The sequence below is a fragment of the Algibacter sp. L4_22 genome, assembly GCF_023473045.1.
Classification (GTDB): Bacteria; Bacteroidota; Bacteroidia; order Flavobacteriales; family Flavobacteriaceae; genus Algibacter.
In genome coordinates, this window is sequence record NZ_JAMCOK010000006.1 from 230,685 (window position 1) to 288,355 (window position 57,671).

Genomic DNA, 57,671 nt, shown 5'->3' on the forward strand with positions numbered 1-57,671 from the left:
TTAAAATATGGAGAAATACTGTTTAACAATGAATCGGATACTTTAGTAACTTCCTGAAATTGTTTGATTGAATTTATCCATTGATCTTGTTTTCTAAAACTGAGAAGTCTATCAATTTCTTCATTACTCATACCTAATGAGGCACCTTTGTAATCCGTAATAAAATTGGGATTGAAAGGGAACACTTTTGGTTTCCGAGCTTTTAATTCTATTAATTTAAGCGAATCGATTTCTTTTGTAAACTTCGTTAATGCTTCATTATTAATTTGAACATCTTCTGATGAATTTTCTAAGACTTTCGGCAATACAAAAAAGTAAACACACTGCAGTAGAATAATAATGGTTAATAATAAAAAAATCCCACGTCGCTGCTCTTTAGAAAACGTGACGTGGGATTTAAATAAATTCATTTATAACTATTTATTTTTTCTTTTTATGTCCTATTGCTACTAGATATCTATCTAGTTCGTCTCTAACTTTAGGCATCAATAAAAGAAGCCCAATAATATTAGGGAAAACCATTGCAAAAATCATGGCATCTGAAAATTCAACAACTGAATTAAGACTTGAAGAAGCACCTATTACCACAAAAAATAAAAACAATATTTTATATGTTATATCTGCAACTCTACCTTTTCCAAATAAATATTTCCAGCCTTGTATTCCATAATAAGACCAAGACAACATGGTTGAAAAAGCAAATAATATAACTGCTACCGTTAGTAATATAGAGAAATTAGGAATTGCCGAATCAAAAGCAACAGATGTTAAATCTACACCTCCTAAATGCTCTCCAGTACCATTCATAATAACATTATTACCCGCATCTAGATTCGCATATTCAAACAAGTTACTTTTTATATTTGTAATAACAATAACTAAAGCCGTCATTGTACAAATTATTACAGTATCAACAAAGGGCCCTATAGACGCCACAATACCTTCACTTGCAGGGAATCTAGTTTTTACAGCTGCATGGGCAATAGAAGCAGATCCAACACCAGCTTCGTTTGAGAAAGCTGCTCTTTGAAACCCAACAATCATTACACCAACAAAACCACCTAACAGCGAGTTATTTTCAAATACACCTGCCCAAACCTGACTTACAGCTTCCGGTACGGCCGTTATATTCATAACTATAATTATTAGAGCAGCACCAACGTACATAATTCCCATAAATGGAACTATTTTTTCTGTAACTTGCCCTATTCTTTTAATACCTCCAATAATAACAATAGCTACTAAAACAGCCATTATAACACCAAAAACAAAACCTGAATCTAAATCAAACAACAATTTAAATTGTGCAGCAGCTTGATTGGCTTGAAACATATTTCCTCCACCAAAAGAGCCTCCTACAACAAAAACAGCAAATATAAAGGCTAATACTTTACCTAAACCTCCAAGGTTTTTTTCTTTTAGTCCTTTTCTTAAATAATACATTGGACCTCCATAAATCTTTCCATCTTCACCAACTTCTCTGTATTTCACACCTAAAGTAGCCTCGACTAACTTTGTAGACATTCCTAAGAAACCAGCTAAAATCATCCAGAAAGTTGCTCCAGGTCCACCGATAGCAATAGCTACGGCAACACCAGCAATATTACCTAAACCTACCGTAGCAGATAATGCCGCGGTTAAGGCTTGAAAATGGGTTACTTCTCCAACCACACCTTCTGCCTGAGGGCTTTCAAAAACATCTCCTCCTGGAGTAGGATCGCCTGCGGCCTCTTCTACACTATGGTGATCTATATGATCGTATTTTCCGTTGGTAGCACGAATAGCAACTCCTAGTAATCTTATATTAGCAAACTTAAAAGATAAAGTAAAAAATAAAGCCCCTAATAAAAGCACAATAATTACAATTGGCATGTCTTTACCAGCTATAGTAACAGGATAAAAAACCACGTGACTAACTGCAGAAGCGAAAGGTTTAAATTTAGCCTCTATTGCTTCATCCATTGACATCTCTTGTGCAAATGATAAAAAGGGGACTACTAAAGTAAATATTGAAAGAAGGTATTTCTTCATAAGATATTATATTGATTAATTAATTTTTTTCTAAAAAAACAGATCATTTCATTACAAAATGATACTAAAAGGCAGCAAGATGCTAAAAAAAAACGGCATTTTAAAAAAAAACACCACTAAAATCGCATTGTTACTGCTCTATATTATACGCAGAATTTAAAGCTTCAATTTGTTCTGGACGTCCTAAAACTATAATTTTCGAATTTTCGGCTAACTCAAGCTCTGCTTCTGGATTTACTATATATTCTCCGTTCTCATCTTTATAACCAATTACGGTACATCCCGTTTTTCGGCGTAAATCTAAATCACGAATAGTTTTAACCTTATTATTACTATGTAGTTTTTCTACAGCTACTTCTTCTATATTGATATCCGATTTACCAACAATAGATAGGTTATCAATAAACTCCATAAGACCTGGTACAACAACCAAAGAGGCCATGTGATCGCCACCAATTTTATCTGGTAAAATAACATTATTAGCACCTGCGAATTTTAATTTATTATAAGATGACTCTTGCGATGCACGACTTATAATATTAATCTTTGGATTAATTTGCCTAGCCGAAAGCACCACAAATAAATTATCTGCATCATTAGGTAACGCCGATATAAAACAACTAGCTCGATCTACACCTGCCAACACAAGGGTTTCATCTTCATTAGCATTCCCTATAACATAAGGTGCGTTATCCAACTCTAGCCGCTCAATCATTTCTTTGTTCTTTTCTATAATTACAAAAGAACGGTTGTGAGCTGCTAATTTTACGGCCGCTTGTTTCCCATTTCGACCATAACCACAAATAATAATATGGTTACTAAAGCTATCAATTTTCTTCTGCATCTTTTTCTGTTTTAATTCTTCAATATGGTCTTTACTTAAAATATACTCCGTTATAGTAGATAAGGCGTAACCAACGATTACAATACTAGTTAAAATTAAAAAAATGGTGAATATTTTGGAATTATTGTCTAACGGTACCACTTCCCCAAAACCAACTGTTGTAATAGTAATAACAGTCATATATAGGGCATCGATGGCGGTATAATCCGAAATCATCATGTAGCCAAAAACGCCAACTAGCAGAATAAGAACAAGCAAAAATACGGCAGTATAAATTTTAGTTCTAAAAATTCTTATTAATGGATTCATATATTATAGGTCGAAAACCGAAGAGCGTTTTGTGTAAATTAAATCTTTTATACGCATCCAAAAAGCAAGAAACAAATACAGAGCAAAACCAAAACCAACCGTTACAAAGGTGAGGTACATAAATGATGTACGTACTACTTTAGCACGAATACCAAAACGATCGGCAATACGTTGGCATACGTAGTAACCATGCTTCTGAAAAAACAATAAGGGTTTATAGATATTGTTCATGTCTGCAATTTAAGGATTACTTTTTTTGTTTAAAAGTTTATAGGTTGAAATATTTAACACTTTCTTAATATTAATAACATTGCCCTTTAAAACATTAAAATCCTTAAAAAAACAACAATTATTTAGTTAAAAGTGAATTTCCAACCGCACATTGCAAACATTTATTTTTATCGCAATATTCTGTTTTTAGCTGAATAAGTGATTGCGATTGAAATGCAGATTTCGATACCTTTTTAAGCTGATTAAAAGCATCAACAATACTATTTTTTTCTGAATTAATTTTTGAAGCCATTTTTAAAATTGAAACATCAACATCTTGTCCTTTTTGTTTGGCATAGCAGAATTTTAATGGAAGAATAGTGTTTATTAATAATAAATCTGTGAATGATTTAGTTATCACTTTTACTGAAGATTTAGATACTTTTTTAAAAGTATAATGTGTTTTCCAAAAATCGGAAGTTGAGACATTGAATAGTTTATAGAAATCCTCTAATTTATCTAACTCAATGACTTTTGAAAATAAATTTTGATGCTCATAATACAAGTTTGCCAATTGTGATAATCGAATAGTTGGGAAATTTGGTGGCCGTAATCTAAAAAACTGTAATGGCAATACTTGATTTTCTTTTAGTTGAAACTTCTGTTTTAGAAACTCATGCTCTTTATATAGACTAATAAAATAAGCATCTTCCACAGATTCCGACAATAAATTGGCTTGCCCGAACAACAACGCTTCTAAACTTTGTAAATTAGATTGCGTTTTTCTTACTACCGAAAAATCGATTGATTGTGCCAAACTCAAAAACGCATCGCCATTTACTTTCAATCCGAAGTTTTTAGCAAGCATTTTAAAAAGTACGGCTTCCCAATCGTTTTTAGATTCTTGCAAAAGTGCATCAATAGTTTCTGCTTTACGTTCTAAGCGCTCAAAATATAGGCGTTCTAGCCAATTGGTTAGAACAAACTCATCGGTGATTGCAAAATTATTTTCGCAGTTTATCCATGTATTTTGATTGGCAAATAGCTTTTTATAATTACTTAAAAGTGTAAAATCCACATAATCTCGTAAAACAAGTGTTGGAATTGGTGTGTTATCTTTTCTAAAAATCTCAGTATCGTGCTCCCAAACTACATGCAGAATAACACCATCGTAAGCCGGATCTTGTTCATGATTATGCAAATACCAATCGGATGATTTTATATGAATTTCTACATTACCTGCCCAAAGTTGCTCACCTATTGTAAGTTTTGCATTGAAAAAATCTGGTCCCGAATTAAAATTATGTTGCCCCACAGAACTAACGGTAACCGTCTCGCCTATTTCTGTTTTTAAGTTTTGAGTTTGAAATTTTTTGAATTTCCAGATATAGTGTAGAAAATCTTCTTGCATTTTTTAAAGATAGAATACCGATTGAAAATTTCCAAATCAAATTCGAAATTCATTGAATTTATAACGAATACAGAGCCCCATTAATTCTAAATTTTAATTTAATTGGTATAACTTTGCAGCTTCATATAAAACCAAATTATGGAACAACTTACGCTCACTACACCGGCACTTTTATTTTCGGCTATTTCATTAATTATGCTAGCCTATACTAATCGTTTTTTAGCCTATGCGGCAACTATTAGAGATCTACATGATAAGTATCGCAAAAAGAAAGATAGTGTACTTATGGCTCAAATTGAAAACATTAAAAAACGCTTATATCTAACCCGAAGCATGCAAATTTTTGGCATCTCTAGCCTTTTACTTTGCGTGGTTACTATGTTTTTAATTTATATTCAACAAAATGCTATTGCCGTTTGGATTTTTGGTTTGGCTCTTATTTTCTTAATGGCTTCGCTATCTCTTTTAATTATTGAAATTCAAATTTCGGTAAAAGCATTGGAACATCATATTAGTGATATTGAGAATAATGAATGATACTGAAGTTCGTAAATAGTCCAAAACTATTAATTTACTAGAACCTTGGCGGAATATGCGTTAGTGATTGCAGTGAAAAGCCCACAGTAATACCGATAGAATCGGGATTGCGAGGACTTGTAACGAAAAGCACGACCCAACGGGTAACGCCCAAATTTTTATATTTTACTGAAACCGAATGGCTTTTACTGGTGATATTTTTGTAATGATGTATGATGGTATTAAGAGCATGAGCAAACAAAGCACGAGCGTACCAACATTGAGCGCTAAAATATAGGTTAAACTTATGTAAACTGGAGCTTCGGAGACGTAATACACACTGGGATCGAGTGGGAATAGTTTAAAATACTTCTGTGCAAATAGCAACCCTAAACCAAGTAAATTCCCCCAAAACAAACCAAGTAAAATAAGGTAGGATGCGTTGTATAAAAACAGTTTACGTATGCTCCAATTGTTGCTACCGAGGGCTTTTAAAATCCCAATCATTTGTGTGCGTTCTAGTATTAAAACGAGCAGTGCGGTTATCATGTTGATACCTGCAACGAGAATCATAATACCAATAATACCGTAAATATTTTTGTCGAATATTTTTATCCATTCGAAAATCGAGCTGTACTTATTGCTCACCGTAATAGTATTAAGTGTTGATGGTGTATTTTGATAAATCTCTATTCCTTTTTCATCAAGTTCCGAATAATCGGAAATAAAAACTTCGAAATTCCCAATTTGGTCGTCTTCCCAATTATTTATACGTTGTATGTGGCGTATGTTTCCTATTAAATATTGTTGATCTAATTCTTGAAAACCTGAATTATAAATACCTACTATATTGAATGTGATAATGTTTGGCGCTTTTTCCGTATCATCTTTTGCGAAAACCATTTGGAATTTCTCGCCAACTTTAAACCCCAATCGATCGGCTAAATACTGCGAAATTAAAACTTCTTCACTCCATTTCTTCGTAAAACTCGGCAACGTACCTTCTACTAGAAATTCTTTAAAGTAGCTCCAATCAAAATCCTCTCCCACACCTTTAAAAACAGCACCTTCAAAATCGGTTTCGGTTCTAATTATACCGAATTTTGTAGCCACAGCTTGTATGTGTTTTATTCCATCGACATCTTTAAATTCTGGATAAAACTCCTGGTTTTTAGAGATTGGCACGATACTTTCTTGTGAGTTGTTACTATCGAAATTACTAATAGTAACATGCCCATTGAACGCCACCACTTTATCACGAATTTTTTGTTGCAAACCAATACCAGTGGCAATGGCAATCATCATGACCACAATACCGATGGCAATAGCGGCAATACCAATTTTTATTATTGGTGCCGATACACTACTTTTATACGCTTTACTGCCAATAATGCGTTTGGCTAAAAAAAACTCGTAATTCAAAATTTATTATGCGATTAAATGTTTTCAAAAATACTGTTTTATTATTTGTTTTAGTAATGATTTCTTGTGCGAATGTCACGAAATCTAAGTCTGAAAACTTAACTATTTTAGATGATGATGTTCAGAAACAAGTTAAGGAAGATAAAAGCATCGTTGTTGGTGCCAACCAAACGGAACTTTATTTACCAATACTTAAAGGAAAACGTATTGGTATTGTTGCCAACCAAACAAGTGTAATTTTTAAGACTAAAGAGGGGTATACCAACACACATTTAGTGGATTCTCTGTTAGCTTTAAACATTAATATTAAATCGGTTTTTGCACCCGAACATGGTTTTAGAGGCACTGCAGATGCTGGAGAAGTAATTAAAGACGGCCTAGATATTAAAACAAATCTACCTATTGTTTCCCTTTACGGAAAAAACAAAAAACCATCTATAGAACAGTTGAAAGGTTTAGATTTAGTTGTTTTCGATATTCAAGATGTTGGTGCTCGTTTTTACACTTATATTTCGAGTTTACATTATGTTATGGAAGCTTGCGCCGAACAACATATTCCTGTTTTAATTTTAGATAGACCTAACCCTAACGGACATTATTTTGATGGGCCTATTTTGGAAGCAGCGCATAAAAGCTTTGTGGGTATACACCCAATACCAACAGTTCATGGTATGACAATTGGTGAATATGCTAAAATGATTAATGGTGAAAAGTGGTTAAAAAACGAGATTCAATGTGAATTACAGGTGATTCCTGTAAAAAACTACCATCATAATTTAGAATATAGTTTACCTATAAAACCGAGTCCGAATTTACCAAACGATAAATCGATAAACCTTTACCCAAGTTTATGTTTCTTTGAAGGCACAAACGTGAGCGCTGGTCGAGGAACGGAAACACAATTTCAGATTTTTGGAAGCCCTTTTTTAAATACTGAAACGTTTACTTTTCAATTTAAACCAAAGCCTAACCATGGAGCGAAACATCCAAAATATGAAAATAAATTATGCAATGGTGAAGATTTAACGCAAACTAAAAACTTGAATGCTCTTAACTTAAATTGGTTGATAAAGGCTTATAACAATACTGAAAATAAAGCAAATTTCTTTAATTCATTTTTCACAAAACTAGCAGGAACAGTGAAATTAAAGCAGCAAATTGAAGCAGGTTTGAGTACTTCTGAAATTAAAGCAACTTGGGCTGATGGATTGGAAGCATTCGGTAAAACCCGTGCTAAATATTTAATTTACGAGTAAGAGAACAAACTATTCGTTTAGAGTTTTGATGAGTATATCAGGATAATCTGTAATAATCCCATCTACTTTATAACTTATCATTTTGCGCATATTCACTACGGTATTTAACGTCCATGGAATAACTTTATAGTTTTCGGTATGCAGTTTTCTTACTACCTCTTCATCTAGTAATTTATAATACGGACTTATTATTTCTGGCAAATAACTCATTTGATTAAGTTTTTCCAAAATAATTTCATCTTCCTCAACTAAAAGAGCAACTATCATTTTAGGCGATTGGATTTTTATTTCTTCCAAAATTTGTAAATCGAAGCTTTGCAAATTTGTTTCATTAAAAGAGTTGTTTTCACTTATTACTTCTAAAACTAAAGCTACAAATTCTTTTGGTTTTGGAGTAAAAACATCATAATATCCAGGTTCAGATTTTATTTCAATGTTAAATTTTATTGCAGGATTTAATCTTTTGGCCTCCTTTATAACTTCATCTAAAGATGGTTTATAAGTTTTAATTTTTTGTTGTTTTGGAAATCTAGGATATGGTTTTGTACCACAATCAAACTGTTTAATCTCTTCGAACGTCATTCCATATAAATTATACTTCTCAGCATCTTCTTTCGGGATATCGTTTCCTTTAGGATCTAGACAAATTTCTGAGTTCATATAAGGTTCATGAGTAACCACAACAACTTTATCTTTAGAAATTGCAACATCTAACTCTAATGTGTCTACGCCCAAATCAATAGCCTTTGCAAAGGCTTGCAAACTATTTTCTGGTAATAATCCGCGGCAACCACGATGCCCTTGTATATCAATTTTTAAATGTTTCAAAATAAGAAAATTATTAATCCTTGTCGGAAATTATCGTTGGTCTCTCGTATTTCTTAAAAGGTTGTTTTAAGAGTTCTTTTATGTTTCCGTTAGCTTTTTCATCTGGAAAAACATCAACGCCATAAATTAATTTTTCGCGATCAAAATCCATATAAGTCCCTAATAATCTATCCCAAACCGAAAAAATATTTCCGTAGTTTGAATCCGTATAAGGCAACATATAATGATGATGAACTTTATGCATATCTGGAGACACTAAAACATAACTCATTATTTTATCTACACTTTTAGGAAGTTTAATATTGGCATGTGTAAATTGCGTTGCAACTAAGGACATCGATTGATATAACATAACAATCCCAATAGGAGCACCAATAACAAAAACGCCAAGTAATGTGAATATAAACCGAATTACACTTTCTAAAGGATGGTGGCGGTTTGCTGTTGTGGTATCCACTTTATGATCGGAATGATGAACCAAATGCACCATCCATAACATTGGCACTTTATGTTCTACAAAATGCGCTAAATACGCTCCAAAAAAGTCCATTAAAAATACACCAAGAATAATATACATCCAAAATGGCATTTCGGGTAACCAATTTAAAATCCCGAAGTTATTTACCATAACCCAATCGGCAGAATTTAGAAGTAAAAAGGCTAGTGCAAAATTAATAATTACAGTGGTTAGTGTAAAAAATATATTAGGTCCAGCATGTTGCCATTTTTTATAATTGAATTTAAATAAAGGCACTGCTCCTTCTAAAATCCAGAAAAAGGCTAAGCCTCCTACTAAAATTATACTGCGGTGTAATGATGGTATGGTTTCGAAATAGTTTAGTAAAGTTTGCAATTTAGGGAGTGGTTTTTTGTTTTAAAGATAGTAAAAAAGTTATTATTCTGAGATTTACATAAAATATAGAATAACCTTTACCTGTAAAATTTAAACCTTAATCCGCTTTTTCATTTCTTCTACTATATTAAATGCCGCTGGACAAATAGCCACATTTTTTATGGTTAAATTCGATATTTGCTGAAACTTATTTCTATCGGTGTGTGGAAACTCCCGACAGGCTTTTGGCCGAACATCATAAATAGAGCAATAATTATCGGCGCCCAAAAAGGTGCATGGCACGCTTTGTAAAACATAATCATTTTCATCATCAACACGTAAAAACTGCGAGATAAATTGTTGCGTTTTCATCCGAAAATGTTTTGCAATTCGATCTACATCTTTATCTGTAAATAACGGCCCAGTAGTTTTACAACAATTAGCACACTCCAAACAATCTGTACGTTTAAACTCTTGTTCATGCAAATCTTGCATAACATAATCTAAATTTTTTGGTGGCTTCTTTTTTAGCTTTGCGAAGAATTTTTTATTCTCGTTATGCTTATCTTTGGCCTGTTTTGGAAGATGTTTTAAAATGTCTTGCATACCGCAAAAATAACAATTTTAATTGATGCCTTTTTCACTTTCGTGGAAATGAAAACAGCTTTTTTATGAAAGACCTTTTCGGACAAGCCCTATTAGATTACCAAAACGGACATTATACCGAAGATATTATAACATCTACAAGTATTTCTGATGATGATATTTTGCCTCTCCCCTATTTATTTCGTGAATTTAAAGAGATGCCTAAACTTGAACAAAAGGCATTAAAATTAGCTCAAGGTTCTGTTTTGGATGTGGGTTGTGGTACAGGAAATCACACGTTGTTTTTGCAAGAAAAAGATATTAAAGTTAAAGCTATTGATATATCTAAAGGAGCAATTGAAGTTGCTAAACTTCGCGGTGTTTTACATGCTGAAACCAAAAATATTTTAGATGAAACTGAAACTTTTGATACAGTTTTACTTTTAATGAATGGTACTGGGATTTTTCAGGAATTATCACAGGTTTCAAAATATTTAACACATTTAAAATCCTTATTGAATACTAGTGGACAAATTTTAATCGATTCCTCGGATATTAAATACATGTACGAAGATGAAGATGGCGGTTATTGGATGGATACCAATTCTAATTATTATGGTGAACTAGACTATTTTTTATCTTATAAAGGTGAAAAAGAAACGGCGATGAAATGGTTATATCTCGATTTTGATACTTTAAAACTAGCTTGTGAAACTGTTGGCTTAAACTGCGATTTGGTTTTAGATGGTGAGCATTTTGATTATTTAGCACGATTGACATCCATTTAATTTCATTTTAAACCTTACTGGTCTAAAAAACTACATAAACACTCCTTATTAATTAACAACCTTAGCATATTTGCCTATGTTAGGAATTGAACGGCATGTTTGAAATAAAAATGACCAAATAAAACCCATCCCTTTTCCCGATAACACCCAAAAACACAAAACCCTAAAACAAGTTCAGGGTGATGGTTATTAAAATTTCCTTCCTTGCTCGAAAGCAAAAAGGTATTTATTGAAAATCAAATTTAAAGGTCGCTCCTACTAAAAACTGAATACCTTGTACTGGTGTATTTTGCCAACGTTGATAACTATTGTTAGCAATATTATTAGCTTTTGCAAATACCGAAATCTGTTCGTTTATATGATACCCGGCGTGTGCGTTAGCATCGAAATAACTATCTAAAGTTACCGGCGTAGATGTTGTTGGTATAAAAGCCCCTTCTAGTTCTAAAAGATCTTTACGTTCGCCAGTGTAAAATAAATTAGCACCTGCAAACCAGTTTTCGTTTATTTGATAATCTAAAAACAGAGATCCTTTTACATCTGGTAAATTCCAAGCTTCGGCTTCGTTATCACTATCGTAACTGAAATATTCAGCTTTTACTCCTAAATTAAAATTACGATTGATATCCACATTTATTTCTCCAGAAACTCCAAAAGTGGTTATATTATCGTAAACAATTCCGAATGAATTTCCGTAGTCGTATTGACGTTGATCGGAATAATTTCTAACAGCATTGGTGCGGAACAAGGCTTTGTTTTGATCTGAAGCATAACTTCCGCTAACATTATAACTCATAGTACTCGATAACTTCCCTTTTAAACCTACGTAAGCATTGTATTGCTGGTCGGTTGGAGCAATAGATAATGTTGGAGACACGAATGGGTTTTCGGTTGCAAAATCGTAATAAGAATTTTGAATTAAATCACCTTGTAAACCTCCATAAGCAATAACAACATCACTAACCAAACGGTAGGTTGCTGTTACATTTGGATAGATATAAAATTTATTTTCACCACTATTACTATCGTTTAAGTAGTAAGCTGAAACGCCTAAATTTAAAGTTAAATCGTCACGAATTAATTGATAACTCGGCATAAGACCTACTTGAAAATTACCGTATTCGACATCCGTTATATTATTAAAATCCTGATCGAATGTACCACCTAAATAATCAATTTTCACGCTGGTTGAAATCTCTTCGCCATTAACTGGCACATCTACTTTTGCTTTTGCAATGAATCTATTTTCACCCGAACCTTGGTTATCTCCAAAACGTCTAAAAAATACACTTCCAGAATTTATATAGGTATCTTCGAAACTGATATCGCCTCCAAAATGAGCACTGTAAAAGGTATGATCTACGTCTATATTATTGGTTTGTGCAGCTAGAACTTCTCCATCTGGAACACCATACCAATTATATTTTTGGTATTGAAAACCGCCATCTACATTCCATGCCATATCTCGCATACGACTCGCATAATTGACATTTATTTTTGAATCTGAAAACCCATTATCAAATTCAATGCCGTCGATATCTCCAGCAGATGAATGATGACTGACATAACCACCAACACTTTCATTACGGCTAATGGCATGATTTAAATATACCTCGCCCAAAATAGTAGTATAAGTACCAACCCCAAGTGTAGCGTAGTTATCGAATAATTTTACAGGTTTTGCTTTTTCTACAACTGCCGCTTTTCCTTTAGATGGCGTAAAAGTCGAAGCTACAGGAAACGAAAATATATTGTATTTAATATCTTTTTTAGTTTCGGTAGTTGCATCATCTAAAGTTGGTGTTTCTTTTACTTTAAAAGCATCGGAAATTGATGGCGCGTAGGGTTTAACAACATCGATAACACCAGTATTTATAGTATCATTCTGTTTGCTTTGTGCATACCCAAATGTTGCGACTAATGTAGTTGCAACAATTAATATTTTATTGATGTGCTTGCGCATATTATATAATTTTTATTTCTTAATTAAATTCTAAAATTTCAACTTTTATATTTTGAAAATAATTTTTATTAAATTAATCTTCAGGTAAAATAGATGAGTTTGTTTTAGCTTCCTCTTTCTTAATTTTACTTAATTCAGTTTTAGCTTCTGCAACAACATCATCAAATTCCTTAAAGTTTTTAATAACACTTTCTAAAATATATGTAGCTTGAAAAGCATCCTTTAAAGCATAGAAATTCTTAGCCATAAGCACTAAACCTTTCGCACTATAATATTTATACCCAGAAAAATCTTTAGCTAGTTTTTGAACAGAAACATTTGACGCTTCATACTTCCCTTCCTTATTTTTGAAGTATGCATTATAATACAAAGCTTCAGCAGCAGTTTCTCCAGTAGCAACTTTTTCTACTTGTGTATATGCTGTTTTTGCTAAATCTTCATTGTTTGTTTTAATAGCTGAACGTGCGATTATAACTTGAGCATCCGCTTTAATTTTATTATCAATTTTAGAGTTTTTCAACACTTTTTCGGCATAAGCAACCGCTTCATTATAATTATCTAATTCGTAATTAGCTTTCATTAAATTAGACTGTGCAAAAATTACGTTTTGCGGAAAGTTAGCTTCATTTTCTAATCTCGATAAAATCGGCATGGCTTGGTTCCAGTTTTTTGAGCTTAAATAAAACTGAGATAACCTTGATAACGCTTCTTCTGTATATTCACTTCGCGATGCCTCAACAACATATTTATAATGTGGTGCAGCATTCTCTAATAAATCTTTTTTAACATAAAGTTGCGCCACATAGAAATGCGATTGCAAAGCATGTAATCCGCGTGGAAACTCATTTAAATATTTATTGAATTGCGTAATTGCACGATCTGTATTATTATCTAAATATTGCTTTTCAGCAGCTTCGTAAGTCGCGTTATCTAAATCTGCATCGGTAACTTCAACATAATCTAGTTGTTTAACCCAAACCGCATATTCGTTTACACGACCTAAATCGATATAAATTAATCTGGCCGTTGCAACTGCTTGAACAGCTTCTGGCGAACCAGCATAATCCTTTGCTACTTTTTTAAATTTCACCAATGCTTGCTCGTTCTGGCTAGCATTATAATACACCAAACCTTGACGCAACAAACTTTTTGGTACAAACGAACTCATTCTATACTCGCTTGCTAAACGATCGTAAACTTGCATAGCTTTATCGGTTTCATTCGCTTTTACATACGAATTCCCCAATTCGAACATAGCATCATCGCGAAGTTTAGAATTTGGATATTGTGAAATAAAACTTCCTAATTCACTTATTTTTTTTGAAGTATTCCCCGCATAACCTATACTGATGGCTTTTTGAAAGAATGCGTAATCGGATTCTATTTCATTTAATTTAATAGCATTTTCGTAAGCATCTATAGCGCTGCTGTACTCACTAGATACAAAATGAACATCTCCCAAGCGTAAATAAGCATCATTCAACCTTACTTTATCATCCTTTTTATTAGAAATGAATTGGTTGAAGTAATTTGTAGCTTGAGAATAATTTTTAAGCTTAAAATAAGTATAAGCCAAATTATAATCTAGATTTTCAAATTCTGGTGTAGATGAAGCCTCTATTTGTTGCTGAAATTGTTTAAAGCCAATTAAAGCATCGTCATAATTTGTTAAATTATAATCGGTTTCGGCTTTCCAAAAGGTTGCTCTAGCTGCAAATCTTTGATCTTGTTGTTCTTTTAACGAACCATCGAAAAGAGCAGCTGCTTCTTTAAATTTATTTTCGTTATACAATTCTAACCCTCTATAAAAAGCTACTTTTTGATATGCTACCTTATTTTCGAAACTACGCTTGCCTTCTAATAATTTAAGTGCTTCTTTATAATTTTTTGAAGTAATATAAGAATCAATTAAAAGTGTTTCTACTTCTTCTTTATAACTTGTATTTGGATATTTCTCTAAATAACTAGATAATACTTGTGGAGCAGACTGGTATGAGTTTCCAATTTCGTAACTAATTTTCGCGTAATTTAACCAAGCATCTTCCTGAATTTTTAAATCGAAATCCATTTCCGAAGCATTCTTAAAAGCATTTAAAGCTTCTTGCTTTTTATCTAAACTAATATAACTTTCTCCTAAATGATAATAAGCATTTTGAGCAATAGAATTTTTACCGCCAATAATTTTATTAAATTCTGAAACAGCTTTATCAAAATCGCCTTGTTTGTAATACGCATAACCCAACTGATAATAATCTGTATTACTCCATTTACCTACACGATCTTTTTTTCCCTTCTTTCCTTTGTACTCCTTTAAGTAAGGAATAGCTTCCGCATATTTTTCAAGGTTGAAATAACTTTCTCCTATAATTTTAGAAAGCTCGGAAACTTCATCTGTATCACTTTTACTCAATTGAGTTTTGGCTAATTTGATGGCTTCTTCAAATTTCCCTAATTTAAAATGCAAATCGGCCTGATAATAAGAAAGCTTTTCTTTGTAACGCTCTTGGTCGTTTACTTGCTCGAAATACTCGTTTGCTTTATCATAATCATCGCCTTCATAAGCCATAAAACCAATGTAATATTTAGCTTGTGACCCGTACTCTTTAGAGTTTTCAACTTTAGTTAAATACTTTTTTGCATTTTTAAATTGCTTAGTAGTAAAAGCAGTATAACCATTATTGAAATAAAATTTTTCTTTTTCAGGTTTACCTAAAGCATTAATATCTACTTTTTGATACCATTTTTGGGCATAAGAGTATTTTCCATTAGCGAAATAGTAATCGGCTACATCTACAAAAGCGGTATTCCTTTTGGTACTTGTTGGATAATCTTCAACAAAGTTCTCGATAAGCTGATCGGCGTTTTGCTGATTTAATCTTACCGCACAATTGGCGATATAATAGGCACAATCGGACTGTAAGACATCTTCTTTAGCCGTTTTCTCAACGTTACTAAATAATGATTTAGCCGCAAGATATTGCTGATTATTATAAAGTGATAATGCTTTTTGATACTCCACCAAGTTACTGGTATAAACAGCCGATTTTTGTGCCATAACTTGACAACTAAAACCAATGGCAACCAACAGGGAAAAAATATTATTTTTAATCATTAACAATTCTTTTTTTAATTTAAAATCAAAGATAATTGAATATTAAATCTATAACGAAATAATCGTGCCATAATTATAAATAGTGGTGTTAAAAATTTAAAAAATCTGTGTACAATCTGTCTCAAAATTAAAATTAAAGTTGAACCCATAAAACGTGTCACAAAATTTTCTTACTTAACTTTCAACTTTTCAGTTTTTAATAATACATTTACAGCACTTTAAAAATCTGTTTTTATGTCGAATGCCATTTTAGAATTAAAAAACGCTTCTATTTTTCAAGGTGAAAGTTTAGTGCTTTCTGATGTTAATGTTAAAATAAACAAAGGGGAATTCGTGTATTTAATTGGTAAAACAGGTACCGGAAAAAGTAGTTTTATGAAAACGCTTTACGGCGATTTACCTTTAACTAAAGGAGAAGGGCATATTGTAGATTTCAATTTAAAAATTTTAAAAGAAAAGGAAATTCCGTTTTTACGTCGAAAATTAGGTGTAGTTTTTCAGGATTTCAAATTACTGCCAGATAGAACAATAAACGATAATCTATTATTTGTTCTAAAAGCAACAGGTTGGAAAGTTAAAGCTGAAATGAATACCCGCGTTGATGAAGTTTTAAACAAAGTTGATATGAAAACTAAAGGGTTTAAATATCCGCACGAACTCTCTGGAGGAGAACAGCAGCGCGTTGCTATTGCTCGTGCTTTACTTAATAATCCTGAGCTTATTCTTGCTGATGAACCTACAGGAAATTTAGATCCGCAAACTAGTGTTGAAGTTATGGAAGTACTTCAAGACATTAATAAAAATGGCAACACTATTTTAATGGCAACGCACGATTATGCTTTACTTTTAAAATACCCAAGTAAGACGTTGAAATGTGATGAGAATGCGGTTTATGAGGTGGTGCAGAGGAGAGGATAGTATGTATAATTCCATTAAAAACAGCCTTAAAACGATAATTCCAAAACAATTCCTCTATACGAATGAGTTATATAGGGGTTTAAAGTGATAGAAAATTCCAACTACTTATATCATGGTTCTAAATCGCTAGAACCATACTAATTGTTCAAAAATAATGCTTTCAATTTTAATACCTACATACAATTACGACATAACTCCCTTAGTTAAAGAACTAAGCAAGCAATGTATAATGTGTAATGTTAAATTTGAAATATTAGTTTTTGATGATGGTTCTAAATCAAAATTAAATTCCACAAACCAAAATATAAACGCCATTGATCACTGTACATTTAAAGAATTGCCTATCAATATTGGTCGGAGTGCTACAAGAAATCTATTAGCAAACGAATCAAAATATAATACGTTGCTTTTTATTGATGCTGGAACCTTTCCAAAACATTCTGATTTTATTAAAAAATATTTATCTATTAACGACAAGGTTGTTTTAAGTGGAGGTATGACCCACCTTAAATTACCCCCAAATAAACCATATAAACTAAGATGGTTATTTACTAAAACCCGCGAATATAAAGTCCTGTGTTCTTCAAATTTCATGATAAAAAAAATTGTTTTTTCATCAAATTCATTTGATGAAACATTAAAAGAATATGGATACGAAGATGTCCTGTTCTTTCAAAACTTAAGCAAAAAAAACATAGACACCTTTTTTTTCAACAATCCTGTTATTCATGGAGCAGACGATGATGCTAATACATTTATAAAAAAAACAGAATTCGCTATTAAAAATTTAATCAATCTTCTAGATGATGCTAAAATTGATAAAAACGATCAAAAAATTTATCGCGTTTTCAGTATATTAAAAAAACTAAAATTGGTTTCTTTTACGAATAAATTGCACAACTTGTTAAAACCTCTTTTTTTAAAAAACTTCAATTCTTCTTATGCGTCTATTTTACTTTTCGACCTTTATAAAATTGGTTATTTTTGTTATTTAAAACAGAATAAATGATACCATTCTTTTCCGTTGTAATTCCACTATATAATAAAGAAAAGTTTATTGATGCAACACTAAAAACTGTATTAGACCAATCATTTAGCGATTTTGAAATTATCATTATAAATGATGGCTCTACCGATAACAGTTTAAATATAGTTGAACAGATTAAAGATAAAAGAATTAGATTATACTCTAATGAAAATATAGGGCTACCTTCTACAAGAAATTATGGTATACATAAAGCAAAATCCGATTTCATGGCCTTTCTTGATGCCGATGATTTATGGAGGGAAGACTATCTAGAAACAATTCATAAATTGATTTTAACGTATAAAGACTTTAGTGCTTTTGCCACGGGCTATAAAACTCTAACTCCAAAATCGACTGCTGATTTGAGTGTTACTAAATTTTCATTAAATCATATAAAACATATCTGCAATTATTTAGACATGTTAAATTCAAATATCTCACCTAGCTCTTTAGTAGTAAACAAAAAAGTTTTTAAAGAAATTGGATATTTCGATGAAAGCGTTAATTATGGTGAAGATGAAGATTTTTACATTAGGCTTTTAAAAAAATATGATTTTGTGATATATGAATCTCCAAAAATATATTACAGAATACTTTTTGAAAACCAAATGACAAGCCCAAACGCAAATTTTAAAAAAGTTATACCTGATTTTAACAAGTATCTGAATAATGAAAATCGTGAAGATTTAAAACCCTATTTAGATTTTATTCATTTCAAGCTTGTAGTTTTATTCAAAATGGAAAAAAACAATAAGCTTGTAACCCTTTATAAAGAAAAAATAGATCCTGCTAATTTATCTATTATTCAAAGTATTAAATATCATTTACCGATTCCTATATTTTATTTATTAAAAAAAATCTATTTAAAAATCTTCTAATAATTGAGTCCATTGATTTATAATTTTTTCTTCAGAAAAAGGGTTTTTCCAACCAATAGCACCTACTTTTAATTTAGAATACAAATCATCATCCAACAGTCTATTTATACTATTAGATAACTCTTTTTGATTTTGAGCTTCAACCAATAGACCATTTACTTCGTGATTTATTATTTCTCTTGGGCCGCATTCACAATCAAAGGACACGACAGGAGTGCCTACAGCCAATGCTTCTATTAACACCAACCCAAAACCTTCATGTTTACTCGATAATACCAATGCCTTAGCTTTTTCAATAAAACTTAATACATTTTTATCAAAACCCATTATAACAACTTGTCCTTCTAACTTTAAATTAATAATTAGTTGTTTCAAATTATCATCTTCTGCACCTTTACCAAATATTAAAAGTTTAATATTATTTTGACTTAACTTAGAATTTTTATAGCAATTAATTAAAACATCAAATTGTTTAATTTTTTCTAACCTGCCTACTCCAATAATATAATTACCATAGATTTTGTTTTCTTTTAACTCTGGCAGTTTAGTTTGATTTACAAGTGTATAGTTATAAATTAAAGTACTTTCTGTTTTTAATTGGTTTTTTAATTGGTTTTTAATTTCAAGGCTTACAGCTACAAATTTTCTATTTTTTACATGCTGAAATTTCATTAATGAAATCGCTAAATGTTTAGAAAAATAATAAGCCAATTCATAACTATGAATACAATAAACGATGTTGAAGTTTTTAAACACATAGCTTGAAAGCAAAAATTCTTTAACAAATTTGTCACGCATTCTATGGTCTATAATAACATTAAAATTATGACGTTTAAAAAAGCTTTTCAACTTAAAAAATGCTTTTACTTTAGTTTCCTTTTCTTTAACTAAGCCAAAGTTATACAGTTTTCCTGCAAAATTATAACTGACATCATTAATCATAGTCAAAATGTGCACATCATATCCCGCTTTACTTAAAGACAAGGACATATTGGCTACCATTTTTTCGGCACCACCTGAAGATAAGCTATCTGTAAGTAAACAAATTTTTTTATTCATTATTTTCTAAAAAATAGGTGTCGTAATTTATGCCATTTACAACATTTCTTTTTCGTTCTTTAAAAGACGTGCTGAAAATACTTTTACTAAAATCCATATCCATATGTTTTATACCAAATAAATGTCCGATACTCTCATAAGTATGGTCTGCCATAAATTTTCTGTCTGGTTTATACTCAAAATCTATAGGTAATTCGAAATCCTTTGAAGTCCAAATAATAAAAGGAATTTCAAACATTACTGGTTTTAAATTAGTTTCAGTTCTTCCTAAAAAATCTGTTCCGTTATCATATACATTTTCTCCGTGGTCCGATAGATAAATAAAGGCAGACTTATCGTTTACTTTCTTCAAATCGCTTAAAATTGACCATACTACATAGTCATTATAAAATACTGCATTATCATATTGGTTAATCACATTTATTTTTTCAGATGTCTCAGAAACACTATTAAATTTATTATATGCCTTTGGGTATCTATTTTTATAGTTGAAGTGTGTTCCTATTAGATGTATAAAAACGACTTTTTTTCCTTTGGTGTTTAAAGTACGTTTTAACTCTGGCAATAATACTTCATCATAACTTGTGGTTTTAACTTCATCCCTATGATTTAAAAACTTAACATAACTTGAGAAAGAGGCTAACTCACTAACTTTATTATCATAAAACCCTATTGGTCTTTGATTTGATAACCAATAGGTTTTATACCCCGATTTATTAAAAACGTCTATTATATTAATCACACTTTTTTCCTTTCCACCATTAAAAGCTGATGTTAAAACAAGCGGTAAGGCTTTTGTTGTTATCACATCTGTGGAAATAACATCGTTATATATATATAAACTATCTTTTATTGAACTTAATAGTGGTGTTGTTTCTCTTTCATATCCATAAATTTGCATATGACCTCTAGCTGTAGATTCACCTAACACAATAACTAAAACTTCGTTATTGGAATTAATCATAATTTGATCCTTATCAACAACAGAATCAAACTTCATACTATTTTGATGTTCAAAATAACCGTATGTGCCTCTTACTACATTGTGATAAGCATTGCTCTCAATTAAACCAGTTAGTTTCAAAACAGCAATAATTACTATAACTCCGAATACACCTATAACGGAATGAAACCTGTTTTTTTTCTTAAAATCTATTTTTCTTATCACAAAAAATAAACCTATAAATGAAATAATAAAAATGACAATAGGAATATTAAAGTATGATGATGAGAACTCCTTTAATTCCGAAGGGTTAGATTCTATTAAAAGATACATATATGACGACGTAAAATTTGATGAAACCGCCATATAAGATGTGGTCTCTAAAACAAAATAAAAGACATATATAAAGCATAAAATATCTGTTAAATATTGTGGTTTCATTAACCTGTTATTAAATAACAATATTATTACTAAGAAAAAACACAAATCTTCTATTATATCTTCATGACTAAATAAATCCCATTCCATAAAGCATAATAAAAACATGTACTTACACAATAGTGGAAGGCTTAATATTAAAATACGTTTTAGGTTGTTTTTCATTGAGTTTCTAAATAGTTTTTGTTGTTAAAAAAGATGAACAACGATACGGATACCAAATAACATATAGTACTAATAACATAGGCATAAAAAACACCTTGTAAATCAAAATAGCGTATAAAACACAAACTTAAAAGGTAAAAAGATATATATAATATTGCATCTGTTATAAAGTAAAACTTAACCATCTTTTTAGCATGAAATTGATAAGCCAATGAAAACGCAATAATTTTGGTAAAATCCGCGACTAACTGTAAATAAAAAAATTGTTCAATCGATTGAAAAGCATCCGTTAAAAAAATTTTTATCAATAAAGATCTAGAAAGTAGTATACACAAAAAACCAACACATGTTAAGGGAATTAAATATTTAAAATATGATTTCATTATGGAATAATACCCACTAATTGTTTTGTTAATGGCTAACTGAGGCAAAAGATATAATGTAAATAGGGATGAAAAAAAAACCATATAAAACATAGATATTTTATTCATGGCTTCCCACAAACCAGCAGTATCTATTCCTAATTTTTCAATAATCTCATTTCTAACTAAAAGGTAAGAAAGACTAATTAATAATGATGAATAAGAAGCCATTAAAATATAAATTGAAATAGACTTTATAAAAGTCATCGAAACATTTTTTATGTTTTTATAAACAGTAAAAAAAATAATTCTTATTTCTTTAAATAGAAAAGATAATAGAAAACTTATTGCAGGAATTATAACACTTGCCAGTAAAGCACCATGCAAATCGAAATAATATATTAATAAAAACGTAAGAAACGCATTTAAAACATTGGTTATAGAAATTATTTTTGCATATAAATTCAGTTTTTGCTTTCCATTAAGTATGTAAACAACTAAAAAATTTAACGAAGTTAGAGGCAACAAACAACCAAACAGCTTAAAAATTGATGCTAAAGAAGTATCTTTTAATATATATTCACTCAAAATATTAGCAAAAAAAAACAAGACAATACCAATCACAATTGCTATTGCTACACTAAATACAACAACTGAAGAAATTATGGTATTTAATAACTTATCATTCTTCTTATTTTCTGCTATATGCTTAATTACTCCACTTTCAAAACCACTTACGGATACACCTAAAATAGCTTGTATGACATTTTTCAAGTTACCAACAATTGCATAACCAGAAGGACCTAAGTATACCGCACTAACTTTTGATATAATAAATGAAGACAATAGTTTCCCTACAACTAAAATAGCATTGTATGAAAAATATTTCAGAAACATAGTATTAAAAATGTTTTAGGTTAATTGTTCTTTATCTCTATGAGTTTCTGCAACATATTTTATAACCCCATTTTTAACACCTAATGCTGATAAACTTTGCATAGACTGCATAAAGTTTGATAAGTTCCCGGATATCGACATTCCAGATGGACCAATAAAAATAGCCATGAATTTTGAAACTATAAAACCAGAAATTAATCGTACTAAAACACTAATTGAGTTTATTGAAGCAACCGCTATTAGTTTATTCTCTTTAAAATTATTAAACAGTTGTTTTAGCATCTAAATAAAAATTACTCATTCTTTAAAGAGGTTTCATTAGCATCAATCTTAAATAAAGGCCCCCATAACAATAAAGAGATAATACCAAAATACATAAGATAACTTACAAAATGTGCAAATACCGCACCTTTTACACCATCAAATATATCTATAAAATAAACACTTGTAATATATAACATTACAACAAGAAATAACTCGGTTAAGATATAATGCCAAAACATCTTTTTTGCTAAAAAGTGATAGGCTATCATTACCGCAAGAATCCGAATAAAATCACCAAGTAATTGCCATATAAACAAACCTTCTACAGGTTTAAACTCAGTAGTAAAAACAAGACTTACAATGGAGGACCTCAAAAAATAAACAACCATAAATCCAACAACCAAAATTGGAATTAATGTTTTGTAATAGATTAAAATTTCCTCTTTAAATTTATTTATATTATTAATTTTAGATAATCGAGATAAAATAGACATCCCAACTATAGAGGTTACAAACATTAAATAATATCTAGATATTCTATTCATGGCTTCCCATAAACCAGCTTCTTTATAACCTAAATTATCAATAATATAAGATCGGATACAAAGAGCTATAAGGGGTAAAAGAACAGCAGAAAGCAAAGCCATAATAGAAATTGGCCACATTTTTTTTAAAATATCATAACTTATATTTTTAACTTGAATAGAAGGAGCTAAACTTCGTCTATTAAAAATACCTACAAGCGTAATTAAAAATATTAAAGACTCGGAAATAACTACTGATATTAATGCGCCATCAATTTTACTTTGATAAATTAAGACTAATGCAATAGAAACACTTAGAAGCTGGCCTATTATATTTATATGGCACATACTCTTATATTTTCCAAATCCACTCATTATAGAGAAGGAATACATGTTTACGGCATAAAAAGGCAATGCAATTGCGAAAATTTGAATAACATAGGCGTAATTATTGTATTTAGGAAAAATAAAACTATTTATAGTTTCTGCATTTAAATAGCAAAGCATAGATACTAAAATAGTAGTAAGAAACCCTACATAAAATACCGTTGAAAGTGTTTTGCTTAATAATTTAGCATCGTCTTTAAAACGACCCACGTATTTTACAACAGTTTTATAAGAGCCTAATAAGGCTATATTATGAAATGCACTAACAAAATTCTCTAAATTACCAATTAAAGCGAAGCCCACAGGACCAATAACCAAAGCTATAGCCTTAGATGTTAAAATACCCGCAAGAATTTTAACAACCACTAATACCGTTTTTAACGACGTTAATTTTACTAAAACATGCTTATTAATATAATCTATTAATTTCTTCAATTAATATGAGTTTTGTGGTGTTTATATTTCGAAGTATTAATGCTGAGATTATATAGAACTTAATTTATCCTTTTTTATTTCAAACATTACTACAAAACACTTCAAATATACAAAATCATTTAATTCATCAAGTCAATTCAATAAGTGCTATAAACTATATTGTTTCTAACCTTTAATAAGTAGAGTGAATTAATACAAAAACTAGCCGCATTTGTATATAATTGGCTTTAACATCGTAGAGAACATAATGCTAATGCCATAAAACACGAATAGTAAACACCTTTCGGTATTTACTATTCGTTATTTTTTTAAAAATTCCATTAAAAAGAATATTACGCGACAGTCATAGCGACATACTCGAACCCAATTTGTAATTGAAATCCCTAATAATTTATATTACTATAAAGTTTTGTTTCTTTTACGATCTGCTTCATTTAACCAAATTTTACGTAAACGTAAGTGATGTGGTGTAACTTCAACATACTCATCTTTTTGAATATATTCTAAAGCTTCTTCTAAAGAAAATTTAATTGCTGGTACAATTTTCGCTTTATCATCTGCTCCAGAAGAACGTACATTACTTTGCTTTTTAGCTTTAGTAATGTTAATATTCATATCATCCTGACGAGAGTTTTCACCAATTACTTGGCCTTCATAAATATTCTCACCTGGCTCTACGAAAAATTTACCACGATCTTGTAATTTATCAATAGAATAAGGAATTGCTGTTCCGTTTTCCATAGATACTAAAGATCCAGAAACACGACCAGGAATTGCTCCTTTTAATGGTTGGTATTCTTTAAAACGGTGTGCCATAATAGCCTCACCTGCAGTTGCTGTTAATAATTGATTACGTAAACCAATAATACCACGAGAAGGAATTAAGAATTCGCAAATCATACGATCTCCTTTAGCTTCCATGCTTAGCATTTCACCTTTACGTAATGTTACAAACTCTACAGCTCTACCAGAAACAGTTTCAGGAAGGTCAATAGTTAACTCTTCAATTGGCTCACATTTAACACCATCGATTTCTCTAATGATTACTTGTGGTTGTCCAATTTGAAGCTCATAACCTTCACGACGCATAGTTTCAATTAAAACCGATAAGTGTAGTACACCACGACCAAAAACCATGAATTTATCTGCACTACCTGTTTCACCAAGTTTAAGTGCTAAGTTTTTTTCTAATTCTTTTTCTAAACGATCTTTAATATGACGAGATGTTACATACTTTCCGTCTTTTCCGAAGAAAGGAGAATCGTTAATTGTAAACAACATACTCATTGTTGGCTCATCGATAGCGATAGATTTTAATCCTTCAGGATTTTCTATATCAGAAATAGTATCTCCAATTTCAAAACCTTCAACACCAACAATCGCACAAATATCACCAGTTTGAACACTTTCTACTTTTTTACGTCCTAGACCTTCAAAAATAAAAACTTCTTTAATTCTACTTTTAGTAACAGTTCCATCTCTTTTTACTAAAGCGATTTGTTGCCCCTCTACAATGTTTCCTCTTTGTACTCTACCAATTGCAATACGACCAGTAAATGAAGAGAAATCTAAAGATGTAATCAACATTTGACTAGTTCCTTCTGGAAAAACAGGAGTTGGAACATGCTCAACAATCATATCTAATAATGGCTCAATATTATCAGTTTCATTCTTCCAATCGTCGCTCATCCAGTTATTCTTAGCCGAACCGTAAACCGTTGGAAAATCCAATTGCCACTCTTCTGCACCAAGTTCAAACATTAAATCGAAAACTTTTTCATGTACTTCATCTGGAGTACAGTTTTCTTTATCAACTTTATTTATAACCACACATGGTTTTAAACCTAAATCAATAGCTTTTTGTAATACAAAACGAGTTTGAGGCATTGGGCCTTCAAAAGCATCAACTAACAAAACAACACCATCGGCCATGTTTAAAACACGCTCTACTTCACCTCCAAAATCGGCGTGACCTGGTGTATCTATAATGTTAATTTTTGTGTCTTTATATACTACAGAAACGTTTTTAGAAGTAATGGTAATACCACGTTCTCTTTCTAAATCGTTATTATCTAGAATTAAATCTCCAGTATTTTCATTTTCACGAAATAAGTGACAGTGGTACATAATCTTATCTACCAATGTTGTTTTCCCGTGATCTACGTGCGCAATAATTGCGACATTTTTAATATTAGCCATAATGTGTGCCTTATTTTAAGCCTGCAAAGGTACATGTTATTTTCTTATATAGTTAAAAATTTGTTATAATTAAAATTAAAGATAATTCTAAAGGCTCTTATTCGTTATATTTATAAGAAATTCTCTCACAAAATACTCATTAAAAACAAATTGCTATGAATTTAATTAATAGAATTACAAAAAGCATCCCTTACCTATATTTTATCGCTATTGCAGCTTATTGGTTTACTACAATTAACCGTACCGAAGGTCTTACAGCGTATCCTATTTTATTATTTGCAATTCCTTTTTTATGGCAAATAATAAAACCGAATAAAAAATTAAATTTCACACTTGGTATTACCTTTGTTTGCCTATCATCATATTTAATTATAGCATATCTATCTAAAATTATCGATTTCAGCAGCTTAACCATCAATTCAAACAGTGTTATGGTAAGCGCCGGATTATTTGTGCTAACGAACTTTATTATGGCTATGTGGATTATAAAAAACAGCCTTAGAAGTAGTTTTTAATTTGATTATCTTTGTCGCCTAAATTTAAGTCGATGAATCTTCAAGATATTCCAAAAATAAAGCACGTCAGTTCAAATAATTTCTTTCTTCTTTGCGGCCCTTGTGCTATAGAAGGCGAAGATATGGCTATGCGTATTGCCGAAAAAGTAATTACTATTACTAATAAATTAGAAATTCCTTATATATTTAAAGGTAGTTTTAAGAAAGCAAACCGTAGCAGAATTGATAGTTTTACAGGCATTGGCGACGAAAAAGCTTTAGAAATATTAGCGAAAGTATCAGAAGCTTTCGATGTACCAACGGTAACCGATATTCATGAAATATCCGATGCTGCACTAGCCGCACAATATGTAGATGTTTTACAAATACCAGCCTTTTTAGTACGCCAAACCGATTTAGTTGTAGCTGCAGCAAAAACAGGTAAAGTAGTAAACCTTAAAAAAGGACAATTTATGAGTCCGGAGGCCATGAAACATGCTGTGCAAAAAGTAAAAGATGCCGGAAGCGATAAAGCTTGGATTACAGATCGCGGTACCATGTTTGGCTACCAAGACATGATTGTAGATTTCCGTGGTATTCCAACCATGAAACAATACGCACCTGTTGTACTCGATGTTACTCACTCACTGCAACAACCCAACCAAACTGCAGGTGTTACTGGCGGACGCCCAGATATGATTGAAACCATTGCCCGCGCAGGTATTGTTAATAATGTTGATGGCCTATTTATTGAAACCCATTTCGACCCTGCTAATGCAAAAAGCGATGGCGCTAATATGTTACACTTAGATAATTTAGAAAATCTTCTTAGTAATCTCGTTAAAATTAGAAAAACAGTACAATCTTTATAAAACGCTTCAAAAAAAAGTAATAATGAAATCAAACCTGCACATCCTTATACTTCTTATAAGTATTATTAATTTCAGTGCCTTTGCCCAAGACATAGAATCCGTAAAATATACCGCATCGAACAAAGGTAAATTCTTTGTAAGTTGGGGAGGTAATAGAGAATCTTATAGCAAGTCGGATATTCATTTTGAAGGCGACGATTATAACTTTACAATAAAAGACGCTACAGCACACGATAAACCCAAAGGTTGGCACATCGATTATTTCAATCCAACTCGAATGACTATCCCTCAAACCAATTTCAAACTCGGGTATTTCATTTCAGACAAGTATTCCATTTCTTTAGGTTTAGACCACATGAAATACGTTATGGAACAAGATAGAACCAGAGATTTAAGCGGATACATCGATCTTCCAACCACAGAAGAAGGCTCACAATTTAATGGCATTTACAACAACAAAGCCACCTACCTATCTGAAGATTTTTTAGCTTTCGAACATACAGATGGATTAAATTATATCCATACAGAAATAGCTAGACACGACGATATTTCATCCTTTTTCAATCTTCCAAACATCGATAAATTTCAAATTAATTTAACCGAAGGCATCGGTGGTGGCGTATTATTCCCAAAAACAAACAGCACATTGTTATTAAAAGAACGAAACGACGAATTTCATGTAGCAGGTTATGGAGTATCAGCCCGAGCAGGAATTAATTTTACTTTTTTCAAGCACTTTTTTATGCAACTCGATTTAAAAGGTGGTTATATAAACATGCCAAATATTCGCACCACATCAAGCTCTAGCGATAGTGCATCTCAACATTTTACTTATTTACAACGCGTTGTTGCCTTTGGAGGAATTTTCAATATTTAAAACGTGTTGGGCGGGTTTTTAAGAAAAATAAAAACCGCGCTATCCGCTGTATCTTTTTGTAAAGTAGTAGCCATATATTAAACTTATTTATATGCCATAAACCCAAAGGTAAAACTGTGGTTTATGGCATTTTATTTTTACAAAAAGGATGCCGCTACTATCGCTCCCGCAATTACCAGCCAAGTATAGCACAAACAGAATACGAAAGCTTGTTTGCAAAATTAATACTAATCAAAAGTCATTTCAAATTTAAATAAATCTTATAACATTAAAAGTCTCAATCAATAAACCAAGCCCTTTTGCTTTCGCTTAACAATTTTGATGCGGCGTGTAGTAATTCAACAAAAACATCATAATCTAAATCTCCCAAAGTTTTTAATTGAATAGAACGTACTTGCTTTCGTTTATTATCATTTTTCAAAACAGAAAACTCTTTTTCTAGCAAAACCCCTTGCACAAAAGCCACATCAACATAATTTTTCCCTTTCAAAATATTAATATAAATCATAGGCTTTTTATGGCAATTATAAAACGGAATTTTATAACTATATCGCTCTTCTACCTCTGGCAAAGTCTTTAAAATAACGCTTCGCACAAACAACATAATCGCTTGGTAAGGTTCTTTCTGACTTATAAAATAATTATCTATCGGATTCACATCAAGTAGTTTATTTTCAAATTTAATAAAAATAAGTAGTCGAAAATTCATAAATATTTATTTACTTTGCATTTCAAAGTACTTTTATATGGAATCAAAAGATTATTTAAAAGACATATCGGATATTAAAGATTTAATGAATAAATCTACCCGATTTATTTCCTTAAGTGGTTTATCTGGGATTTTAGCAGGAACATATGCACTTATTGGTGCAGCCGCCGCTTATTGGCTTGTTAACCAATACAGTTACGGTACGTTAATTCTAGATGGTAAAATTTTTAGAATCGTTATGTTTATTTTAGCTTTGGTTGCTGGTTTTAGCGCCTTAACGGGCTACATACTTTCAGCAAAAAAAGCTAAAAAAACAGGTGCTAAAATGTGGGACGTCACATCAAAACGATTAGTTATTAATTTTTTAATTCCGTTAATTGCCGGCGGTTTGTATATCCTAATTATTTTAAGCCATGGCAAATACGGACAAACCGGTGGCTTAATGCTTATATTTTATGGATTAGCTTTAGTAAACGCATCAAAATACAGCATTGGAGATATTCGTTATTTAGGTTATATAGAAATAGTTTTAGGTTTAATTGCCACGCTACTTCCTGGATACGGTTTTTGGCTATGGGTATTAGGCTTTGGAATAATGCACATAATATACGGTAGCATTATGCACTTTAAATACGATACAAAATGAACAAAGCAATCATAATTGCAGCAATCACTTCCGTAATTATTTACGGCCTCGGATTGGCATACTTATATTATTCCAATGAAAGTTACGAGCAAGAATTTGCGCTTTACGACGTAAATAAAAATGGTGTTATAGATAAAGAAGAACTCACTTCAGAATCTCAAAATATTACAGCCCAAGGTGCAAAACGTAAAACCATAAAGCAAGGTGCGGTAGTATTAATTCCTTTCTCCTTATTTATTGGTGCTTTTGCGTTTGCAGTAACGTTTCTTTTTGGTAAAATTAAAACGATTAATGATAACGAAATAATAAAATCTAAAAGCAAACGAATTTAGATCCATGAGCATAATAACCAATATAAATAAAGCATTCGATCATAGAATTAGATTAGGTATTATGTCTATTTTAATGGTGAACGAGTATGCCGATTTTAATATGCTAAAAGAACTTTTAGGCGCCACCGATGGTAACATTGCTAGCCATACTAAAGCTCTAGAAAAAGTGGAATACATAAAAGTTGAAAAACAGTTTATAGGCCGCAAACCGAACACCCGTTACTCTACCACTGATTTAGGTCGTGCTGAGTTTAAAAAACACATTAATGCACTCGAAAAATTAATTAATAAAAGCTAGACTTTAGTCTCAAGAAAACAACAAAATCTTTTTTTTAACCTTTTACTTTGAAATTCAAAGTACTTTAAATTATTACTATGGAAAATATAAACAAACCTCAGCAAAACAAATTCGGAAATTGGGTAAAAACATCAATCACAGCAAGAATGCTTATGGTGGGTTTTTTAGTCATTATTTTACTCATACCTCTATCTTTTATTAACTCCTTAATTACCGAACGTGCCTTTAGGCAAAGTGATGTGGTAAATGAGATTAACGAAAAGTGGGGCGAGAATGTACTTGTTTATGGACCTATTTTAAAAATTCCATACAAAACATATACAGAAACAAAAACGTATAACGAAAAAACAAAAACCTTTTTCACTGAAGTAGAAACGCATATAAAAAATGCATACATTTTCCCTGAATCTTTAAATGCAGATGTAAATGTAGATTCTAAAACTTTAAACCGTGGTAATTTTGAATCGGCTGTATTTACAACAACCATGGATTTTTCAGGACATTATATCCCAACCGACTTAACTTCTAAAGGCATTAAAAATGAAGATATAATTTGGGATAAGGCCACCGTGATTTTAAAAACCTCTAACCTAAAAGGTATCAAAAGTGAAATGCTTTTAAAACTAAATCAAAACACCTACTCTTTTCAAACAAACTTTAATGAAAACTCAACACAAAACAGTGACTACTTAGATGTGCTAGAATCTGGTTTTATAAACCCAACAGATTTATCGAGTAAAAACAATGCACCGTTTAGTTTATCTATGGCATTTAATGGTAGCAAACAAATAGAACTTATTCCTATCGGAAAAACTACTACCATGACCATGGCTTCTAACTGGGCAGACCCAAGCTTTATTGGTAACTATCTACCTAACGATGAAACTAAAACAATAACAAAAGATAGCTTTAATGCTGAATGGAAAGTACTTCACATCAACCGGGCTTTTTCTCAACAACACTTAAATAAAATACCAAACCTTAACAAATTTGCATTCGGCACTAAATTTATGGTGATGGTAGATGAGTATCAAAAAAGTGAACGATCGGCCAAATACGGCTTCCTAGTTATAGGCCTTACTTTTTTAATATTTTTCTTAATACAAACCTTGAGTAAAATTAATATTCATCCATTTCAATACTTAATGATTGGGCTGGCTCTAATTATGTTCTACACGTTATTAGTTTCTATTTCTGAGCATAGCAATTTTCTAAAAGCTTATTTAATAGCTGGAAGTTCCGTTATTGTTCTAATTACTTTGTACTCCAAATCGATACTTAAAACACTTAAGTTCCCTTTATTTATTGGCTTATCGTTGTCCGCATTATACGCCTTTATTTATGTTATTATTCAATTAGAAAACTATGCCCTTCTTGTTGGTAGTGTTGGTCTATTTTTAATACTTACTATCGTGATGTACGTATCCAGAAAGATAGATTGGAATAACGGATAATTCCATGAAGCGTTACTTCTAAAAAAAAGGAGTAGCGCTTTTCAATTTCAATTATTAATACAAACGAAAATTATGTACAGTATTTCTAACATAGGAAAAACGGTTGCTATTCTAAGTTTTATTATTGGCACCATATTATTTTCCTTTTTTCTTTATTTCGGAGAGACATTTATACCTATAGCAATTGGTTTAGGATTCATTGGCGTGGCCATTACACTAAATGCAATACTGCTTGTATTCAACCTTATAATGAGTCTGGTTTATGAAACCAATAGATATGAAAACTTAAAAACCTGCGGTATCATTCTACTAAACATACCTATAGCAATTTTATATTTCTACATTATTATTTCCTTTAACCACATTAGAATTTAACAAAATGACCTACAAACTCAACAAAATCAGCCTAACCTTAGCAGTCCTACTTTTATTAACCGAAATACTAATTGCTCTTTACTTTAAAACAGGTTTTATTCGTTACACGGTGGGAGATTTTCTATCAACAATTTTACTTTACTGCTTTTTTAAAAGCTTCTTAAAAATAAATCATTTTAAATTAGGTGCGGTAGTATTATTTATTGCTTTTTTAATAGAATTCGCACAATACTTCAATCTATTAAAATTATTAAACCTAGAAGATCACAAACTACTAACCATCATATTAGGTAGCACGTTTCAAGTAGGCGATTTAGTTGCTTATACCTTTGGTATTATTACCGTTTTAATTATAGAACAATTAAATTCTAAACCTCATGAATTATATTAACAATCTTATATCTTACCGATATAAATCTCTCGCATTATTAAGCGTTTCAATAAGTTCTACTCTAATTTTACTTCTGATTAGAATGAAACTCGCGCACTCCGACAACTATCTTTTTTTAGTTTGGAATCTATTCTTAGCAGCCATTCCATATGCCATTACAATTTATTTAGTTAGTGTTCCCAAGCTTAAAAAAATAACGCTGCTTTTGGCATTTGTTGTATGGTTGCTTTTTCTTCCTAATGCACCTTATATATTAACTGATATGTGGCATTTAAGATATAACCAACCACATATATTTTGGCTAGATATTTTATTAATTTCCGCCTTTGCACTAAACGGCATGATGCTTTTCTATTTTTCTGTTACCGACATGAAAACCATTTTATTGAAATACTTAAATAAAACAAAGACGCGATTTATTTTGACATTTGTGTTTTTTATATCCGCATTTGGCGTGTATTTAGGTCGCTTTTTACGCTATAATTCTTGGGAAATTTTAACTAACCCAAAAGTTTTATTTATTGATATAATAAACATGATCATGCAACCACTAGGAAACAAGCAAGTTTGGCTTTTCACCTTATTATTTGGTGCTTTTTTCATTCTAGGATACTGGGTATTTACCAATATAAATAAAGATACACATCAAGAATAAAAACCCTAATCTTCTCTGTTTTTAGCTTGAAGCTTTCTAACAATAGATGTTGCCGCATTACGAGTAATAAACCTTGGAATAACAGCTAAAATCTTATTGAAACGCCCAGGAATAGCATAACTTTTACCCTTTAACATGGCATTATAACCATAAAGCGCAACTTCTTTAGCACACGCCATATTGAATGTAATTTTATTATCGTTGGCATCTTCAGAAACCGTTTCTTGAAACGCCGTTTTTGTGGGCCCAGGGCAAAGTGCTGTCACTGTTACACCTGTACCTTTTAACTCGTTGGCAATAGCTTCAGAAAAAGATAGCATATAACTTTTTGAAGCATAATAAATAGACATTAAAGGCCCTGGCTGAAAAGCTGCTAAAGAAGCCATATTCAATATTTTACCAGAACCACGTTTAACCATACCATCTAAAACCAATTTGGTTAAATGCGTGGTAGTTATTACGTGTACGTTTAACATGGCCAATTCGCGTTCCCAACTAGTTTCGGCAAAAGTGCCGAACAAACCAAAACCCGCGTTATTTATTAACACATCTATAGGTGCATCTCCAATATCGTTAATAATATCTTGAGAAACATTAGGTAAACTTAAGTCTTTAGTTAATGCTATTACCTCAACATCAAACTCGGTTTCTACTTCGGTTTTCACCTCAGTCAATTTAACGAAATCAATGTCGACTAATATTAATTTATAAGCGTCTTTGGCTAATAACAAAGTTAATTCATAACCCAGTCCTGAGGCTGCTCCTGTTACTAATGCTGTTTTAATAATGTAGGTGTTTTGTAATTATTGCAAACTTATTAGTTTCCGTCAACATATCCCTGCAAATAGGAGAAATTTTCACTTAGTTTACCGTTTTCGGTCATTTTTGCTCGTTGTAAAACACCATCGGGATCGTTATTAAAAAAAGCTGGAATAACAGCTTTTAAAAACATCTCACCAAAACCTTCACTAGCATCTTGTGGAAGTTCGCATGGTAAATTATCGACTGCCATAACCACAATGGCTTTGTCGTTTTTATAATCGATTTCAGATTCTGTTTTGGGATCGTAACCATAAACAGGGTCCGCAATGGTTGATGCTCTTAATGTTGTAGCTACTGGACCATCGACATCACAACTAATATCGGCAACAACTTTAATATTAAAGTCGGGAGATTTAACATCTGTTCTTGTATACAGAAATGGTGCACCATCTCCGTAGAAATGACCTGCAATGTAATAATCGGTTACTTTTGCAAAACGCATAAAATCCGACTCATAATCTTGTGGGTTATCGAAAAAATCTTGATTATCGATAACCCGTCCATCTTTACGTTTGTTATAATCTAGTACGTCTATTTTACAATATACGGGTTCGCTAAAAGCGCTGTTTAAATAATCGGTTACAGATACACTTTTTATATTCATGGCATCAAGCATTTCTTGAGAGCCATTTGCTACTTTACCGCTACCGCTTAGTAATATTTTTATGTTTGACAGTTCTAATTTATTGAGCTCACTTATTAAGGCTTGCTGGTTTGGTAATGGTCCGGCTTTGGGTAATTGCCAAGTATTATATTTTAATCCCCATGCTCGAAAACCATTGTATGCTCCTACGATGCCAGCGTAACGACCGAAACCTATTAAACGAAACCCTTTTTCATTTACTATAGTTTCGTGATCGTAAAGTTCTATGTTTTTATCTAAAACGGCTTTTAATAGTTTGCGGTTATAGGGTTGCTTTTTTATGGTGTGTGAAAAGAAAAAGTATTTTTTATTCGGAATTAATGCATCGATGGGCACTTCTTTTACGCCAAGCATGACATCGCAATCCGACACGTTTTCTGAAACCTCGAATCCTAAATTTTGGTATTCTTTATCAGAAAACACACGAATATCTGAGCTTTCTACTTTAAAAGTAGCCTGCGGAAATTGTTTTTGTGCTTCAGCTAATTTTGATGGAGAGAATACCACACGGCGATCGGGCGGGTTTTTACGTTCTTTTATAACGGCGAATTTCATGGCTTATTGTTTAGGTGTAATTTCGTGAATTTATTGAAATATTTTATCAATTGTCTCAACTATTTTTACTGACTACGATTAACTGACAAATGAAAATGGTATAATTTTTGATTTATGTTAACGGATTACCTTTCAGTTTGAAAGTTTTAATTAACTTTGCGAACTATGCGTTAGGGATTGAGGCATTGTTGAAGCTATTTTTTGTTTTTCTCAAAAAAGGCGACTGCCGAAATATTTATATTCATGACTTCTTTAATTTAAAAACAAGAATGCACGAGTAAAGCCCGACCCTTGTGGTAACGCCAAAATATATTTTACTACTTTATTTAATCTGGGGTCGACTGGTTTTGACAGCGAGATTAACGAAACGGTAAGCACGTCGTGTAATGGCATTGAAACACGTAAAAGGCTAGACCAACTTTTAAACGGCGAGAATAACTACGCTTTAGCTGCTTAATCCGAATTATAGTAGGATTGGCCTAGGTACACAAGGTGTACAAGCTTTATGTCTCCGGAAAGCCTTGATTGACGGCGTTCCATTTTGAGATATCGTAAATGTCAATATAGTTTGAGCAGTGCTTTGATGCTTTTACGAAACTAAAGAAGATAAGTTATGAGTGGGTTGTCTTTAACCAGCTTATAATCGAAAACCCAAGAAAAGAATAAACGTGTAGAAGGCCCTTTGGTTACTTGTTTGGACGAGAGTTCGATTCTCTCCGACTCCACAAAAACCCTTTTAACCATCTAGTTATTAGGGTTTTATTTTTTAGAGATGCTGTATAGGTGTCAATTTTGTTCAAAAACGTCATTATTGTTTTGAATAGTAAATTTATAAATACAGGTAAAAAACTCCAATACTCCGCTAGTTATTATATACCTGAAGAACTATAAGAATAATTACAATTTCATTCCATACATCTTATCATCCATTTCTTTCCAATTTGGAATATGTTTAGACAATTCTGCCCAAAATTCTTTAGAGTGAGTTTTAATCTTAGTTTATATCAATTCCCATAATCGCGAGAGCAAAAACACTAGCAACAACGTTTTGCTTGAGCCAGCGAGGTGCTAATTACCCAATCAATCCCTCAAAGGCGTATTCATCCAATAATCGGAAAGTTTATTAAACGGAGCAATAGCTTGATTTTTAAAAATGGGTCTGTTTTTAATCATAAACAAACTATCCATCGGTTTTTCAGCATTTATTTGAAGTTCTTGCACAAAAAACTCTCGGTATTGATTATAACTAACATAGTCCCGTTGGTGTAACTCATTACCGTTAACGTCCGTAAGGTTTTCAATATCGATCTTAATATCATCGTAAACAGATTGACTAGACCCTTGGAGCTGTTTGTAATCTAAAATCACTTGTTTATTCAGGTATAAAAACACAACATTCTTTTTAACCTCAATACTGTCTATTTTTACTTTTTTATCTTTATACAACAATGCGTAGTTTCTTTTTTTCATCGCCTTTTTTAATAATGGCGCATTGTTAAACGTAAGTTCTAAACTATTAAAAGTAAGAATATAATCTATTGAATAATTGATTTTCGCATCACTTGTAAAAAACTTAGGCGGTTGTAAACTTTCAAACGAGTTATTAAAAGAAATATAATTAGGATACATAATTCCGTTATACGATTGATACTCTAAAATAATTTCATAAAGTAATTTACCCAAATCCTTTCTCTTCTTTTCTGAAACGTTAGAATCGGATTGCTTCTTTTTAGATTTACCAGATTCCCGCTTATTATAAACAGCATATTCCATTTTATAAATTTTGAAATCTCCTTTACTAATAAAAATTTTACCCGAAATTCTCGTGTTCAATACCCATTTAGAAATATCTATGGCATAAAGCGGGATGTTATCTATAAACGTATCAGGCAACAATTTAAACTTATGGTTATTTGCAAAATCTAAATCTAACCTTTTCACAAAATCGTAACTATCCACATTGTAATTACGTATGGCATCACTTAACCTCAGCATAGTATATTCATTTCCTCCTGGCGCAGATATTTTGGCGCTAGAAATCAATTTGCTTCCATTCTTATCATTATAAGGTTTGGCAGCTATGCTATCTCTTGGGAAAACGATATTCTTTTTATACTCGTATATTCTAGTTTCCGTATCTTTTAAATCGCTGGTAGCAAAACCAGAATCGAAAACCTGCATTAAGGCCTCATTTAGGTTTAAATAATCGCCGCCCTTTATTTGATAATCTCTATAATAACCCACATAAGAAAAAGGCGTAAACGGATAATTTTCGGGAATATTATCTAATGCTAATTGAACAATATCTTTCGCATCCCAACGTGTTTTTTTCTTAGAAGCAACAACCGTTATCTCATCTAGTTGTTCTATCTTCTCTTTTAAAACTATGGTGTTAATCGTGTTTTTACTTAGGCTAGATAATGGTATTTCTGCCGAGGTAAAACCAATTGAAGATATCACTAAAGTATCGGCCGATTTTTGTAATCTAACCGGAATTTTAAATCCGCCATCATTATTCGAGATTAACCCTTTCCCTTTATTTTTAATAAGTATGGTCGCAAAAGAGATTGGCGTTTTATCTACAGCATTAATAAGTTTACCAGTAACAAAATCGCTATCCTGAGCTTCAATTAGATTACATTGAAGGACAACAAAGAGTAAAAAAAATAAATTTAACTTTTTAAAAACTGAGTACATCACATTTTTTATTTTTCAAACACAAAAGAAATTAATCTAGGCAATCCATGTTCTGCGTCTTCATCAAACCATTCTTTTAATTCAACCAATTCCAAACCATGCTTTTTGGCATCATCAATATATTCCGAAACATGATGAATATACACTTCTAATTCCTTCGTACCTTGCTCCGTTTCATACCTAGCTTTACTACCCGAATATTGTTTAAAAGGATGTAATTCACTAATAAAAAACAAGCCATTCTTTTTTAATTTTGAATATGCTTGATTAAAAATATGATCTAAGTTTTCTATATGCTCTAGCGTTAAACTACAAGTTATAAGGTCGGCAAAATTATTGTCGATTTCCCAGTTTTGAGTTAAGTCTGCTTTTTTGAAAGTAACCTTATCGTCTACTATTTTTTCCTTTGCTTTATTAAGCATTTCTCCCGAAAAATCTAAACCAATTATTTGCTGTGCATGCGCTAATAACCATTCCGTATTTTTCCCTGTGCCACAACATAATTCTAGTACATTACTAAACTTATATTTACTTAAAGTCTCAATAGTGCACGTTTTATCTAAATCTCTTGTGCGGTTTTCGTTTGTGTCGTATTGATTTGCCCAAATATTATAGGCTTGCTCTATGCTCATTCCGTGTGCTGTATTTATGTTTTAAAAATTAACGTCGTTGTTTGTATCAATAATTTAGGAAATAAAAACCAAAACGCCCCAGTAACCGCAGTTTACACAATATTAATAAAATCCATTAAGCGTAAAAGTCCACATAAAAATAAGCATTCCTACTAAAGCCAATACATGAAACCAAAACCCGATATAATTTATCACTTTTACAAAGGTTTTATTATAGAACCCTGTAATCGAATAAATAGCGCATATTAAAATACAGACTTCCAAGCCTAGCAAAATTAACTCTCTAAATTCGAAGTGATGCTCTTTAATATTCACGATATCGACACCCCAAAAAACAAGCAACGCGATCACAAAAATCGCGTTTACATAAGAAATAGATAATACGGTCTTTTTTATTTTATACCCAATCGAAATCACTGCTAAATGGCAAATCAAGATAATAACTAGTGCAACAATTATAGTCGTGTCATTCATAATTATCAATTAGGGTTTTATTCTACCCGCTTTCCTTTTTTATCAATCAAAAACCATTCCTCACTTTCAATAGCTCTGTGTTCATCTAAATCAAAAAATTCTTTGGCATTGTAAGTTACTTCAGCTTTTCCGTTTTCAAACCATTTCACATAATCATATTTGCAGGCAATTACAACCTGTCCAAATACGTTAGCATATCCCATTTTACCATTTCGAAGCACTCGCGTTAACCCACCTTTAATCGGTTCCGGTCCATTATCAAACATAACAAGATCGAATAGAATATGCTCGTTTCTGTCTATGGCTATCTGGCGTCCATACGTACTATCATTGGGATGCTCCATAACATTGGCATAGAATTCTAATGTATCCGAGCCGTAGTATGCATATTTCCCAAACGGAATTACAGTATCATTACTTTCATTTACAAAAGCAACGTTAACTCCATATTGCAGATATGCCTCGTTTGTAACCGCTTTCAGTTTTTTCTTCGGAATAGTATCTGCCAAAGCCCTGTCAAAATACCGATAGTTTGTTAAACCCTTATCAACATATTCCCTACACGACAACGCTATAAAGGAACTAAAAACCAATAGGATTATTTGTTTTATTTTCATTCTAATATATTATTTACGCCTATAATCCTTAAACACCGTATTATGGTCGCCTATTTGCATACTTAAACCTTCAAAAATAGAATAAACTTTCGCTTTGTTGCTTTTCTCGAAGAAAATAAAATAATACCCATCGTCATAAAGTTGCACCATACCCATTTCTGTGCCGTGTAGCGCAAGTAAACTGTTTACTTCCTTAAACACGTGTTTACCAATTGTGGCTGTTTTAGAAAATTCTGTAAATAATTTATCCTGAATTTCCGGATACAACTCACCCAAACACGGTTTTACATTGTAAACAAAATCTTCTGTTCTAAATTTATAATCCGATGACGGTAAAAAACAATCTCCAACCCCAACATTTATAAACGCCATAACATCACGATACATTTGCATATGCCGATCTTCTTCCGATCGCGTTATAGGTTTATCTACATAGCCTCCTTTTTCATAGGCTTTAACTGAGCCTTCTTTCGTAGGAAGTTTTAATGTTTTTATGGAATCTATTAAAGCTATTTTGTTCACATTATTGAGCGTAATATCAATAAGCCCAATAAAGGCTTGCTGAGCCGCCAAATCTTCTTTTGAAAACGGATGCTTTTGTTGAGAACAGCAACTGAAAACAAGTACAGCTAAAATTATGAGGTTGTGTTGGGTTTTTAAGAAATGCATTTTTGTTTGGGTGAAATTTGAACTAGGATTAACTTTAGACAACTCTAACCCTATTGAGGCTTTTCAGAATTTATAAAATTTGATTTTAATTTTTTCTGAAATTTCATCGTTTATCATTGATCCCTTAAAATGATCTTTTTTAAACAGCTCATAATTATCTGTCCAAAAATATTTTTTCCGCTTTTTGTTTTACTTAATTTCAAAATTCTACTTTCAGCTAATTCAAGTTTAGTTTCAGAATCAAAAAGGTTATAATCAAAACAGAAAGATACTTTCCGACGACTCATCGTTGCATTAATACCTGAAATACTTGGTTTTTTTATTCCTCCAGAATAAATAACTTTATCTTCATAAGGTATTTCGAAGATGTAATTTATTAAATTGTTCTATACAGAATTTTCAAAGTCCTCTGCTTTAGGCTCTGTCATAAAACTAACTATATTGCTGCAAGTGCAAATGTCAAAAAACAACTATTAATTTAAGCCATAAACTCCAACCCATAAATAACTATTTTCTTACTTTTATCTAATATAACCTTGGTTATTATTTTTTATTAAATATTCTTTAGGGAAGAATGGCAATAAACTAGCTTAAGGTTTATTACAGGTTAAATATAGATATATTTCGCAAACCTCTTAGCGTAAACGGCTACATATTTTATTTTTAAAACATTTTGGAGTTTCCGTAAAGTGTTATTAAAAACTTGATAATGATATTTTAAAATAAATAGCACCAATAAATGCTAGGAAACAAAAACACACCGCACTAAATTCAATAATTTCAGTATCAAAATTTAAAATTAAAGCAATTTTTAGCTATATTTAGAGTATGATTTCCGCTACAGATATACCGCCATCCGAAGTGCAAGACAATTTGAATTTACTAAAAGTAGATTTGAACGCTAAAATCCCTTCAAAAAAATTAGATAAAAACCTTTTAATTGCCACTTGGAATATACGTGCTTTTGGTAATTTAACTCGAAAATGGGATTCTGATGATACCGACTCTCCTAAACGTGATTTACATTCTGTTTTATGCATTGCTGAAATTATTAGCAGGTTTGATGTGGTTGCCGTACAAGAGGTGAAAGATAACATTAGAGCTTTGAGGGATACCTTAAAAGTTTTAGGTACTAATTGGTCTTTTATATTAACCGATGTTAATAAAGGTAAAGTGGGCAATGGGGAACGCATGGCTTATCTTTTTGATAAAAGACGTGTACAATTATCGGGATTAGCAGGAGAATTGGTTGTACCAGAGGAGTGGGAAGATGATATTAAGGACCACGCCTTATCGAATCAATTTGTGAGATCGCCTTATGCTGTAAGTTTTCAATCAAACAATCATACCTTTATATTAGTAACCTTGCATATTTTATACGGTAGCAGCCCAAGTAGCAGAATCGATGAATTAAAAGGTATTGCCAAATGGCTTTCTAGTTGGGCAAATAGCATCAATGCTTATCATCAAGATTTTATTGTTTTGGGAGATTTTAATATAGATGAACGTGGCGATCTTTTAGACCAAACATTTCTTTCCGAAGGATTGTATGTACCACCTCAACTTCAAAATGAAGGCGTAACGAGATCCATTTTCAACACCACAAAATACTACGATCAAATTGCTTGGTTTAATAGTGAAAATAAAGGCCCTAAACTTTCTATGGAATTTTTAAATGGTGGTAATTACGACTTTGTTCCTTTTGCTTTAAAAAATCGTGAGCTAACAAAAAACAGTTTGTCTTGGCTTATATCCGACCATTATCCATTATGGGCAGAATTTAAAGTTTAATAATCTTTACAGAACTCCAATAGTTATAAATTAAAAATCCTGATATCCGTTTTCTCAAAAAAACAGATAGACTGAGAATGTCTTACCTTTTGTTTTTCTAAAAACAAATAACAGTTTCTAGCTCGTATATTAACTTCTACAAAGCTTGCTATTATTTCTCAAACACATGTGTTCTAATATAGAGAAAAATGATGCGCACCAAACAAACGAGGTATATCCTAGGGATTTAATCAAATATCGCAACAATTGTTGCAAGATTAGTCCATTTTGTTTTACCAAAACATCTTCATTAAAAGTACTTTTATTAACATCAAAGTAAGAGTAAAATCGCTCTTGTTTATCTTTTTAAAATTACATTATGATTAATAAAACAAAACAATATCTTATCTTATTTGTACTTCTTTTAACTTTATTTAATTGTAAAAACGACCCAATAAAAGAGAATTCGGTTTCGTTAAAGCAAGCTTTTCAAAACGACTTTTTTATTGGTGCGGCAATTAATAAAGACCAGATAGAAGGCACGGACACTCTAGCTGTTAATTTACTAAAAAAGGAGTTTAATGCCTTAACTCCCGAAAACGAAATGAAATGGGAACAAATTCATCCTAAAAAAGATTCCTTTTATTTTGATGTAGCAGATAAATATGTGGATCTAGGCGAAAAAATGAATGCTCATATTGTTGGGCACACCCTTGTTTGGCATAGCCAATTAGCGCCATGGATGCAAGAAATTGAAGATAGTACGGTAATGGCAAACCAGGTTAAGCACCATATTAATACTATTGTCACTAAATATAAAGGTAGAATTAATTCTTGGGATGTTGTTAATGAAGCTTTAAATGAAGATGGAACCTTAAGACAATCTATATTTTATAATGTTTTAGGCGAAAATTATATTGAGCAAGCCTTTAAAGCTGCCTCTATTGCAGATCCTGAAGCTGAATTAATTTATAACGACTATAATATGTGGAAACCAGCAAAACGAGCTGGTGCAATAAAACTAGTAAAACAAATACAAGCAAAAGGAATAAGAATAGATGGTATTGGTATGCAGGCACATTGGAGTTTAAATGGTCCTTCTCTCGAAGATATTGAAAATAGCATTATTGAATATTCTAAACTTGGTGTTAAAGTTATGATTACAGAATTAGATGTAACAGCATTACCAAACCCTTGGGATTTAGAAGGTGCTGAGGTGAGTCAAAATTACGACGAGCTTGTAGGTGATAAAACAATGGATCCATACCAAAAAGCACTGCCAGATTCTATACAAGTAAAATTAGCAAACCGATATGAAGCTATTTTTAAATTGTTTTTAAAACATAAAGATAAAATTGGTAGAGTTACTTTTTGGGGTGTTACAGATAAACAATCTTGGCTAAATAATTGGCCTATAAAAGGGCGTACAAACTACCCACTTTTATTCGATAGGAATTTTTCAACAAAAAAAGCATACGACAGTGTTATAGCTCTTAAACAAAATAACGACGAATAATTATGGATTCTAACACGCAAAAACTATCAATTAAAGAAAAAATTGGATACAGTCTGGGAGATCTTGCTGCTAACCTTGTTTTTCAAACATTAATGACTTATTTGGCCTATTTCTATACAGATATTTATGGGCTTCAACCAAATGATGCTTCCATAATTATATTAACAGTTGGCCTAATTGCTGCCTTTGTTTTCAACCCAATAATGGGAGCCATTGCCGATAGAACCAACACAAGATGGGGCAAATTTAGACCTTGGATTTTATGGACCGCCGTTCCTCTTGGAGTTGTTGCTCTATTAGCATTTAGTACTCCCGATTTTGATTACAAAGGGAAAGTTATTTATGCCGTAGTAACTTACACATTACTGCTTTTGTTATATGCAGCAAACAACTTACCATATTCTGCATTAAGCGGTGTTATAACAGGTGATATGGGTGAACGAAACAGTATTTCATCTTATCGATTTATTGCTGTTATGGTCGCACAATTCTTTGTGCAAGTATTTATGCTACCAATTATAGAAACTGCAGGTGGTGGAGATAAAGCTGTTGGTATTGAGGTTGTAATGACTTGGTTGGCAATTATTGGCACCGTAATGTTATTAATTACATTTTTTACTACCAAAGAACGTATTGTTCCTAAACCTGAACAAAAATCGAGCGTTAAAGAAGATTTGGCAGATTTAATAAAAAACAAACCTTGGGTAATAATGCTTGTACTAACCACATTAGTTTTTATAACTTTAGCAATTAAAGGAGGTTCTTATGTTTATTATTTTGAAAACTATGTTGATGAAACTGCACTAACACAATTTTTACAACCTATTTTAAACTTTTTATCTGATATTGGCATCAATTTCTTTGGAGAAAATCCTGTTTCTGCTGGTTTTGGATTGTTTAATGCCGGTGGAATTAGTTTCATGATTATTGGAATAATGTTCTCTAAAAACTTAGCCGACAAATACGGTAAAAGAGATGTGTTTGGTACTTTTTTATTCTTATCTACGCTGTTCATTATATTATTTTATTTCATTCCTTCAACATCAATTGGGTTAATTTTTCTAGCACAAATTTTTCATGGATTTCTATATGGAATAACAATTCCCCTTTTATGGGCAATGATTGCCGATGTGGCCGACTTTTCTGAATGGAAAACAAACCACCGTGCCACAGCTATTATATTTTCTGCAATGATGATAGGTTTAAAAGGAGGCTTAAGTATTGGTAGTGCTCTTTTAACGGCAATATTAGGAAGCTACGGTTACAATGCTGATTTAGCAATACAATCTGAAACTACTATTATGGGCAGTAAAATGTTGGTAAGTATTTACCCTGCTATTCCCTTTTTATTAGGTACTGGACTCTTATTTTTCTATGAAATAAATAAAAAATTAGAAGTGCAAATTGAAAATGATTTAAAAGAAAGAAGAAATAATTAAAATTTTATACAATGCCAGAAGAAAATATAAAACATATAGACTTTGAAGATTTAAATAAAAAAGCAATATCTCAACCCATAGTATCTAATATTTATACAGCAGATCCATCGGCTCATGTTTTTAATGGAAAAATATACATTTACCCATCTCACGATATTGATGCCGGAGAGGCTTTCGATGATTTAGGAAGTCATTTTGCGATGGAAGATTACCATGTTATTTCTATGGATTCTATAAATAGTAAAGCCGTAGATAACGGTGTGGCTTTGCATGTTAATGATGTGGCTTGGGCCGAAAAACAAATGTGGGCTCCAGATGCACATGAAAAAGATGGAACGTACTATTTATTTTTTCCAGCAAAAGCTTACGATGGAATTTTTAGAATTGGTGTAGCAACTAGCTCATCTCCAACCGGACCATTTAAGGCTCAACCTAAAGCCATTAAAGAAAGTTTCTCTATAGATCCTGCCGTTTTTAAAGATGATGATGGTAGTTACTACATGTATTTTGGTGGTTTGTGGGGCGGACAATTACAACGCTGGAGATCGGGATCATTTAATGCTAATGAACCAGATAGTCCTACTGCATTTATCCCAAAAGATAATGAACCTGCTTTGCTACCTATTGTAGCTAAAATGAGTAATGATTTATTAGAGTTTGACGAAACTCCAAAACAATTAGAAATTTTGGATGAAGAAGGAAATTTACTGTTAGCAGGCGATATTGAAAGACGCTTTTTTGAAGCTTCCTGGATGCACAAATACAATGGCAAATACTACTTCTCCTACTCTACTGGAGACTCTCATTTTATTTGTTATGCCATTGGAGACAGCCCTTACGGACCATTTACTTATAAAGGCAAAATACTTGAACCTGTAGTGGGTTGGACTTCGCATCATTCTATTTGTGAAGTTGAAGGAAAGTGGTATTTATTTTATCATGATTCTTCCCTTTCTAAAGGAGTTACACATTTAAGATCTGTTAAAATTGCAGAAATCACATATAAAGAAGATGGAACTATTGTTCCTATTAAACCCTATATAGAATAATTAGTTTAGTTTTAGTCAAAAAAGGAGTCATTAACAAGTTGTTAATGCTCCTTTTTTTATAAATGGAAAATTAATTAACTACTTTTTAATATCAACGGCATATATTATACCTGCCATCATATCAGGAACTAATAATCTATTATTATTTTCTTCCAAATAAAAATCAGCTGCAGATTTTAAACCTTCAACTAACACGGTAGACTCTTCAGTTTCTCTATTAATTTTCCACACTTTACCCTGAGACCAACTACTTATATAATAATTACCTTCACTATCTTGCTCAACAGCATCACCACCTCTAAATTCACCTTTTAATGGTGTTAATTTACCATCTCTTATCACTAAAAAATTTCCTAAGAAAAAAGAACTAACCATTATATTATCGTCATTATCAACACCTACTCCATTTGGGTTTAACATTAGTGGGGAAGTATCTTGATAAACAATGACTTCACCTTCTAAATTAACATGATAAATACGTCCCAATTGTGGGACTAACTTAGCTTCATCACTTTCTAAAGGCCAAAGATTATTATTTTTATCGCGCATATAATTTGTTGCTCCCATATCTGCAACATAGAATCCCGTTCCATCACCATCCATTGCAACATCATTTAAATACAATACTTCTTTGAGGAAATCCTCTTTTTTAACGAATACACTTTTATTTCCATCCTTATCTACTTTCCAAACACAATTAATATCTGAAAAATATAAATGCTCCTTTATAAAAACTATTCCTTTGGGTTCATTAAAACCTTTTGAAAATACTTTAACACCCTTAGTTGATATTTCAACTAATTCACCATCTCCATTTTCTTTACCATTCATTACAGTAACATAATAATTCCCATTAAATCCTTTTGTTATGCTTTCTGGTTTTACACCTACTTTAACTGGGAATTTAATATCAGACTCAACATTACATGCTACTAATAAAAACAATAGAAAGAAAATTGACAAAAATTCTAGACTCCTTTTTAGTTTTCTTAAGATTTGAATAACTACTTTTTTCATATTCATTTGAATAAAATTTAACAAAATTATTATAATAATTAATTGGGATAGACCACTTCAAAACTTTCATTTGGTATAAAGCCATCATTTCACGCTACAGATGATAAAATAACAATAGGTTCGAGCTTATTAGAGGATGATGAAAAAATAATAAACAAAATAGTCCTAAAAAAATTTCATAATTAATTATTCTGTTTATTAACTGCCCAGTATATCCCCAAAAATATGGTCTAAAAAGTTTTTATCTTTATAAGATTCAGGTTTATGACTTAAAACAGTGCAAAATGATCTTGCTCCTTCATATTCTTGATACTATGAAATAAGATATTTCTCTCCCATACCTTTTAACGGAATAGCATTATAATAAGCAGTAAAATCAGACTGACCTGCTTCAGCAATCCAAATATTACCGTCTTTGTTTAAAATTGCTTCTATTAGAATTGTAACCTTCTTAACAGCTGGTAAAAAATTATTGTATGCATCTGTCCAGTTATCTTCAAAAGCAAGTTGGAACAAAGTATTAGGCGGAACATATGATCCATCCAGAATTCCATAAGTTCCAGCAACCACATGATAGTTTATATCATTAAAATTTGAGTCTGACAACATGGTCGACATTACAGCGACCGTCGGTAGATCATCAACATCAGTCTTACAATCAAATTGGACATGCAATAAATCTTTTTCGCTGTTAAAACTTTTTTCTTGCTCATCACCGTCAGAAATTGCACGGCTGGCAAGTAAAAGACATAAGAGTATTCTTGATTTCATTTTTGAATGTATTTATTGAATAATCTTTAGAATAATATTAGGTTCATTAAAAAACTATTTTTCTTTGGCGGTCCCCAAAACAGCTTGTCTGGCTAATTTTGGTTGCAACCCCCTATCGTATAAAAGTGGATAGTTCGTTCTGTTAGGCATTGGATAGTCATTCTTCCATGACATACCATCGTGAATTCCCCAAAATGTTACTCTATCAATTTTATCTTTATTTTTGATGAAAATCTCAAACAAGTCTTTATACCTATTTGCCAATTCAATTTCTATAGATTTTGGTAATCCATTTTTGTAGGGATCTAAAAAAGTTTCAAACTCTTCCAATTGAAATTGAGGTTCCATCATACTCGTTCCAATAATTTGTCCTTCTTTGGTAAGAGGTAACACATCAATATCCAACTCGGTAATCATAACTTTTACGCCTAAAGCAGCATAAGCATCAATAGCTTGTTGAATGTATTCCTTTTTAGGAAAATTTAAACCCCAATGTGCTTGAATACCAATACCATCTATACGGATACCTTCTTTTTGAAGCATTTTTACCATTCGTACAATTCCTTCTCTTTTTTCTGGTCTCCAAGCATTAAAATCATTATAATATAATTCTGTATTAGGTGCATATTCACTAGCATATTTAAATGCTAGTTTAACCATTTCATCACCATCACCAATACTATTTACCCAAGTTGTTGGTCTGTAGGAACCATCATTATCTATAACTTCATTAACAACATCCCAAGCTTGTACTTTTCCTGCATATCTTCCTGCAACTACTTCAATATGGCTACGCAATCGCTCTTTTTGTTCTTTAGGAGTATTAGGTTCTCCCTTTTCGTTGGTAAAAAACCAAGAAGGTGTTTGATTATGCCAAATTAAAGTATGTCCAAGAATAAACATGTTATTATCCTGTCCGAAAGCAACAAAATCATCTGCTGCTTTGAAATCGTAAACTCCTGGAGTTGGATTTACCGATTCTGCTTTCATACAATTTTCTGCAGTAATGGTATTAAATTCTTTTTTTACAATTTGGGTTAAAACATTCTCTTTTCCAGAAACAATATCATCGTTTATTGCACTACCTAATAAAAAGTAATTTTCAAACGCAAGTTTTAATGAAGTATCTTTATGAACATCTAGTATACTAGGTGTTTCATTAGTGCTATTATTATCATTACAGGCATTAAATAAAAACATCGTAATTCCTATTAATAAAATTGTAGACTTCATTTTTTTCATAATAATTATTTTTAAATATTTCACATTAATTAACTCCTGTAACGTTCATTTTTAAAGTATAAATGGAATCCATGGCTGTTATAAAAAGAATGTTTTTATTTAAACCTCCAAAAGTTACATTGGCTGTCCATCCTTCAGGTACATCAATATGTTTGATTTTTTTACCTTCTGAATTAAAAACAGTGACACCTTTTCCGGTTAAGTAAATATTACCTAAATTATCTATGGTCATACCATCAGATCCCATATCTACAAATAACTTTCTATTAGTTAAATTTCCATTTTCGTCAATAATAAAAACATACGTTCTTTCTCCAGCTTGGTCTGCAACATAAAGTGTTTTCCCATCAGGAGTTCCTATTACACCATTAGGCTGTACGTAGTTATCATTTGATACAATTCGTGGTATATTTGTATTTGATGCTAAATAATAAACTCTTTTTTCATTTTGCTGAGGCTCTTTATGTTCCCACCAAGGACGCTGATAATATGGATCTGTAAAATAAATACCGCCTTTAGCATCTACCCATAAATCATTAGGCCCGTTAAGTTTTTTACCATCATAGTTATCTACAAGTACGGTTATCTCTTTATTTGGGTTGATAAGCCATAATTCGTTTTTTTCATCTGCAGCAGATAATAGGTTGCCATCATTATCAAAATAAAGCCCATTTGAACGACCAGAAGGTTTCATATATTCAGATACTAAATTGGTTTTTGCATCCCATTTTAAAATTCTGTCATTCGGTTGGTCGGTAAAAAAAACATTCCCTACTTTATCTGTCGCTGGCCCTTCAGTAAATTCATAATCATCTAAAATTAAGACCAATTCTGCACCTTTTTCTATAATTTGTTTACTCTTTTTGTTTTGAGCATAACATGAGGTGCATAATACTAAAAACAAAATGATGTATTTAAAACCTAAAAAGATTTTAAATAAATTTTCTTTTATCTTCATTTTAATAAATTTACTCCCTTACATAGTTTAAGAATTTATTAATTTCAAACTCACCATCTAAAACACTTGCTTTAAAAACATATTTACCTGCTTTGGGAATAAAAATACGTGGTGTTGTAGTATTGGGATTATTATTTTCGAACTCACAATCGGCAGGGCCTTCTAACTGCTCCCATACTATTTCCGGGCTAATGGTATCTTTATCCTCGTCAGTAATCACAGCCGTAATTGCAAGACTGTTATCCGTTTTTGAGTACGTATAATCTATAGTAATAGTCGGAGGTGTATTTATTGCAGAAACTAAAGCATTGGTGTCATTTTCAAAGCGTTTCTCGTCCTCTATACCTGCTGCCCAAAGTGCAATACGTTGTGCAAATACTCTATTATCCGAATGACTTAAACGGGTGCCAGCACCGGCATTCCAAAATAAATTACGATCAAAAACACCTACTACTCTACCTTTACCTATTTCAGCTAATGCTAAAGCTACATCCGTATTTTCATTAAATTCACCATCATTTGAATTTACAACTAACCTACCGCCTAATCCGCCTTCTTGCGCTTTAGCTAAAATTACTGCTGGTTTAGAAACACGAACAAAACTTACTCCTTCTCCCCTAAAAGCAACGCCTTTATGTTTATTGTTTTTATTAATAAAATGATCTTGTGTATACTCATTCACCAAATAGTTTCCAGCACCATTGTCAGTTAAAAAATACATACCGAATTGCTCCATTAAAACATTGTCAGAAATTCGCCCCACTTCATTATCCACACCTACAATGCTATACTCTCCACCAAACCCACTATCCGACCAAGTAATGACTCCGCCACCTTTTTCCACCCAACGCTTTAAGGCTTTAGCTTCTGCTTCAATAAAAACGCGCTGATTTGAGCCTAAAATTAAAACATCAATCGGCTTTAGAAACTCGGCATTAATTACAATTTCTTGATCGTAAACTTCGCTTACAGTACACCCAACAGCTTCCAATGCTTTTTTGAAACCACTCATACCTAAATCACCTTCATCATTCAAACGCATTTGGTGAAATGGTTTTTTACTTCCGGATGGTATTGTACCATCAGCAGCAACATCTCCATATACATAAACAATGTTTTGCGCATCTACAGCAAGAAAACAAATTAAACTTATTGCTAATAATATTTTTTTACATTTCATATATTTATTTTTAGTGATACATTATTAATAGTTTATTTTATTTTTTTCGTATTAAAAAAAGATTATTCAGATAACGCAATTCAAAAGCTAAAATGCTAGTAAGTAACCTTCGACTTATTCTTTAACTTTTTTTCCATAATAGGGTATAAATCATAGGTTGGATACATTTCTGATTTAAAAGCTTTCCATGCTGTTCTTTCAATCGCCAGATTTACAGCAGCTAATTTTGAAGCAGGAAGTTCCAATACAACCATTTGTCCAATTCCCATAACTACAAACCAATTAACTACAGAAACACCTTCTGGCGGGAAATTTTCATAAAACCCTTGATCGGTTCTTATCTTTTCAATCTCATTTAAATTCATACTTTGATCATGTTTAAGAAAAATTGTTAATAGCAACTTATCATCACCTTTTTCAGAACTGGTCTTTTCATCAACTGATTGCGAATAGCCAATGATTTGGAATAAGAATAATGTGAGAAATAATGAGTATTTCATATTTTATAAATTTTAGATTTATTGTGTTTTTATTAAGTTAATGCTCCTTGTTATGTTAGCGGAGAAAAAGAATAGTGGAATATTATTCCTTTTTTTATTATATAAATTGAAGATGTTTTTAAAAGAATTTCATCTAAAATGATTCATTTACATACCCATAAGTTTCTGTATTTTTTTAGGTAAATCGGTATTGTCGAAATATTCTGAGAACTCTTCTTGTCCCTTTCCTATAACTCTAACAGGAACCGGTGTTCCAGAATGATCGCCAGAGCCCCAACTTATTCCTGCCTTTTTATTCAAAATAAAGGCTGCTGTTTCTCCAACGGATTTTACTGCGGTTTTACTTAAATAATCAGCATCCGCGTTTACTTTCTTATTTCCATTAAACTGTTTGCTGTAGGCTGATTTTAATAAGGCTAATTCTTTATCATCTAAAGACAAACCGATATCATTGTTTCCTAAGCCAAAATCTGCCTGTACTAAATCTAAAATAGTATTGAAAGAAACTTCTGGATCCGAATTTTTAAGTTCTGTCATTTTTCTTTTAAACTCTTGAACTGAAATTATTTGATATTTTAACAATTCAGGATGTGTGGCATAATCTATCCCTGTAGACAAGGCACCTGTTTCATGGTCTGCAGTAACAATAATTAAAGTTTCATCTGGTCGTTCTTTATAAAATTCATAGGCTTCTTTAATAGCATCATTAAAAGCGAGTACTTCATGAACCATGGACACACCATCGTTTCCATGGCATGCCCAATCAATTTTACCGCCTTCTACCATCATAAAAAAACCTTTATCATTATCAATAACTTCAATTCCTTTTTTTGTAAAATCGGCAAGAGAAAGCGCGCCTTCCTTTTTATCAATGGCCCAGTAAAATTCTCCTGAAGGATACATTTCAGGATTTATGGCAATTATTTTTTCATCGCCATTTTTTAATTTATTAAATTCCTTATGAGAATCTGCAATGGTATAGCCCTTCTTTTTAGCATTTTTAAAGGAATCTGGTTGATCTCCTTTTTTTCCTTTAGGATGATGGAAGCCTCCACCTCCAAAATAATCAATATTATAATTGGGTAGCTCCATGCTAATTTCGTAATACATATTACGAGAATTTTGATGTGCGTAAAAGGCTGCAGGAGTAGCATGATCTATCATTACACTAGATAATATACCTACTTTAAAACCAGCTTTTTTTGCTTTTTGAGATATGTTTTCATACGCTATTTTTTTATCGGGAGATTTTCCTATAATACCATTATTCGTTTTAAATCCGGTTGACATTGCCGTTGCTGCTGCACAAGATGTGGTAACATAAGAACTAGCTGAATAGTTAGTCATATTCGAGTTCACCGGAAAACTACTCATTAATAGTTTGTCAGCTTTAATCTCATTAGATTTTGCATTTAAATACATTTCGGTAGCATAAACTTGATTTGCTCCCATACCATCGCCAATAAACAGAAATACATATTTTGCATTTTGTTTTGTTTGACTATAACCAATAGCACAAAAAAAGGCCATTGAAATTATCATTAGATTTTTTATCATAATATTTATTTTAGTAAATGTAAAGTGAGTTCTATTTTTTTGATAAAACCAAATAGGCTCTAAAATTATGCATATAATTTATTTATGCTGTACCCAATATATTGCACCAAAAATGTGATCCAAAAAATTTTTGTCTTTAAACGATTCTGGTTTATGACCTAAAGCCGTGTAAAACGATCTTCCTCCTTCATATTCTTGATACCAAGAAATAGGATGTTCTGCTCCCATGCCTTTTAACGGAATGTCATCATAACCTGCAGTAAAATCATAAGAAGTTTCATCAACAGTCATTAGAATAGTTAGTTTATCTAAATTCATATTTTTAAAGTTATACCACTCATCACTGCGAAGCCATTTCTTTGGCAGATGCCAAGTTGCTGGAAAATCACTATTCTCAACGTTTACAATTGCTGCTTGTAATTTTGGATGGTCCACAAATTTCGCTCCAACAAGACCATCAAACCAGGCATTATCGTTTTCACCATCTGCTGTTCCGTGTATGCCAACAAAGCCTCCGCCTCGTTTCATAAATGCTTTTAAAGCATCCATATGTTTTGTAGTCAAAAAATTGGCATTGGCGTTCATAAATATTACAACATCATATTCTGGTAATTTTTCTATAAGATCATCTGGCCTTTGTGTCCAATCAAATTGAAATTGATTTTCTGCTGCCATGTCTTCAAAAGCTTTAACTGCAACAGGGATGGTATTATAATGCCAAGTATCATGTTGGGTAAACAATAAAACACTAAACTGGTCTTGCGCATTTGTTTTTATCATTGTAAAGAAAAATATAGTTAATAAAAGATACTTCATTGTAAAAGGTTTCATAATCAAACGTTTATTTTTATAATTCATAATAAATATATTCCCAAGCTAAACCGACACTAAACAAAGGTGGAAAGCTATAATCTTCAACTTCAGATAAAATATATTGAACTCCAGATATTTCTTTATAGTTGAAAATATCTTTGAAATCTATTTTACCACTTTCACCTAATTCTTTATAATCTTTCACATGCCAACTAATAAAACGTTTAGGATAGGTTTTAAAATAATGAACAGGATTTACACCACCCACCTGCATCCAATATAAATCAGATTGAAAATAGACATACTCAGGATTGGTGTTTTGAAGAAAATAATCATAAATGGCTACACCTTCTACCTTTAAAAATTCATCAGCATGATTATGATAAACAAACTTAAGTCCGTTCTCTTTACAAAGTTTTCCAACTTTATTATAATAATTAGAATACTCTCGAAGTTCTTTGATCGTCTTGATGCCTTTTAATTTACTATTTGAGGTAGATAGATATTCAACACCAGCTTTTTTATGATCTTGTATCGTTTTATTCCACCACGTATTTATTGCAGCATCATCATTTTTATCTTCAGGATCGAAAAAAGTCATAGAGCCCAAAAATTTCATGCCTGTTTTTTCAACCATAACCTTAAACTGCTCTGGACTTTGACCATAAAAGCCACCTTCTTTATAAACAAAAGTCTCAACATAGCTATACCCCATTCTACCTAACTGAATTAAGGTTTGTTCTGGTTTTTTTAGCATCTCGTCATGAACAGAAACGAGCTGAATACCAATATTTTTGTCTTTAGGATTATTTTTAATGTATCTCGTTTTCCATAAACGCTTTTCATTATTATCTAGACCTTCTAAAGTAACATCGGTATAATTGTTAAAACTAAAATTAACTTTCATGGTTTTATTACCATTAAGATCTTTATCCTGCATGGTCCAATTATTTTCTGAAGAAAACTTGCCTTTCCCTATAAAAAAAACACCTTCACCATTATGACCTGCTGCAAAAACAGTATCGGTAACACGATCATAACCAATAATTTCATGAAGTATAGGATTGTATTGATTAGTACTATCTTTTTGTAAAACTTCAACCGTGAGCGAATGATTATTGAAATTATTTATACTACTCATTTTTATTTCTGGAAGCTTTGCAACACTATCTGCGAGGGAATTTATAGCACTTACCCACTGACCAGAATATTGTCTTAATCTATCTTTTTGAGAAGAAATACTGTAGTTTTCTTGAGCAAAACTGACAAATGACTTTAAAATTATTATTAAATATAGAACGCTTTTCATTTTTTCTTACTTGTTATTAAGGTGAATAAATATTGGATTCTCCATTTCCGTTTTATATGCCTCCAATACAAATGGATTTTTTTCTATACGGGCATCTTTCCAATCATGCCATGGAAACCCATTTTTGTTAGACCAATATTCCCAATCCCAATTGATGTAGCAAAATGCTTTTATTCCCGGATTATCATTTAACATTTCGAAAAAAGGTTTAAACCATTTATTCCAAGAAATTTCACCATCTAAAACTCCAACGTATCTTGGTGTAGATTCGCCTATCATTACTGGTTTTTTATGAGTATGAGCAGTATCAAAAAAGTTTTTCAATCCAATATTTGAAAATTCTTCTGGACTAAAAACATCAATGCCCCACCAATCCACATATTCATTCCCTGGGTAATATGCCATTAATTTTTCAAGACCTATAAAATTTGCAGAGCCACCACCAGAACACCAAACCGTAGCCGATTTTATGTTTTTTTCCTCAAATGCTTTAGAAATAGTTATGAATACTTTTTTAAAACTCTCAGGTGAATAACCATTCCAATCACCTTCAAACTCGTAACCAATTCTGGTAAAGGATGGCCTATCTAAATCTAATAACACCTTATAAAATGCTTCCAATTGTGCATTATATTTTCCGTTGGCAACTTCTTTATCCAAACCTGCCCCTGTATCCTTACCACCAGTAAATGCTAAACCTATTTGGGGCATAATCCCTTTTGGCAAGCTATCTAAAACATGTTTTAAATCTTTTCCCCAAGATTCAATCCTTTTTACTGGTGCGGTTATATTAACATAAGTCATGTAAATTGCTGGCATTTTATCTTGCCCAACTGCATTTACATAATCCTGAAAGCCATTTTTATCTTGACCAGCGCCATGATAAATTCCTGTTTGGGGTTCATATTTAGCATTGTAATTAAAACGAGGTTTTGTCTCTTGACTAAATCCATTTTGCAAAAACAACAGAAGAATAATTAAACTTATTTTACGCATAAATAAAGAACTTTTCAATGTTATTATTTTTAAAGTTATTTTCAACAATATTTGAAAACCAACATTATTGGTAGCAATTTGTATTTACAGATTATTTATTAATCTAAAATCTCAATTTCAAACCAATTAAACATAGCTGTATTTTCAGTCTCCATTCCTAATGAGGTGGTGTACATTGCATAAATAGTTCCTACAAATCCACCAGCTTGTTTGGTGCTTAAAAAACGTGCATCTACATCTTGTTGTAAAATTTGATACTCTTGATTTTCTTCAGCATATAAAAAATTATAGTTAGCTCCTTTTGCTTCTATTTTTAATTTTATAGAAGTAGCAGATTGCAATGGTTTTTCTATCAGCAACTTCATACTATTTTCTGCAGATTTAAATAATTGAATTACTGGCTTTCCGTTTACAACAGACTTACACATATAATAAAAATAGGCATTGTTTTGAAACGCAATAATGCCAGCTTTTTCATTTGGTTTTGAAGTATTAAAATTCATTTCTGTGCGAACACTTCCTTTTGAATGTTGTTGTCTGTATCCTATAAAACTAGGATTCTCAGGGCTTGAAACACTTTCTGAACGTGTATTGATTTGTAAACTACCATCTGAGATAGCATACCATTTTTCTCTTGGCGTTCTTAAAAACAGCCATTCAAAACCTAATTTTGAATTTTCAAATTCTTCTTTAAACGTATATATTCCGCTATTTTTAAACGATTTTTCTTGTTTTAAAA

At 31.7% G+C, this 57,671-nt stretch carries 55 protein-coding genes and 1 other RNA gene (2 of these 56 cut by a window edge); 20 read left to right on the top strand and 36 right to left on the bottom strand.

Annotation, left to right across the window (positions count from 1 at the left end; genetic code table 11):
- From M4I23_RS16210 to M4I23_RS16230, 5 genes are all read right to left on the bottom strand, one after another.
- Positions 1-410 carry the start of a helix-hairpin-helix domain-containing protein gene (locus M4I23_RS16210; protein ID WP_249755098.1) on the bottom strand. It extends 496 nt beyond the left edge of the window, so 410 of the gene's 906 nt are visible here — the first part of the coding sequence; its start codon is at positions 408-410; its stop codon lies beyond the left edge, outside the window.
- A 10-nt stretch (positions 411-420) separates the two neighbouring features.
- Positions 421-2,031, bottom strand: coding sequence for a sodium:alanine symporter family protein (locus M4I23_RS16215; RefSeq protein ID WP_158847706.1), 1,611 nt, complete (start codon positions 2,029-2,031; stop codon positions 421-423).
- A gap of 130 nt (positions 2,032-2,161) precedes the next feature.
- Positions 2,162-3,184 carry a TrkA family potassium uptake protein gene (locus M4I23_RS16220; protein WP_158847704.1) on the bottom strand — a complete coding sequence of 341 codons (1,023 nt, stop codon included), beginning with the start codon at positions 3,182-3,184 and terminating at the stop codon, positions 2,162-2,164.
- Positions 3,185-3,187: 3 nt separating this feature from the next.
- Positions 3,188-3,415: a PspC domain-containing protein gene (locus M4I23_RS16225; protein ID WP_158847702.1), complete on the bottom strand. Its 228-nt coding sequence runs from the start codon at positions 3,413-3,415 to the stop codon at positions 3,188-3,190.
- A 118-nt stretch (positions 3,416-3,533) separates the two neighbouring features.
- A complete protein-coding gene (locus M4I23_RS16230) occupies positions 3,534-4,805 on the bottom strand; it encodes a DUF2851 family protein (protein WP_249755099.1) in 1,272 nt (423 codons plus the stop codon).
- A gap of 138 nt (positions 4,806-4,943) precedes the next feature.
- On the opposite strand from M4I23_RS16230, the gene M4I23_RS16235 reads away from it, so the two are divergent.
- Positions 4,944-5,342 (top strand): DUF2721 domain-containing protein, encoded by a 399-nt coding sequence (locus M4I23_RS16235; RefSeq protein ID WP_249755100.1) that lies wholly within the window; start codon positions 4,944-4,946, stop codon positions 5,340-5,342.
- A gap of 165 nt (positions 5,343-5,507) precedes the next feature.
- Here the strand turns inward: M4I23_RS16235 and M4I23_RS16240 are convergent, their stop codons facing one another.
- A complete protein-coding gene (locus M4I23_RS16240; RefSeq protein ID WP_249755101.1) occupies positions 5,508-6,743 on the bottom strand; it encodes an ABC transporter permease in 1,236 nt (411 codons plus the stop codon).
- An 8-nt stretch (positions 6,744-6,751) separates the two neighbouring features.
- On the opposite strand from M4I23_RS16240, the gene M4I23_RS16245 reads away from it, so the two are divergent.
- Positions 6,752-7,999 carry an exo-beta-N-acetylmuramidase NamZ domain-containing protein gene (locus M4I23_RS16245; protein WP_249755102.1) on the top strand — a complete coding sequence of 416 codons (1,248 nt, stop codon included), beginning with the start codon at positions 6,752-6,754 and terminating at the stop codon, positions 7,997-7,999.
- A 9-nt stretch (positions 8,000-8,008) separates the two neighbouring features.
- Here M4I23_RS16245 and M4I23_RS16250 read toward each other — a convergent pair whose 3' ends face one another.
- The 3 genes from M4I23_RS16250 to M4I23_RS16260 form a co-directional block, all read right to left on the bottom strand.
- The gene (locus M4I23_RS16250; RefSeq protein ID WP_249755103.1) at positions 8,009-8,827 is read right to left on the bottom strand and encodes a glycerophosphodiester phosphodiesterase family protein; all 819 of its coding nucleotides are present in this window, start codon (positions 8,825-8,827) and stop codon (positions 8,009-8,011) included.
- A gap of 13 nt (positions 8,828-8,840) precedes the next feature.
- Positions 8,841-9,680, bottom strand: a complete 840-nt coding sequence (locus tag M4I23_RS16255; RefSeq protein ID WP_249755104.1) for a sterol desaturase family protein — start codon at positions 9,678-9,680, stop codon at positions 8,841-8,843.
- Between the two features lie 90 nt (positions 9,681-9,770).
- The gene (locus M4I23_RS16260; RefSeq protein WP_158847690.1) at positions 9,771-10,265 is read right to left on the bottom strand and encodes a YkgJ family cysteine cluster protein; all 495 of its coding nucleotides are present in this window, start codon (positions 10,263-10,265) and stop codon (positions 9,771-9,773) included.
- A 65-nt stretch (positions 10,266-10,330) separates the two neighbouring features.
- Between M4I23_RS16260 and M4I23_RS16265 the strand changes: the two genes are divergently transcribed.
- Entirely contained in the window at positions 10,331-11,032 is a 702-nt protein-coding gene (locus M4I23_RS16265; RefSeq protein ID WP_249755105.1) for a bifunctional 2-polyprenyl-6-hydroxyphenol methylase/3-demethylubiquinol 3-O-methyltransferase UbiG, read from the top strand.
- A gap of 226 nt (positions 11,033-11,258) precedes the next feature.
- Here the strand turns inward: M4I23_RS16265 and M4I23_RS16270 are convergent, their stop codons facing one another.
- Positions 11,259-12,995 (bottom strand): TonB-dependent receptor, encoded by a 1,737-nt coding sequence (locus tag M4I23_RS16270; protein WP_249755106.1) that lies wholly within the window; start codon positions 12,993-12,995, stop codon positions 11,259-11,261.
- Positions 12,996-13,068: 73 nt separating this feature from the next.
- Positions 13,069-16,107, bottom strand: coding sequence for a tetratricopeptide repeat protein (locus M4I23_RS16275; protein WP_249755107.1), 3,039 nt, complete (start codon positions 16,105-16,107; stop codon positions 13,069-13,071).
- 234 nt (positions 16,108-16,341) lie between these two features.
- Between M4I23_RS16275 and M4I23_RS16280 the strand changes: the two genes are divergently transcribed.
- The 3 genes from M4I23_RS16280 to M4I23_RS16290 all read left to right on the top strand — a co-directional run bounded on the left by M4I23_RS16280 (position 16,342) and on the right by M4I23_RS16290 (position 18,930).
- Complete coding sequence (locus tag M4I23_RS16280) at positions 16,342-17,025, top strand: cell division ATP-binding protein FtsE (RefSeq protein ID WP_249755108.1); 684 nt, start codon at positions 16,342-16,344, stop codon at positions 17,023-17,025.
- Between the two features lie 154 nt (positions 17,026-17,179).
- A complete protein-coding gene (locus M4I23_RS16285; protein WP_158847680.1) occupies positions 17,180-18,034 on the top strand; it encodes a glycosyltransferase in 855 nt (284 codons plus the stop codon).
- Positions 18,031-18,930 (top strand): glycosyltransferase family A protein, encoded by a 900-nt coding sequence (locus M4I23_RS16290; RefSeq protein WP_249755109.1) that lies wholly within the window; start codon positions 18,031-18,033, stop codon positions 18,928-18,930. Before M4I23_RS16285 ends, M4I23_RS16290 begins: the two co-directional genes overlap by 4 nt.
- Here M4I23_RS16290 and M4I23_RS16295 read toward each other — a convergent pair.
- The 6 genes from M4I23_RS16295 to typA all read right to left on the bottom strand — a co-directional run bounded on the left by M4I23_RS16295 (position 18,916) and on the right by typA (position 26,603).
- Positions 18,916-19,989: a glycosyltransferase gene (locus M4I23_RS16295; RefSeq protein ID WP_249755110.1), complete on the bottom strand. Its 1,074-nt coding sequence runs from the start codon at positions 19,987-19,989 to the stop codon at positions 18,916-18,918. The two genes, M4I23_RS16290 and M4I23_RS16295, sit on opposite strands and share 15 nt — an antisense overlap.
- The gene (locus M4I23_RS16300; protein WP_249755111.1) at positions 19,982-21,373 is read right to left on the bottom strand and encodes a phosphoethanolamine transferase; all 1,392 of its coding nucleotides are present in this window, start codon (positions 21,371-21,373) and stop codon (positions 19,982-19,984) included. The genes M4I23_RS16295 and M4I23_RS16300 overlap by 8 nt, the downstream gene beginning before the upstream one ends.
- A 158-nt stretch (positions 21,374-21,531) precedes the next feature.
- Positions 21,532-22,794: an O-antigen translocase gene (locus tag M4I23_RS16305; RefSeq protein WP_249755112.1), complete on the bottom strand. Its 1,263-nt coding sequence runs from the start codon at positions 22,792-22,794 to the stop codon at positions 21,532-21,534.
- Positions 22,795-22,809: 15 nt separating this feature from the next.
- Positions 22,810-23,076: a hypothetical protein gene (locus M4I23_RS16310; RefSeq protein WP_249755113.1), complete on the bottom strand. Its 267-nt coding sequence runs from the start codon at positions 23,074-23,076 to the stop codon at positions 22,810-22,812.
- An 11-nt stretch (positions 23,077-23,087) separates the two neighbouring features.
- Positions 23,088-24,404, bottom strand: coding sequence for an O-antigen translocase (locus M4I23_RS16315; RefSeq protein WP_249755114.1), 1,317 nt, complete (start codon positions 24,402-24,404; stop codon positions 23,088-23,090).
- A gap of 399 nt (positions 24,405-24,803) precedes the next feature.
- Entirely contained in the window at positions 24,804-26,603 is a 1,800-nt protein-coding gene (gene typA / locus M4I23_RS16320; protein WP_158847666.1) for a translational GTPase TypA, read from the bottom strand.
- A gap of 155 nt (positions 26,604-26,758) precedes the next feature.
- Here typA and M4I23_RS16325 point away from each other — a divergent pair, with 155 nt between their 5' ends.
- Genes M4I23_RS16325 through M4I23_RS16335 form a run of 3 tightly spaced genes read left to right on the top strand, consistent with a single transcriptional unit; the run spans position 26,759 to position 28,846 of the window.
- Positions 26,759-27,118 carry a hypothetical protein gene (locus M4I23_RS16325; protein WP_158847664.1) on the top strand — a complete coding sequence of 120 codons (360 nt, stop codon included), beginning with the start codon at positions 26,759-26,761 and terminating at the stop codon, positions 27,116-27,118.
- Between the two features lie 32 nt (positions 27,119-27,150).
- A complete protein-coding gene (kdsA, locus tag M4I23_RS16330; protein WP_158847662.1) occupies positions 27,151-27,969 on the top strand; it encodes a 3-deoxy-8-phosphooctulonate synthase in 819 nt (272 codons plus the stop codon).
- A gap of 22 nt (positions 27,970-27,991) precedes the next feature.
- Complete coding sequence (locus M4I23_RS16335) at positions 27,992-28,846, top strand: hypothetical protein (RefSeq protein ID WP_249755115.1); 855 nt, start codon at positions 27,992-27,994, stop codon at positions 28,844-28,846.
- A 277-nt stretch (positions 28,847-29,123) separates the two neighbouring features.
- On the opposite strand, the gene M4I23_RS16340 is transcribed toward M4I23_RS16335, so the two are convergent.
- Positions 29,124-29,555, bottom strand: a complete 432-nt coding sequence (locus M4I23_RS16340) for a DUF1801 domain-containing protein (RefSeq protein WP_249755116.1) — start codon at positions 29,553-29,555, stop codon at positions 29,124-29,126.
- 37 nt (positions 29,556-29,592) lie between these two features.
- On the opposite strand from M4I23_RS16340, the gene M4I23_RS16345 reads away from it, so the two are divergent.
- The 6 genes from M4I23_RS16345 to M4I23_RS16370 all read left to right on the top strand — a co-directional run bounded on the left by M4I23_RS16345 (position 29,593) and on the right by M4I23_RS16370 (position 33,706).
- On the top strand, positions 29,593-30,201 hold the full coding sequence (locus M4I23_RS16345; protein ID WP_158847656.1) for a hypothetical protein: 609 nt from the start codon (positions 29,593-29,595) through the stop codon (positions 30,199-30,201).
- Positions 30,198-30,533, top strand: coding sequence for a hypothetical protein (locus M4I23_RS16350; RefSeq protein WP_249755117.1), 336 nt, complete (start codon positions 30,198-30,200; stop codon positions 30,531-30,533). The genes M4I23_RS16345 and M4I23_RS16350 overlap by 4 nt, the downstream gene beginning before the upstream one ends.
- Before the next feature lie 4 nt (positions 30,534-30,537).
- Positions 30,538-30,831, top strand: a complete 294-nt coding sequence (locus tag M4I23_RS16355) for a transcriptional regulator (RefSeq protein ID WP_249755118.1) — start codon at positions 30,538-30,540, stop codon at positions 30,829-30,831.
- 77 nt (positions 30,832-30,908) lie between these two features.
- Positions 30,909-32,285, top strand: a complete 1,377-nt coding sequence (gene creD, locus M4I23_RS16360; RefSeq protein WP_249755119.1) for a cell envelope integrity protein CreD — start codon at positions 30,909-30,911, stop codon at positions 32,283-32,285.
- A gap of 379 nt (positions 32,286-32,664) precedes the next feature.
- Positions 32,665-33,051, top strand: a complete 387-nt coding sequence (locus tag M4I23_RS16365) for a DUF2809 domain-containing protein (protein WP_249755120.1) — start codon at positions 32,665-32,667, stop codon at positions 33,049-33,051.
- Between the two features lie 82 nt (positions 33,052-33,133).
- A complete protein-coding gene (locus M4I23_RS16370; protein ID WP_249755121.1) occupies positions 33,134-33,706 on the top strand; it encodes a DUF1361 domain-containing protein in 573 nt (190 codons plus the stop codon).
- A gap of 5 nt (positions 33,707-33,711) precedes the next feature.
- On the opposite strand, the gene M4I23_RS16375 is transcribed toward M4I23_RS16370, so the two are convergent.
- Together M4I23_RS16375 and M4I23_RS16380 are read right to left on the bottom strand one after the other, a co-directional pair.
- On the bottom strand, positions 33,712-34,494 hold the full coding sequence (locus M4I23_RS16375) for an SDR family oxidoreductase (RefSeq protein ID WP_158851695.1): 783 nt from the start codon (positions 34,492-34,494) through the stop codon (positions 33,712-33,714).
- A gap of 29 nt (positions 34,495-34,523) precedes the next feature.
- Positions 34,524-35,726, bottom strand: coding sequence for an NAD(P)-dependent oxidoreductase (locus M4I23_RS16380; protein ID WP_249755122.1), 1,203 nt, complete (start codon positions 35,724-35,726; stop codon positions 34,524-34,526).
- Between the two features lie 333 nt (positions 35,727-36,059).
- Between M4I23_RS16380 and ssrA the strand changes: the two genes are divergently transcribed.
- Positions 36,060-36,454, top strand: a transfer-messenger RNA (tmRNA) gene (gene ssrA / locus M4I23_RS16385).
- 352 nt (positions 36,455-36,806) lie between these two features.
- Here the strand turns inward: ssrA and M4I23_RS16390 are convergent.
- From M4I23_RS16390 to M4I23_RS16410, 5 genes are all read right to left on the bottom strand, one after another.
- The gene (locus M4I23_RS16390) at positions 36,807-38,423 is read right to left on the bottom strand and encodes a carboxypeptidase-like regulatory domain-containing protein (RefSeq protein ID WP_249755150.1); all 1,617 of its coding nucleotides are present in this window, start codon (positions 38,421-38,423) and stop codon (positions 36,807-36,809) included.
- A gap of 8 nt (positions 38,424-38,431) precedes the next feature.
- Complete coding sequence (locus M4I23_RS16395; protein ID WP_249755123.1) at positions 38,432-39,055, bottom strand: class I SAM-dependent methyltransferase; 624 nt, start codon at positions 39,053-39,055, stop codon at positions 38,432-38,434.
- A 102-nt stretch (positions 39,056-39,157) separates the two neighbouring features.
- Positions 39,158-39,529, bottom strand: coding sequence for a hypothetical protein (locus M4I23_RS16400; RefSeq protein WP_158847636.1), 372 nt, complete (start codon positions 39,527-39,529; stop codon positions 39,158-39,160).
- A 17-nt stretch (positions 39,530-39,546) separates the two neighbouring features.
- Positions 39,547-40,146: a WG repeat-containing protein gene (locus M4I23_RS16405; RefSeq protein WP_158847634.1), complete on the bottom strand. Its 600-nt coding sequence runs from the start codon at positions 40,144-40,146 to the stop codon at positions 39,547-39,549.
- 9 nt (positions 40,147-40,155) lie between these two features.
- On the bottom strand, positions 40,156-40,815 hold the full coding sequence (locus M4I23_RS16410) for a hypothetical protein (RefSeq protein WP_158847632.1): 660 nt from the start codon (positions 40,813-40,815) through the stop codon (positions 40,156-40,158).
- 828 nt (positions 40,816-41,643) lie between these two features.
- Here M4I23_RS16410 and M4I23_RS16415 point away from each other — a divergent pair.
- From M4I23_RS16415 to M4I23_RS16430, 4 genes are all read left to right on the top strand, one after another.
- Positions 41,644-42,606 carry an endonuclease/exonuclease/phosphatase family protein gene (locus M4I23_RS16415; RefSeq protein WP_158847630.1) on the top strand — a complete coding sequence of 321 codons (963 nt, stop codon included), beginning with the start codon at positions 41,644-41,646 and terminating at the stop codon, positions 42,604-42,606.
- A gap of 358 nt (positions 42,607-42,964) precedes the next feature.
- The gene (locus tag M4I23_RS16420) at positions 42,965-44,101 is read left to right on the top strand and encodes an endo-1,4-beta-xylanase (RefSeq protein WP_249755124.1); all 1,137 of its coding nucleotides are present in this window, start codon (positions 42,965-42,967) and stop codon (positions 44,099-44,101) included.
- Positions 44,102-44,103: 2 nt separating this feature from the next.
- Positions 44,104-45,540 (top strand): MFS transporter, encoded by a 1,437-nt coding sequence (locus tag M4I23_RS16425; protein WP_158847626.1) that lies wholly within the window; start codon positions 44,104-44,106, stop codon positions 45,538-45,540.
- 11 nt (positions 45,541-45,551) lie between these two features.
- Positions 45,552-46,589: a glycoside hydrolase family 43 protein gene (locus M4I23_RS16430; RefSeq protein WP_249755125.1), complete on the top strand. Its 1,038-nt coding sequence runs from the start codon at positions 45,552-45,554 to the stop codon at positions 46,587-46,589.
- Between the two features lie 78 nt (positions 46,590-46,667).
- Here the strand turns inward: M4I23_RS16430 and M4I23_RS16435 are convergent, their stop codons facing one another.
- The 11 genes from M4I23_RS16435 to M4I23_RS16485 all read right to left on the bottom strand — a co-directional run.
- A complete protein-coding gene (locus tag M4I23_RS16435) occupies positions 46,668-47,606 on the bottom strand; it encodes an SMP-30/gluconolactonase/LRE family protein (protein ID WP_249755126.1) in 939 nt (312 codons plus the stop codon).
- Between the two features lie 312 nt (positions 47,607-47,918).
- Complete coding sequence (locus M4I23_RS16440; protein WP_249755127.1) at positions 47,919-48,377, bottom strand: hypothetical protein; 459 nt, start codon at positions 48,375-48,377, stop codon at positions 47,919-47,921.
- 54 nt (positions 48,378-48,431) lie between these two features.
- A complete protein-coding gene (locus M4I23_RS16445) occupies positions 48,432-49,619 on the bottom strand; it encodes an endo-1,4-beta-xylanase (RefSeq protein WP_249755128.1) in 1,188 nt (395 codons plus the stop codon).
- A 25-nt stretch (positions 49,620-49,644) separates the two neighbouring features.
- A complete protein-coding gene (locus M4I23_RS16450) occupies positions 49,645-50,577 on the bottom strand; it encodes an SMP-30/gluconolactonase/LRE family protein (protein WP_249755129.1) in 933 nt (310 codons plus the stop codon).
- Between the two features lie 10 nt (positions 50,578-50,587).
- Complete coding sequence (locus M4I23_RS16455; RefSeq protein ID WP_249755130.1) at positions 50,588-51,757, bottom strand: hypothetical protein; 1,170 nt, start codon at positions 51,755-51,757, stop codon at positions 50,588-50,590.
- Between the two features lie 95 nt (positions 51,758-51,852).
- Positions 51,853-52,257, bottom strand: a complete 405-nt coding sequence (locus M4I23_RS16460) for a hypothetical protein (protein WP_249755131.1) — start codon at positions 52,255-52,257, stop codon at positions 51,853-51,855.
- A 147-nt stretch (positions 52,258-52,404) separates the two neighbouring features.
- Positions 52,405-53,814 (bottom strand): alkaline phosphatase, encoded by a 1,410-nt coding sequence (locus M4I23_RS16465; protein ID WP_249755132.1) that lies wholly within the window; start codon positions 53,812-53,814, stop codon positions 52,405-52,407.
- A 78-nt stretch (positions 53,815-53,892) separates the two neighbouring features.
- The gene (locus tag M4I23_RS16470) at positions 53,893-54,645 is read right to left on the bottom strand and encodes a ThuA domain-containing protein (protein ID WP_249755133.1); all 753 of its coding nucleotides are present in this window, start codon (positions 54,643-54,645) and stop codon (positions 53,893-53,895) included.
- A gap of 16 nt (positions 54,646-54,661) precedes the next feature.
- Positions 54,662-55,936, bottom strand: coding sequence for a sugar phosphate isomerase/epimerase (locus M4I23_RS16475; protein WP_249755134.1), 1,275 nt, complete (start codon positions 55,934-55,936; stop codon positions 54,662-54,664).
- Between the two features lie 6 nt (positions 55,937-55,942).
- Positions 55,943-56,932 (bottom strand): hypothetical protein, encoded by a 990-nt coding sequence (locus M4I23_RS16480; RefSeq protein ID WP_249755135.1) that lies wholly within the window; start codon positions 56,930-56,932, stop codon positions 55,943-55,945.
- 98 nt (positions 56,933-57,030) lie between these two features.
- A protein-coding gene (locus M4I23_RS16485) for a glycoside hydrolase family 43 protein (protein WP_249755136.1) crosses the window boundary here: on the bottom strand, positions 57,031-57,671 show its final stretch. Its footprint extends 1,036 nt past the window's final position; the window shows 641 of its 1,677 coding nt (coding positions 1,037-1,677); the start codon falls outside the window, past its right edge; its stop codon occupies positions 57,031-57,033.

Coding starts and splice junctions, on each gene's coding strand:
- M4I23_RS16215 (WP_158847706.1), bottom strand. CDS start 2,031: ATGAAGAAATACCTTCTTTCAATATTTACTTTAGTAGTCCCCTTTTTA.
- M4I23_RS16220 (WP_158847704.1), bottom strand. CDS start 3,184: ATGAATCCATTAATAAGAATTTTTAGAACTAAAATTTATACTGCCGTA.
- M4I23_RS16225 (WP_158847702.1), bottom strand. CDS start 3,415: ATGAACAATATCTATAAACCCTTATTGTTTTTTCAGAAGCATGGTTAC.
- M4I23_RS16230 (WP_249755099.1), bottom strand. CDS start 4,805: ATGCAAGAAGATTTTCTACACTATATCTGGAAATTCAAAAAATTTCAA.
- M4I23_RS16235 (WP_249755100.1), top strand. CDS start 4,944: ATGGAACAACTTACGCTCACTACACCGGCACTTTTATTTTCGGCTATT.
- M4I23_RS16245 (WP_249755102.1), top strand. CDS start 6,752: ATGCGATTAAATGTTTTCAAAAATACTGTTTTATTATTTGTTTTAGTA.
- M4I23_RS16260 (WP_158847690.1), bottom strand. CDS start 10,265: ATGCAAGACATTTTAAAACATCTTCCAAAACAGGCCAAAGATAAGCAT.
- M4I23_RS16265 (WP_249755105.1), top strand. CDS start 10,331: ATGAAAGACCTTTTCGGACAAGCCCTATTAGATTACCAAAACGGACAT.
- M4I23_RS16270 (WP_249755106.1), bottom strand. CDS start 12,995: ATGCGCAAGCACATCAATAAAATATTAATTGTTGCAACTACATTAGTC.
- M4I23_RS16275 (WP_249755107.1), bottom strand. CDS start 16,107: ATGATTAAAAATAATATTTTTTCCCTGTTGGTTGCCATTGGTTTTAGT.
- M4I23_RS16280 (WP_249755108.1), top strand. CDS start 16,342: ATGTCGAATGCCATTTTAGAATTAAAAAACGCTTCTATTTTTCAAGGT.
- M4I23_RS16285 (WP_158847680.1), top strand. CDS start 17,180: ATGCTTTCAATTTTAATACCTACATACAATTACGACATAACTCCCTTA.
- M4I23_RS16290 (WP_249755109.1), top strand. CDS start 18,031: ATGATACCATTCTTTTCCGTTGTAATTCCACTATATAATAAAGAAAAG.
- M4I23_RS16295 (WP_249755110.1), bottom strand. CDS start 19,989: ATGAATAAAAAAATTTGTTTACTTACAGATAGCTTATCTTCAGGTGGT.
- M4I23_RS16300 (WP_249755111.1), bottom strand. CDS start 21,373: ATGAAACCACAATATTTAACAGATATTTTATGCTTTATATATGTCTTT.
- M4I23_RS16305 (WP_249755112.1), bottom strand. CDS start 22,794: ATGTTTCTGAAATATTTTTCATACAATGCTATTTTAGTTGTAGGGAAA.
- M4I23_RS16310 (WP_249755113.1), bottom strand. CDS start 23,076: ATGCTAAAACAACTGTTTAATAATTTTAAAGAGAATAAACTAATAGCG.
- typA (WP_158847666.1), bottom strand. CDS start 26,603: ATGGCTAATATTAAAAATGTCGCAATTATTGCGCACGTAGATCACGGG.
- M4I23_RS16325 (WP_158847664.1), top strand. CDS start 26,759: ATGAATTTAATTAATAGAATTACAAAAAGCATCCCTTACCTATATTTT.
- kdsA (WP_158847662.1), top strand. CDS start 27,151: ATGAATCTTCAAGATATTCCAAAAATAAAGCACGTCAGTTCAAATAAT.
- M4I23_RS16335 (WP_249755115.1), top strand. CDS start 27,992: ATGAAATCAAACCTGCACATCCTTATACTTCTTATAAGTATTATTAAT.
- M4I23_RS16340 (WP_249755116.1), bottom strand. CDS start 29,555: ATGAATTTTCGACTACTTATTTTTATTAAATTTGAAAATAAACTACTT.
- M4I23_RS16345 (WP_158847656.1), top strand. CDS start 29,593: ATGGAATCAAAAGATTATTTAAAAGACATATCGGATATTAAAGATTTA.
- M4I23_RS16350 (WP_249755117.1), top strand. CDS start 30,198: ATGAACAAAGCAATCATAATTGCAGCAATCACTTCCGTAATTATTTAC.
- M4I23_RS16355 (WP_249755118.1), top strand. CDS start 30,538: ATGAGCATAATAACCAATATAAATAAAGCATTCGATCATAGAATTAGA.
- creD (WP_249755119.1), top strand. CDS start 30,909: ATGGAAAATATAAACAAACCTCAGCAAAACAAATTCGGAAATTGGGTA.
- M4I23_RS16365 (WP_249755120.1), top strand. CDS start 32,665: ATGACCTACAAACTCAACAAAATCAGCCTAACCTTAGCAGTCCTACTT.
- M4I23_RS16370 (WP_249755121.1), top strand. CDS start 33,134: ATGAAACTCGCGCACTCCGACAACTATCTTTTTTTAGTTTGGAATCTA.
- M4I23_RS16380 (WP_249755122.1), bottom strand. CDS start 35,726: ATGAAATTCGCCGTTATAAAAGAACGTAAAAACCCGCCCGATCGCCGT.
- M4I23_RS16390 (WP_249755150.1), bottom strand. CDS start 38,423: ATGTACTCAGTTTTTAAAAAGTTAAATTTATTTTTTTTACTCTTTGTT.
- M4I23_RS16395 (WP_249755123.1), bottom strand. CDS start 39,055: ATGAGCATAGAGCAAGCCTATAATATTTGGGCAAATCAATACGACACA.
- M4I23_RS16400 (WP_158847636.1), bottom strand. CDS start 39,529: ATGAATGACACGACTATAATTGTTGCACTAGTTATTATCTTGATTTGC.
- M4I23_RS16405 (WP_158847634.1), bottom strand. CDS start 40,146: ATGAAAATAAAACAAATAATCCTATTGGTTTTTAGTTCCTTTATAGCG.
- M4I23_RS16410 (WP_158847632.1), bottom strand. CDS start 40,815: ATGCATTTCTTAAAAACCCAACACAACCTCATAATTTTAGCTGTACTT.
- M4I23_RS16415 (WP_158847630.1), top strand. CDS start 41,644: ATGATTTCCGCTACAGATATACCGCCATCCGAAGTGCAAGACAATTTG.
- M4I23_RS16420 (WP_249755124.1), top strand. CDS start 42,965: ATGATTAATAAAACAAAACAATATCTTATCTTATTTGTACTTCTTTTA.
- M4I23_RS16425 (WP_158847626.1), top strand. CDS start 44,104: ATGGATTCTAACACGCAAAAACTATCAATTAAAGAAAAAATTGGATAC.
- M4I23_RS16430 (WP_249755125.1), top strand. CDS start 45,552: ATGCCAGAAGAAAATATAAAACATATAGACTTTGAAGATTTAAATAAA.
- M4I23_RS16435 (WP_249755126.1), bottom strand. CDS start 47,606: ATGAAAAAAGTAGTTATTCAAATCTTAAGAAAACTAAAAAGGAGTCTA.
- M4I23_RS16440 (WP_249755127.1), bottom strand. CDS start 48,377: ATGAAATCAAGAATACTCTTATGTCTTTTACTTGCCAGCCGTGCAATT.
- M4I23_RS16445 (WP_249755128.1), bottom strand. CDS start 49,619: ATGAAAAAAATGAAGTCTACAATTTTATTAATAGGAATTACGATGTTT.
- M4I23_RS16450 (WP_249755129.1), bottom strand. CDS start 50,577: ATGAAGATAAAAGAAAATTTATTTAAAATCTTTTTAGGTTTTAAATAC.
- M4I23_RS16455 (WP_249755130.1), bottom strand. CDS start 51,757: ATGAAATGTAAAAAAATATTATTAGCAATAAGTTTAATTTGTTTTCTT.
- M4I23_RS16460 (WP_249755131.1), bottom strand. CDS start 52,257: ATGAAATACTCATTATTTCTCACATTATTCTTATTCCAAATCATTGGC.
- M4I23_RS16465 (WP_249755132.1), bottom strand. CDS start 53,814: ATGATAAAAAATCTAATGATAATTTCAATGGCCTTTTTTTGTGCTATT.
- M4I23_RS16470 (WP_249755133.1), bottom strand. CDS start 54,645: ATGAAACCTTTTACAATGAAGTATCTTTTATTAACTATATTTTTCTTT.
- M4I23_RS16475 (WP_249755134.1), bottom strand. CDS start 55,936: ATGAAAAGCGTTCTATATTTAATAATAATTTTAAAGTCATTTGTCAGT.
- M4I23_RS16480 (WP_249755135.1), bottom strand. CDS start 56,932: ATGCGTAAAATAAGTTTAATTATTCTTCTGTTGTTTTTGCAAAATGGA.